Origin of the sequence: Streptomyces sp. NPDC006610, assembly GCF_040611575.1 — a bacterium.
Taxonomy (GTDB): domain Bacteria; phylum Actinomycetota; class Actinomycetes; order Streptomycetales; family Streptomycetaceae; genus Streptomyces.
This window is the reverse complement of the sequence record NZ_JBEXOP010000051.1, coordinates 1-46,404: the sequence shown is the minus strand read 5'-3', so window position 1 is coordinate 46,404 and position 46,404 is coordinate 1. Positions and strand designations below refer to the sequence as shown.

The following is a 46,404-nucleotide window of genomic DNA, read 5'->3' as shown; positions in this document are numbered from 1 at the left end:
CGCCCGTCGGCAGGCCGGTGCGTCCTGCGTCATCGGGCCCTCGGACCCGGTGGTCCGGTGCTGGGAGTCCGGTTCGCCCACCGACGCGGGCGCACGCCGACGGCGTACGGCAGCGCCCTGCTCGCGCCGGCGGGTTTCTGCGCCCGTCGGCAGGCCGGTGCGTCCTGCGTCATCGGGCCCTCGGACCCGGTGGTCCGGTGCTGGGAGTCCGGTTCGCCCACCGACGCGGGCGCACCCCGACGGCGTACGGCAGCACCCTGCTCCCATCGGCAGCCCCCTGCTCCCATCGGCGGCACCCGCCCCTGCCGCCGGCACCCCGCCCCCGCCGGCCGGCAGGCCCTCGCATCCCCCTACAGCAGCGCCTCGCCCCGCCCCCGCCGGCAGCCCTACGTCCTCAGTCGGCGGACGCCCCGACCCGCTCGCCCGCCTCGGGGACCCGGTGCACCGGCCGTCGCAGGCGCACGCCCACGGCGTACAGCAGCACCCCCGGCACCAGCCCGGCCCCCGCGCCGAAGCACAGCGTGGGGATCAGTTCCCAGGGTTCGGCGTCCGCGCCCGAGTGCGCCCACCAGCGCGCCGAGCGGTGTGCCGCCGCCACCGCGGCGCAGCCGCCGATCACCGCGAACGCCAGCCCGCGGTCCCTGGCCGGCAGCGACGGCACCCTCACGGGAGCGGACGCCGGCGCGCGCCGTACCGCCCGGGCCAGGAACCAGCCGATGACGACCGCGGCGACCGCAGAGCCGCCGTACTGGAGGTACCAGTACAGCGGCGACCCCGCGACCTTCTCGCCCAGCACTGGGAAGACCCGCATCCCCCACCGGTCGAGGTGGGTGAACTCGTCCCACACGACATGGGTCAGCGCGCCCAGCGCGGCGGACGCGTACCACCTCGCCGCCAGGGCCGGTCGCAGCCGCGCGCGGCGCGCACCGCAGCGCAGCAGCGTCGCCGGGCGGGCCTGCCGTCCCGGCGGCAGCAGCGCCACCAGCGGCTCGCGCACCAGCAGCCACAGCCCCACCAGCGCCCAGGCGATGAGCACGTCGACCGTGAAGACGCCGGGGTACGCGTGCGTGACGTCGCCGAACTTCATCGCGCCGGGCACCGCACTCGCCGCGTAATAGGTCATGTCGGGCGCGAAGGACCCCGCCAGCAGCACGGCCGGCGCCAGCCGCGCGCGGCCGGTTCCGTCGGAACGGACGGCGGGCAGCACGGCCGCCGCATGACTCAAGGTGAACGGCAACGGTGCTCCCCATGACGGACTTTGGCCCCCAGTATGCGAGACCCGCCGCACGGCCGAGGGCACAACGGGACGTGGCCAAGCGGTGAAAATCGGGCGCGAACCAGTGCCCGTGCGAACGAACTTGTCGTAGGGTCACTGGGTTGACGTGCACAGGAGCACGCCGCACACCGGACAACGCGAACAGGTCGGACAGGCCGCAGATCGGCGGCATTGGCGACATCAACGGCATCGACGGACAGTCGGACGTCCGCGGGAGGGGTTCACTTCATGGCGGCGCATTTGGGAAGGTTGCGCAAGGGGGCGGTGAACACGACCGTCGCGGCGCTGGCGGTCGCGGCACTGGCCGCGTCCCAGGGCCCGGGAGTGATCGGCGACGACTCCGGCAGACGGTCGACGACCGGGACCCAGCCGTCCCCCGACGTGCCCGCCGAGGACAGCGCGACCGGCAACTCGCCGTACTACACGGACCTGCCGCCGCTGGAGAGCCCCAACCCCGCGCCCACCACCGGCCCCACCGCCGACCCCGGGACGGGCGACACGGCGGCCGGCATTCCCGCGACCGTCCTCGACGCCTACCGGAAGGCCGCGGACCGGCTGCGCGCCGACAAGCCCGGCTGCAACATGCCCTGGGAACTGCTCGCCGCCATCGGCAAGGTCGAGTCGGGCCACGCACGCGGCGGCAACGTCACCACCGACGGCACCACCGTCACCCCGATCCTCGGCCCGCAGCTCAACGGCAACGGCTTCGCCAGCATCCGCGACACCGACGGGGGCGCCCACGACGGCGACACCGCCTACGACCGGGCCGTGGGCCCCATGCAGTTCATCCCGTCCACCTGGGCCTGGGCGGGCCGCGACGGCAACGGCGACGGACGGAAGGACCCGAACAACATCTACGACGCCGCGCTCTCGGCCGGCCACTACCTGTGCCGCTTCGGCTGGGACCTGTCCGACGACGAGGACCTGCACAGCGCGATCCTCAGCTACAACAACTCGCGGGACTACCTCAACACCGTCCTGTCGTGGCTCGAGTACTACCGCAAGGGCACGCACCAGATCCCGAACGGCACCGGCGAGCTGCCCGGCGACCGCAGCGACGAGCCGCGCGGATCACACCCCGAGACCAAGCCGCCCACCAGTCAGAAGCCGGAGACCGAGCCCCCGAGCCCGCGGCCCACGCCCCCGCCCGGCGGCGGCTCCGGCGAGCCCACGCCGCCGCCCACCACCCCGCCGCCGACCCCGTCGCCGACGCCGACCGACACGGTCCACCACCTGGAGAACGCGGGCACCGGACCGCTCACCGCGACGGCGGGCGACGCCTTCGCGGAGCGGATCGCGGCCCGGGCCGAGACCGAGGCAGGCAAGGGCGTCGGCAAGGTGCGGATCCGTTTCACCATCTCGGGCGGCACGGACGCGGTCTTCGCCGGCGGCGAGCAGGTGGCCACCGTCACCACCGGTTCGACCGGCGTGGCCGTCGCCCCGGTGCTCCAGGCCGGCGAGCGGACGGGCGAGTTCACCGTCCGCGCCACCGTCGTCGGTCGCTCGGTGCCCGCCGTCACCTACACCGCCACCGTCACGGCCCGCGCGGCCGACGCCCTCGCCCGTACCGGCGAAACGGCGCTCACGTGCGTCGCCGGCGGTGAGTTCGCCGAGCAGGTGCAGGTCAAGGCGACCTACCAGGGCGCCGTCGCGGACGGGGTCGACGCCACCGCGACGCTGGTCAAGTCGGCGACCGACTCCTCGGCGAACGACCAGGGACCCTACTTCAAGGGCGCCGACGGAACCCCCGTACGCACCCTGACCGGGCTCACCACGGACGAGAACGGCCTGCTGACGCTGCCGAAGCTGTACGCGGACGACACGGCCGGCACGTTCCTGCTGCGCATCACCACCACCGGCGGCGCCACGCTGACCGTCGAGCTGACCGTGACCGCGCCGCCGCAGCCCACGCCCACGTCCCCCAGCACCCCGACCGCGACCCCCTCCGCCACCCCCTCCGCCACCGCGTCGGCCTCGCCCGCCGCGTGACGGAGCACCGGACCGGTCACCGCCCGAGCCGCGCCTTGGTGTGCCGCGTCGGCTCGGCGGTGGCCGGATCCTCGGGCCACGGGTGTTTGGGGTACCGGCCGCGCAGCTCCGCGCGTACGCCCCGGTATCCGTCACTCCAGAAGGAGGCGAGGTCGGAGGTGACCGCCGCCGGCCGGCCCGCGGGGGACAGGAGATGGACCAGCAGCGGCACGCCGGCGACCTCGGGCGTCTCCCGCAGCCCGAACATCTCCTGGAGCTTCACCGCCAGCACGGGCCGTTCGGGGTCCGTGTAGTCGATCCGGACCCGTGAGCCGCTCGGCACGGTGATCCGCTCCGGGGCCAGCTCGTCCAGCCGCGCCGCCTCGCCCGACGCCCAGGGCAGCAGCCGCGTGAGCGCCTGCCCCGCGTCGATCCGCGCGAGGTCGGCGCGCCTCCGCGCGCGGCTCAGCTCGGGTTCCAGCCATTCGTCCACGCGCGCGTGCAGCGCGTCGTCCGAGACGTCGGGCCACGGCTCGCCGACGTGCAGTCGCAGGAACGCCAGCCGCTGCCGCAGCACCCCTGCCTCCGCCCACCGGCGCAGCAGCCCCAGCCCTTCCCGGCGCAGCCCGTCGAGCAGCGCCTCCCGTACGGCGGAGGGGTCGGCGTCCGCGAGCGGGCGTACCGCCAGCTCGACCGCGCCCAGCCGTTCCACGCGCCGGGCCACCACGTCCCCGTCCGCCCAGCGCACCTCGTGGCGCTCCTCCAGCAGCGCCCCGGCGGCACGCCGCGCGGTGTCCTCGTCGACGACGGCGCCGAGCCGCACGCGCGCGTGCCCCTTGCCGACGGGCCGGTCGGCCGACGCGACGGCGACCCACGGCGCTCCCCGCAGCCCGGTCCCGTCGCCGGTTTCGGCGCGCGTCCCGGAGACCATGAGGTAGGACCCGCCGTCGGCCTTGGCGACCCGCTCGGGGAACGCCAGCGCCGCGACGAGCCCGGCGACCCGGTCGTCACCGGCGCCGGCCGCCCGGCTTGTTCCCGATGCCGCGGCCTCCTCGGCCAGTGACCGCAGCCGCCGCACCTCGGTGCGCCAGCGTGCCGCGTAGGCGTCGCCGCCACGGCGGGCGGCGCGCAGGGCGGCCGCCAGGTCGTCGCCGTACTCGCGCGGCGCCTCCTCGCTCAGCAGGGCCACGACCTCCGCGGCCGCCTCCGCGCCGACCGACGGCGCCGCGTCCAGCAGCGCCCGCCCCAGCCGGGGATGCAGACCCAGCCGGGCCAGCCGCACGCCCCGGTCCGTGGCCCGGCCGGCCGCGTCCACCGCGCCGATCGCCGACAGGACCTCCCGCGCCGCCGCCATCGCACCGCCCGGCGGAGGATCGAGCAGGGCGAGGCCGGTGGCCTCCGGATCGCCCCAGCACGCCGTCTGGAGCGCGAACGCGGTCAGGTCGGCCACTTTGATCTCGGGCGCCGGGAAACGCGGCAGACGGGCGTCCTCCGCCTCCGCCCAGCACCGGTACACCGTGCCCGGCGCCTCACGCCCGGCCCGCCCCGCCCGCTGCCTGCCCGCCGCCTGCGAGGCCCGTACCGTCGTCAGCGCGCTCAGCCCGCGCGCGTGGTCCACCCGCGGCTCCCGCGCGAGCCCCGAGTCGACGACCACCCGCACCCCGGGAACCGTCAGCGACGACTCCGCCACCGACGTCGCCAGCACCACCCGGCGGCGCGTCCCCGCCGACAGCACCGCGTCCTGCACCGCCGCCGGCGCCCGCCCGTGGACCTGGAGCACCTCGACGTCCCCGAGGCCGCCCAGCTGCCCGGCGACCCGCGCGATCTCCCCGACGCCGGGCAGGAAGCACAGCACGTCCCCCTCCCGCTCGGCCAGCGCCCGCCGCACCACCTGGGCGACGTGCGCCAGCAGCGCCGGATCGACCCGCGTCCCGTGCGGCGGCCGTACGGGACGCGCGGGCGGCGCCCACACCACCTCCACGGGGTACGACACCCCCTCGGCGGCCACCACCGGGGCGCCGCCGAGCAGGCGCGACCAGCCCTGCGCGTCGGTCGTCGCCGACGCCGCCACCAGGCGCAGCTCGGGCCGCAGCGTCTCGCGCACGTCCCACAGGAACGCGGCGGTCGTGTCCGCGTCCAGATGCCGCTCGTGGCACTCGTCCAGCACGACCACGTCGACGCCGCTCAGCTCCGGGTCCCGCTGCAGCCGCTGCAGCAGCACACCGGTCGTGACGACCTCCACGCGCGCGTGCCGCCCGACCACGCGCTCCCCGCGCACCGTGTAGCCGACGCTCCCGCCGACCCGCTCGCCCAGCAGCCACGCCATCCGGTGGGCCGCCGCGCGGGCCGCGATCCGCCGGGGTTCGGCGACGACGACCCGCCGTGCGGGCGCACCCGCGTCCAGCAGGCCCGCGAGCGCCGGCGGGACCAGGGTGGTCTTGCCCGTCCCGGGCGGGGCGACGAGGACGGCCGTGCCGTGCCCCTCCAGGGCCTCGCGCAGGCCGGGCAGGGCCTCACGGACGGGAAGGGCGCCGAGCGCGTCGTAGCGGATCACGCACTCAGTCCCGTACGCACACGAAGATCGCCGTGCCCGGGATCAGGCTGCCCCGCAGCGGCGACCAGCCGCCCCACTCGGAGGTGTTCCAGGCCGGCCACTCCGGCTCCACCAGATCCACCAGCCGGAACCCGGAGACCACGACGTCCCGCACACGGTCGCCGATCGTCCGGTGGTGCTCGACGTACACCGCGCGGCCCTCCTCGTCCTGCTCCACGTACGGCGTGCGGTCGAAGTAGGAACCGGAGACGGACAGGCCCTCCGGGCCCGGCTCGTCCGGGAACGCCCAGCGGATCGGGTGCGTCACCGAGAACACGAACCGCCCGCCCGGCCGCAGCACCCGCCGCACCTCGCGCAGCACCAGCCGCGGGTCCGCCACGAACGGCAGCGCCCCGTAGGCCGAGCACGCCAGGTCGAAGGAGCCGTCCGCGAAGGGCAGCGCGCTCGCGTCCGCGCACACCAGCGGGAAGGCGCCGCCGATCCGCAGCGCGTGCTGGAGCTGCCGGTGGGAGAGGTCCAGGGCGACGGGCCGGGCCCCCTGGGCGGCCAGCCAGCGCGCGCACTGGGCGGCGCCGGCCCCGATCTCCAGGACGTCCCTTCCCTTGAGGTCCTCCGGCGGGCCGAGCAGCTCGGCCTCGACCTCGTCCAGGCCCTCGGGGCCCCATACGAAGCGGTCGTCACCGAGGAACGTGCCGTGCTCGTTCTGGTACTCGTCGGCGTTGCGGTCCCACCAGCCCCGGTTGGCCCGGACGCTCTCCGCGACCCCGGCGTCGCGGCGCGTGGCCTCCGCCTCGGTCTCCGGTCCGGTCTCCGGCCCGGTTCCCGACCGGGTCGGCGACGGAGCTTCCGGCGGGGATGCGGGCTGGGGGGATACGGGCTCTTGGATGATCGGCTCCCTCGTCGTACTCTTCCGTCCAGCCCGTCCCGGGAGCGTCGTGACAGCGGCGTTTCCGGGCCCGCGCGGCGTGAAGAGCCAGGTTTTGTGCCGGGTATGCGGCGATCTGCCCCGGGTGGGCGGCTTCGCGCATTGACCCTGTCCGGCTGCCCCCGTATGCTACAAGTTGCGCTGCGGGCCTGCGCACCTCAGACCTAGCAGGCTGCGCTCGCATCTGTTGTATGTCCCCTCGGTTGTCGAGGCGCCATCGTCGGTTCCGGCCGGTGAGGCGCTTCCTTGGCTGTCCGGCTTCTGCAGAGCGAAACGGGCTCCCGGCGTAAGCAGTACCTACGACTTCAATGTCCGTACCGGAGCCCTTTCCCACATGACGAGCAGCACCGAGACCACCGCCACCACCCCGCAGGTAGCGGTCAACGACATCGGTAACGAGGAAGCTTTCCTCGCCGCGATCGACGAGACGATCAAGTACTTCAACGACGGCGACATCGTCGACGGCGTCATCGTGAAGGTCGACCGGGACGAGGTCCTGCTCGACATCGGTTACAAGACCGAAGGTGTCATCCCGAGCCGAGAGCTCTCGATCAAGCACGACGTCGACCCCAACGAGGTCGTCGCCGTCGGTGACGAGATCGAGGCCCTGGTCCTTCAGAAGGAGGACAAGGAAGGCCGCCTGATCCTCTCGAAGAAGCGCGCCCAGTACGAGCGTGCCTGGGGCACCATCGAGAAGATCAAGGAAGAGGACGGCATCGTCACCGGTACCGTCATCGAGGTCGTCAAGGGTGGACTCATCCTCGACATCGGCCTCCGCGGCTTCCTCCCGGCCTCCCTGGTCGAGATGCGCCGTGTCCGCGACCTCCAGCCCTACGTGGGCAAGGAGCTCGAGGCCAAGATCATCGAGCTGGACAAGAACCGCAACAACGTGGTCCTGTCCCGCCGTGCCTGGCTGGAGCAGACCCAGTCCGAGGTCCGCCAGACCTTCCTCACCACCCTCCAGAAGGGCCAGGTGCGGTCCGGCGTCGTCTCCTCGATCGTCAACTTCGGCGCCTTCGTGGACCTGGGCGGCGTGGACGGTCTCGTCCACGTCTCCGAGCTGTCCTGGAAGCACATCGACCACCCCTCCGAGGTCGTCGAGGTCGGCCAGGAGGTCACGGTCGAGGTCCTCGACGTCGACATGGACCGCGAGCGCGTCTCCCTGTCGCTGAAGGCGACCCAGGAAGACCCGTGGCAGCAGTTCGCTCGCACGCACCAGATCGGCCAGGTCGTCCCCGGCAAGGTCACGAAGCTGGTGCCGTTCGGTGCGTTCGTCCGCGTGGACGAGGGCATCGAGGGTCTGGTCCACATCTCCGAGCTGGCCGAGCGCCACGTGGAGATCCCGGAGCAGGTCGTCCAGGTCAACGACGAGATCTTCGTCAAGGTCATCGACATCGACCTCGAGCGCCGTCGCATCAGCCTCTCGCTGAAGCAGGCCAACGAGTCCTTCGGTGCCGACCCGGCCTCGGTGGAGTTCGACCCGACGCTGTACGGCATGGCCGCGTCGTACGACGACCAGGGCAACTACATCTACCCCGAGGGCTTCGACCCGGAGACCAACGACTGGCTGCCGGGTTACGAGAAGCAGCGCGAGGAGTGGGAGCGCCAGTACGCCGAGGCGCAGGCCCGCTTCGAGCAGCACCAGGCGCAGGTCATCAAGTCCCGCGAGGCGGACGCCCAGGCCGCCGCCGAGGGCGGCGAGGCCGCCGCTCCGGCCGCGTCCGGTGGCGGTTCGTACTCCTCCGAGGGCCCGGACAACTCCGGTGCGCTGGCCTCGGACGAGGCGCTGGCCGCCCTGCGCGAGAAGCTGGCGGGCGGCCAGAGCTGATCGCTCGCCGCTCGGCTCGGCCACTGTGCTCAGCCACTGAGGTCGGTTGCTGAGTTCGGTAGCTTGTTGAGGGCCCGCACCCTTCGGGGTGCGGGCCCTCCGTGCTGGAGCGGGCGGTTGGCCGGCTGTCGGGTGCCGGCGGCCGTGTGTTCGCCGTTGCGGGCCGGGTGGTCGGCGGTGCGGGCCATCGTTCGACGGTGCGGGCGGTGAGTGCTCGCAGCGTGGTTCGTCGGGGCCTTCGCCGGATAGGGCTGCCGCCGTTTCCCCCGCGTGTGCGGGAATGGGTACAAGGAGTGCCGCGTTGTCGTGTGTGAACACGAGGAGGAGCGGTCACTGTGCTAGATCCGCAGGGGTTGTACACGTGGGAGCCGAAGGGGCTGGCCGTCGTCGACATGGCGCTCGCCCAGGAGTCGGCCGGACTTGTCATGCTCTACCACTTCGACGGATACATCGACGCGGGTGAGACCGGCGACCAGATCGTCGACCGGATCCTGGACTCGCTGCCCCATCAGGTGGTCGCCCGTTTCGACCACGACCGACTCGTCGACTACCGCGCCCGCCGTCCGCTGCTGACCTTCCAGCGCGACCGCTGGACCGACTACGACGAGCCGACGCTCGCCGTGCGGCTCGTCCAGGACGCCACCGGCGCCCCCTTCCTGCTGCTGTCCGGACCCGAGCCGGACGTCGAGTGGGAGCGCTTCGCCGCGGCCGTCGACCAGATCGCGGAGCGCCTCGGCGTCCGCCTCGTCGTCAACTTCCACGGCATTCCCATGGGCGTCCCGCACACCCGCCCCGTGGGCCTCACCCCGCACGGCAACCGCACCGACCTGGTGCCCGGTCATCGCAGCCCTTTCGAGGAGGCCCAGGTGCCCGGCAGCGCCGAGGCCCTGGTCGAGTACCGGCTCATGCAGGCCGGCCACGACGTCCTGGGCGTCGCCGCCCACGTCCCGCACTACATCGCGCGGTCCGCCTACCCCGACGCGGCGCTGACCGTGCTGGAGGCCATCACGGCGGCCACCGGACTGGTGCTGCCCGGCATCGCCCACGGCCTGCGCACCGACGCCCACCGCACCCAGACCGAGATCGACCGGCAGATCCGGGAGGGCGACGAGGAGCTGACCGCCCTGGTCCAGGGCCTTGAGCACCAGTACGACGCCGTCGCCGGCGCCGAGACCCGCGGCAACATGCTCGCCGAGCCGGTGGAGATCCCGTCCGCGGACGAGATCGGTCAGGAGTTCGAGCGCTTCCTGGCGGAGCGCGAGGGCGACGGTTAGACGGCGGGTGCACGACGGCCGGTCCGTCGGCCCTGCAAGGCCGTCGGAGGGGCCGGTCCGCTGGCCCTGCAAGGGTGGGAAGGGGCAGTCCGTCGGCCGTACGACGCTGAGGGAAGGGTCGTCCGTCGGCCGGGCCGGTCCGAGAGGTGTACGGCGCCCGGTTCGTCTGCTGCACGCCGACCGGTCCGCCTGCTGCGTCGCACCGGGAGGGCCTAAGCTTCCGCTCATGCTGAAGGTGGGTCTGACCGGTGGCATCGGCGCCGGCAAGAGCGAGGTGTCGCGGCTGCTCGTGGAGTGCGGCGCCGTGCTGATCGACGCGGACCGGATCGCGCGTGAGGTCGTGGCGCCCGGAACCCCCGGCCTCGCCGCGGTGGTGGAGGCCTTCGGCGAGGAGGTGCTCGCCCCGGACGGCGCCCTGGACCGGCCCAGGCTGGGCTCGATCGTCTTCTCCGACCCCGACCGGCTGGCGGTCCTCAACTCGATCGTGCACCCCCTGGTCGGCGCGCGCTCCCGCGAGCTGGAGGCCACGGCGGCCGAGGACGCCGTCGTCGTGCACGACGTCCCGCTGCTCACCGAGAACGGCCTGGCCCCGCTCTACGACCTGGTGATCGTCGTGGATGCCGCCCCCGAGACCCAGCTCGACCGGCTCGTCCGGCTGCGCGGCATGACCGAGGAGGACGCCCGCGCGCGGATGGCCGCCCAGGCGACGCGTGAGAAGCGCCTGGCCATCGCGGACATCGTCGTCTCCAACGACGGACCGTTGCCCGGACTTCGGCAGCGGGTACGGGAAGTGTGGGCCGAACTGGTACGCCGTGCACACGCGCCGCAGCAGCCGCCGAGGGAATAGCGGCCGCCTCCCCGGGCGTTGAATCCGGCCAGTAAGGGAAGGACTCTGCCGTGCCCGACAACAGCGGATCCACCGGACGCACTCCGGAGACGCACGTCATCGACTTCCGCGCCGCAGAGCAATTGCTGGCGGCCCGGGACCCGCGGGGTGCGGTGAAGCTGCTCGACTCGGTCGTCGCCGCGCACCCGGAGAACACCGCCGCCCGGCTGCTGCGTGCCCGCGCCTTCTTCGCCGCCGCACAGCTGAGGCCGGCCGAACTCGAGTTCACCGTCGTCCTGGAACGCGAACCGGACAACGCCTTCGCCCACTTCGCGCTGGCCCGCACCTACGAACGCCAGGGACGGCCGGAACAGGCGAAGCGGCACTTCCGGCTGGCGGCGGCCCTCGACCCGAACCCGCAGTACCTGAAAGCGGCGCGGTTCGATACGTGAGCGCGGGACCGCGGGGCCGTCGAGGGCGTGGCGGACCCCGGAACGGTCCGCGAAAGGCCCGGAGAAGCGTCGGAAGGGCCCCGGAAGGGCTCTCAGGACTCCTCGAAAACGCGACCCCCACTCGAACGGGTGAACCTTGGGCGGGAGGGAACGGGCCGCTGGACACGGCCCGTTGTCCGGGTATGAAGCCGAAGTCGCGAGCGGGACATCAGGGCACGGGGCCCGGAGCCATCACGCCGGACGGCTGCGCCGTCGAGCTGTACTCCCGGCTGGCCGCCGGAGCCGAGCCGGACATCATCGCGGGAGCCGTTCCGGACGGCGCACGCATCCTCGAGCTGGGCAGCGGGGTCGGACGCGTGACGCATCCGCTGCTGGCGCGCGGTTTCACGGTCACCGCGGTGGACGAGTCACCCGAGATGCTCGAACGCGTCCGCGGAGCCCGCACGATATGCGCGCCGATCGAGACGCTCGACCTGGGCGAGAGATTCGACGTGGTACTGCTCGCGTCGTTCCTGGTGCACGCCGGCGACCCGGAGGTGCGGCGCGGACTGCTGCGGACCTGTGTACGGCATCTCGCGGACGGGGGGTGTGCGCTGATCCAACGGGAGGGCGAGGACTTCCACACCAACGTGCCGCGCGAGCGGACCGACCCCAGCGGCTGCACGGTCCGCATCACCTCGTCGCTGCCGCTCGGCGACGGGACGCACTCGGTGCACGCGGAGTACGAGTTCCCCGACGCGACCTGGACCCAGACGTTCCGGGCCCGGCCCCTGACGAAGGAACAGTTCGAGGAGGCCCTGGCGGAGGCGGGCCTGGAGGTGGACGCGTACCTGACGGAGGACCGCATATGGGCGCGGGCGGTGGTGACATCCCCTGGGCGCTGACGGCGACGACGGCTCGCGCTGTGCCGCGCCCCGCAGGCCTCGCGCTGTGCCGTGCCCCGCGGGCGGGGACCGAGCCGGTCAGCCGGACCGGGGCCTGCCGCCGGGGCCGAGACTGCCGAGGGCGCGCAGGCGCTCCAGCTCACGGCGGTCCCGCTTGGTCGGGCGACCGGCGCCGCGGTCGCGGATGCCGGCGGGCGCGACGGCCTCGCGGGGCGGGGGCGGCGGGCTGTTGTCGATGTAGCACTGCACGGCCACGGGCGCTCCGACGCGCTTGCGGATCAGGCGCTTGACGACGACGATCCGCTCCCGGCCCTCGTGACGCAGGCGCACCTCGTCGCCGACCCGGACCGAGTGCGCGGGCTTGACCCGCTCGCCGTTGACCCGGACATGGCCGCCCTTGCAGGCGGTCGCGCCCTGGGATCGGGTCTTGATCAGCCGTACGGCCCAGATCCAGCTGTCGATGCGCACGGTCTCACCCGGCGCGGGCCCGGCGGCCTCCGCAGCGGCCACAGCGGCGGCGACCTTGGGATCCACGGCCTCCGCGGCGGCGCTCGCCGGCGCGTTGCCGGTCTCGGGGGCGGCAGCCTTCCGCGCGTCGGCCCCGGTGCCCTCCGGCCGGCCGGCCGTGCCCTCGGGACCGTGTCCGTCGCTGCTGTCCGTGTGCTCCGCTGCCATGCCTCCGACCTTAGCCGCCCGCGCCGTACGCTTCAGACGATTTTCGGGGCGCTCCCAGGCCTACGGTGGACGGATGGACAGCGGGATGCACGGCTACGACCGCACGGAGAGCGCCACGGACGGCGGCGTGCACGACGGCGTGGATGGTGGCGTGGACCGTGTCGTGGAAGGGACCCTGGACAGTGGCGGCCTCGTCGCCCTCGACCGGCGCATCGCGGGCTGCCGGGCGTGCCCGCGGCTCGTCGACTGGCGGGAGGAGGTGGCCCGTACCAAACGGGCCGCGTTCGCCGACTGGACGTACTGGGGGCGGCCGGTGCCCGGCTTCGGGCCTCCCGACGCGCGCCTGCTGATCATCGGGCTCGCCCCGGCGGCGCACGGCGGGAACCGGACGGGACGCATGTTCACGGGCGACCGCTCCGGGGACGTGCTGTACCAGGCGCTGTACGACATCGGGCTCGCCTCGCAGCCGACGTCCGTGTCGGCGGACGACGGACTGGAGCTGTACGGGGTGCGTGTCACCGCCCCCGTCCACTGCGCCCCGCCCGCCAACCGGCCCACCCCCGAGGAGCGGGACACGTGTCGGCCATGGCTCGTCCAGGAGCTGGGGCTGTTGCGGCCGACGCTGCGCGCGGCGGTCCTGCTCGGCGCCTTCGGCTGGCAGGCGGCGCTGCCCGCGTTCGCGGCGGCGGGCTGGACGGTGCCTCGGCCCCGTCCGGCCTTCGCGCACGGGGCGCGGGTGAATCTCGACGGACCCGGGACGCTCGCCGGGCCCCAGCCTCTTGCCGGACCCGGACCCGGACCCGGACCCCGGCCCGGACTCGGACCCCGACCTGGCCCCGTAGCCGCAGAGGAATCCGGAGCCGGACCCGTACCCCGAGGGCTCGCCGTCTTCGGCTGCTTTCACGTCAGCCAGCGCAACACCTTCACCGGCAAGCTCACCCCGGCGATGCTCAGGGAGGTGCTGTCCGAGGCGGCGCGCACGGCCGGGCTGAACCCCCGGTCATGAGGCGACAGGGCGGCGCGAGCGCTCGTACGGTGCCCTGATGGGCCTGTATCCGCAGATCCCGCCGTACGACCACGGAATGCTCGACGTCGGCGCCCGGGGCTGCGCTACGCACAGACGCACCCGGGCGTGGTGTCCGAACTGGTGTTCAAGGGTGTCGCGACCGGCTCCAAGGCCGAGGTGGAGCTGATGACCAGAGGTCTCGGCCGGTTCTTCCGGACGACCCTGAGCGCTTCGTCGCCGAACTGCCCCCCGACGAGCGGCACGGCAACCTAGCCGCCACCTGCCACCGGCTGCTGTAGTCCCCCGACCCGAGAGTGCGGGAGCGGGCCGCGCGAGTCTGGACGGACTGGGAGACGGCGATCGTGCCTGCGCCGCCGCGTTCGGTGGCGCGGACGAGGACGCCGACTTCCGGCAGGACTTCGACCGTACCGTCACGCACTACTGGGGAAGTCACGCACTACTGGGGAAACGACCACTTGCCGGGCGAGGGCGGCCCGACGGCGTGGTCCTGCGCGACGCCCACCGGCCGGCGGGCATCCCGGACACCCTCGTTCAGGGCAGCTTGATCGCCAACCAGCTCGGCATCGTCTGGCGGCGCGGCTCCACCACGCCCGGCCCGGCAGCGAGCTGATCGTCGTGGACGACGTCGGGCACGACGCGGGCGCTTCGCGGACGACGGACGTCCCGGTGGCGACGACGGACGCGTACGCGGCCCGCCGGGGCGGCTGACGCGGGCGTCGCACCGTCCGGCGGCCGGGCTCACGGCCGCCAGACGTACCGGACGTCCGGCTCTCGCTCCTCGTTGCCGCTGCCGTCGGTGCGTTCCACGGCGACGAAGCCGTGGCGCTCGTAGAAGCGCTGGGCGGGCCGGTTCACCTCGAAGGTCCACAACTCCAGCCCGCCGGGCCTGCGGTCCTTGGCGAGCGCGACGAAACGGTCGCCGAGGCCGCGTCCGCGCCAGTCGGGCGCGAGGTAGAGCTGGGAGAGGGCTCCGTCGTGGAGGACCATCAGCCCCACGACCGCGCCGTCCGCCGCCTCCGCCACCCAGGTCTCCCGCAGGGGCACCACGACGTCACGGAAGTACGCGCGGACCTCGGCGTCGGTGCGGGGCCGGACCACGCCGGGCAGCGCGGCGGCGAACGACCGCAGCCACACATCGGCCGCGGGCCGGGCGTCACGGGCGACCGCGGGCCGAAGGGTCACGTCGGGCTGGTGGCTCACAGGGGCACGTCTCCTCGGTTCCCCGACAGGTCACCCCCGATCATGAGCGCCAGGGCAGGGCGGACGCACCCGGATATCGCACCGCACACCCCCCGCCCAGGTGACGCGACGGACCTGGCCTGTCCCGAGGGCCGGCGTCACATCCCCGCAACACGCCTGTTCCGTCCCCTCCGAAAACTCCCCTTACCCTGGACATCACAGTCACCAGCCCGGCCACCGTCGCCCGAAGGCACACCCCCGCCCTCGCCCCGACAGGAGCCCCGTGTCACGCAGCCGCCCCCTCGACCTCCCGCCCTGGCTCGCCCACGCCCTGCGGACGCAGCGCGGACCCGTGCCGTGGAGCCCGGTCGCGCGAGGCGCGCTGGCCGCCGGGCCGCTCCTGCTCGCGGGCGTGCTCGCCGGGCGGGCGTCGCTCGGCGTCGTCGCCGCCATCGCCGCCATGCTCGCCGGCATCAACGACCACCCCGGCGGGCGGCGCAGCGCGGTCCGCCGGCTCGGGCTGCCGGCCGTCGCCGGAGCGGCGGGGATGCTCATCGGGACGTACGCGGGGGAGCGGGCGGGCGCGGTCGCGCTGACGCTGCTGTTCGCCGGGCTCGGACTCGTCGCCGGAGGCGTCAGCGCCGTGGGGGCGGTCGCCTCGGCGGGCGGCACCCAGTTGCTCGTCGGCTCGGCCGTCGGGGCCGGGATGCCGTTGCCGGAGGCCGGGTGGCGTTATGCCCTCGCCTTCCTCTGCGGGGCAGGGTGGCTGATCGCGCTCCGGGTACTGCTGCCGTGGCCCGCCACCCACGCCGGGGACTACCGTCCGGCCCGGTTCGCGGGGGAGCGGGCGGCGGTCGCCGGGGTGTACGACGCCATCGCCGGGCTGCTCGACGCGGCCGGGTCGGCGACGGCCACCGCACGCCGCGCCGCGCTCACCGCCGCCCTCGACCACGCCCAGGACGCCCTCGGCGGATTCCGGCTGCGGCGGTACACCGGCTCCGCGACCGAGCGGCGGCTCCAGGCGCAGTACGCCGCCGCGCTGCCCCTCGCCGAGGCCGCGACCGCGCTGGCCTGGGCCGGAGAGCCGCTGACCGAGCGCGCCTCCGAAGGCCCCCGCAGGCTCGCCGCGGCCGTCCGCGACGGCGTCGGCGCCGGACCGCTGCCCGCGCCGTCACGCTCGGCGCCCGCCCTGCGCGCCCTGGACGACGCCCTGCTCCTGGCCGCCGAGGCGTTCGACCAGGGCGACGGCGGCGACCTGCACACCCGCAGGCGCGGCACGCGCGAACTGCTCGCCGCCGCCATCGGCAGCGGCGGACGCGAGTACGGCTTCCGCGTCGCCCTCTCCTTCGGGGCAGCCGCCGCGGTCGCCCAGGCCCTGTACCACGCCCGCTGGTACGGGCAGCACGAGCACTGGTACTGGCTGCCCGCCACCGCCGTGTTCCTCGTCAAGCCGGACCTCGGGCCGCTCGTCTCGCGCGTGCTGTGCCGCGCGGCCGGCACCGTCCTCGGGGCGCTCCTGTTCGCCGGGCTCGCGGCCGTCCTGCCGCATCCCGGGGGCCTCGTCGCGCTCGTCGCCGTCTGCGGCGCGCTCATCCCGGTCGCGGTACGGAACTTCGCCGCCCAGACCGCCGTCGTCACCGTGCTGGTGCTCGCCCTGGTGATGGTCGGCGGCGAACCGCAGGCCTCCGCCGCCCGGATCGGCGAGACGCTGCTGGCCTGCGCGATCGTACTGCTCGTTGGACACCTGCCGATGCCGGGGGAGCGGGGCGGAGCCGTACGCGCCCGGCTCGCGGCGGCGGGCAGCGCGGCGGACGCCTACCTCACCCACGTCCTGAACGCGTCGGACGGCGCCCCCGGCGCACGCCGGGACACCGGTCGCACCAGTCGCGAGCCGTCGCACGCCCCGCGCGAGCCGGCCGTCCCCGGCGCCCCGGCCGTCCCCGCCGCCGGCCCCGACGACCGAGCCCGGCGTTGGGTACTGCGCCGGGAGGCGTACCGGGCGCTCGCCGAGGCGCGGGCCGCCATCGCCCGGGCCTCCGCCGAACTGCCCGCCCTCGCCCGGCACGCCGAGGGCGCCGACGAGGTCGCCGCCCTCCTCGAACGGCTGGTCGACACCACCACCGCGTGCGCCGTCCACCTGGACGACACCGGTCACCTCGCGCCGCGGCACACGCGTCGGCTCGCCGAACTCCTGGAGGAACTCGCCGACGCGTGCGAGCGTCCCGGCCTGCGCCCTTGCGCGGTGGCCGTCGGCGGGTAGCGCGACCGACTGCGGGAGCGTGGGCGCCGCGGGTACGTTGTCGCCATGATGGCTCCCCACGCCGATCTCGTCATCACCGGATGCACCGCCCTCGTCCACGACGACACGGAGCGGATCGGGTTCCTGGAGGACGCCGCGATCGTCGTGCGCGACGGGGTCGTCGAGGCCGTCACCGCCAGCGTGGACACGACCGCCCTGCCCGCGGCCGAACGCATCGACGCCCGCGGCCAGGTCGCGCTGCCCGGACTGATCAACTGCCACACCCACGCCGCCATGGCCGCCTTCCGCGGCATCGCGGAGGACCTGCCCACCGAGGAGTGGTTCAACGACGTGGTGTGGCCCGTCGAGTCCAACCTCACGCCCCGCGACGTCGAACTGGGCGCGCGGCTGGCCTGCGCGGAGATGATCCGGGGCGGGGTGACCTGCTTCGCGGACCACTACTTCGCCATGGACCGGGTCGCCGCCGTGGTGGCCGAGTGCGGACTGCGGGCCCATCTGGGCGAGGCATACTTCTCCTCCCAGGGGCCCGAGGGGCGCGAGCGCTCCCTCGAGTTCGCGCTGCGCCACCGGGGCGGCGCCGACGGCCGTATCACCACCGCCCTCGCCCCGCACGCCCCCTACACGGTGACCGACGCCGACCTCGCCGCCACCGCCGAACTGGCCCGCGCCCACGGCCTGCCCGTGCATCTGCACGCCGCCGAGAACCGCGACCAGACCGAGGCGAGCCTGGCCCGGCACGGCGTCACCCCGATCGAGGTCCTGGCGCGCACCGGACTGCTGGACGCCACCGACGTGCTCGTCGCGCACGGCACCGGCATCCTCGAACGCGACCTGCCGGTCCTGCAACGGGCCGCCGGGCGGGTCGCCGTGGCGAGCGCGCCCCGCGGCTACCTGAAGTTCGCCTGGCCCACCACCACCCCGATCCGCGCCCTGCGCGACCTCGGCATCCCCGTCGGACTCGCCACCGACGGCCCCGCCTCCAACAACAACCTCGACGTGTGGGAGTCGATGGCGCTCACCGCCCTGGTCCAGAAGCAGGCCGAGGGCGACCCGCGCTGGCTGACCGCACGCCAGGCCCTGCACCACGCCACGCTCCAGAGCGCCCGCGCGGTCGGCCTCGGCGGCGTCGTCGGCTCCCTCGCCCCCGGGCATCGCGCGGACATCGTCCTCGTCGACCTCACCGGCCCGCACACCCAGCCCGTGCACGACCTCGCCGCCACCCTGGTGCACAGCGCCCGCTCCTTCGACGTCCGCACGACGATCGTCGACGGCCGCGTCCTGATGCGCGACCGCGAACTGCTGACCGTCGACGTGCCGTCCGTCGTACGGGAGATGGCCGACCGGACGCCCGCCCTGCTGGACCGCGGACACGGCCGGCGCATCCAGGAGTACGACGCCTGAAAAATCTCCGGGCACAGCGATGAGTTCCGCCCACCGGCGCGGTCACCACTGCCAACGGGACCGTCGCACAGGAGGAGCCATGTCGCTTCCGGAGGTCGTCTCGCGCCACGAGTGGCGCAGGGCGCGGCAAGAACTGCTGGTCAAGGAGAAGGCGGCCACCCGCGCGCGGGACGCCCTCAACGCGCAGCGGCGCCGGCTGCCCATGGTGGAGATCGACACCGAGTACGTCTTCGAGGGCGGCGACGGCAAGGCGTCCCTGCTGGACATGTTCGAGGGACGGCGCCAACTGGTCGTCTACCACTTCATGTTCGCGCCCGAGTGGGAGGCCGGCTGCCGCAACTGCTCGGCGTTCATGGACCAGATCGGGCACCTCGCCCATCTCCACGCCCGCGGGACGACGTTCGCGGCCGTGTCCCGGGCGCCGTACACGAAGATCCTGCCGTTCAAGGCGCGGATGGGCTGGACGGCGCCCTGGTACTCGTCGTGCGGCGGCGACTTCAACGAGGACTTCGAGGTGACCCTCGAACGCGACGGCGAACTCGTCGAGAGGCCCGGACTGAGCTGCTTCCTGCGCGACGGCGACCGCGTCTTCCACACCTACTCGACGTACGAGCGCGGACTGGACGGGCTCGGCGCGACCACCACCCTGCTCGACCTGACGGCCCTCGGCCGGCAGGAGGAGTGGGAGGAGCCCAAGGGGCGCGCGTCGGCTCTCGGGGCGCCCGCGGGCAGCGCACGGATCCGTTATCACGACGAGTACGACGAGTACGACGAGTACGGCGCGTGAGAAGGAGTCCGGCGCCCCGATGGGTGCGGGCCAGACCGACGGACGCGGACGACGGGCGAGGACGAGCGCGGCGCGTGTGACCAGTGAGGGCCGGGAGGGCGAGATGAACGCACGGGGAGTGGCCGTCTCCTCACATTGAGCGTTGAACTAGTGTCAGGTATGTCTCAGTACGGTCACTGAGCGCGCCGTTTCCCCTTCCGAGGGCGTTAACTCCTTGTACGTACGACGCTCATCGGAGGTGCGAGATGGTGAACGGGCGAAGAGTGCTCGGGCGCTTTCCCGCAGGCGGCCCACGCGGATCCTGGCCGGCGGAGGAGTTCGCGCAGGCGCGCCGGCTCGAAGGCACGGCCGCCGAGGTCGTGATGGACCTCGCCACGGACACGTTCCTGGTCATCGTGCGCGAGGCGGAGAGCGACGCCGCCGCGTGAACCGGCGGAGCCGAGGTGCGTGATCAGCCCGCCCTCGGCGCTGGGGTCCGCGCCGTGAACTGCTCGGCCTGGAGCGCGTACAGCTCCGCGTAGACCCCGCCCTCGGCGAGCAGTTGGTCCGGTGTCCCCGACTCCACCAACCGACCCTGGTCCAGCACGTGCACCAGATCGGCGTGGCGCACCGACGCCAGCCGGTGGGTGATCAGCACGACCGTCTGCCCGGAGCCCGCCAGCGCGCGGATCTTCTCGAACACCTCCAGCTCGGCCCGGGCGTCCAGGGCCGCCGTCGGCTCGTCCACGATCAGGATCTGGCCGCGCCGGTACGCGGCCCGCGCGATCCCGAGGCGCTGCCACTGCCCGCCGGACAGCTCGTGCCCGCCGCTGAAGTCGCGGGCGAGCAGGGTGTCCAGGCCGCGCGGCAGATCCGCCACCACGTCCCCGGCGCCCGCCTCGGCGACCGCGCCGGCCAGCCGGTCCGGGGTGATCGGCGCCGAGGGCCGGCCCACGGCGATGTTCACGCGGGCGGTGAACGGCCACCGTTTGAAGTCCTGCGCCACCATCGCGATCCGCTCCGCCAGCCCCCGCCGGTCCGCGGTCGCCGCGTCGACGCCGTCCCAAAGGATCCGCCCCCGGTCCGGCCGGTACAGACCCGCCAGCAGCTTGACCAGCGTCGTCTTGCCCGAGCCGTTCTCGCCGACCAGAGCGATGATCCGGCCCAGCGGCAGGCTGAGGGTGACGTCGTCCAGCGCCGGGCGCGCCGCCTCACCCGGGTAGCGGAACGTGACGTTCTCGAAGCGGATCTCTTTCGGATCGTCCGGCAGCTGCACTCCGCCGACCGGGATCGCCCGCTCCGCCGCCTCGGCGTACAGCCGCTCCAGGTCGCCCACGAACAGGGCCTCCTCGTGCAGCTGGTTCACCTCCAGCACCAGCGTGCTCAGGCTCGCGGAGCCGGTGCGCACCGCGATCACGGCCGTGCCCGCGACGGCCAGCGACATGGCTTCCGTCAGCAGCAGCCCGCCGAGCGTGGCGTACGTGGCCAGCGTCGCCAGCCCCGTCCAGGCCGCCGCGATCAGACCGGTGCGGGCCGCGAGGCCGGCCAGCCGGGCCTGTTCCGCCTCCGCCGTCTCCGACATGGCGCGGAAGTGCCTCAGCAGGAACGGCCCGACGCCGTGGACCCGGATCTCCGGGGCCGCGGCCGGCTCGGTGAGCAGATTGCTGATCAGGTGTCCCGCGCGGGCGTGCTGCACCCAGATGTGGAACGACTCGTAGCGGCGCCGGGCGTTCGTCAGCGCGCTCCAGGCGCTCGGCAGCGTCATCGTCGCCAGCAGGGGGAGCAGCAGCGGGTGCAGCACGGTCAGTACGCCGGCCGCCGCGACCAGCGAGATCAGCGCGTTCACCACCCGCGTGCCGTACATGATCATGCGGCGGGCGGAGGCGGCGCCGTACTGCGCGGTGTCCAGCAGCTTGTGGAAGGCGTGGTCCTCGATCGCGGACAGCTCCACGGCGGCCGCCCGCTCCAGATACAGCTCGGTGGCCACCCGCTCCACCTTCGGCTCCAGCCGGCCGGTGGCGTACGTCGACGCGGCCCGCAGGAGCGCGCCGACCAGCAGGACGACGGCGATGGCGGCCAGCGCGGGGGCGGCGCCGCGCAGCCGCTCCTCGACCGGGCCGGCGTCCATCAGCCGGGCCAGCACGCTGTTCACCGCCAGCAGGCTCACGGCGTGCGCCGCGCCCCGGGCCGTCTCGGCGGCCAGCACGATCCGGGCCGCTCGCCGGTCGGCCCGGCGGGCGAGCCGGAAGCTGGAGGCGAGCAGGGCGGGAAGCCGCCGGATCATGGAGCGGAAGGTCAGTTCGAGGAAGGCCTCGGAGTGCTGGTTCCAGCCCGTGTCGTAGCGGAGCGGGCCGCCGAAGAGCAGCCGTTCGGATTCCGACACCTGCTTCTCGGGCTGTTGCCCACGGTCGAAACGATCCTCCCGCGCGGACCGATTCCGCGGACCCGGCTGCCGTCCTCGCCGGTCGCTCTTCGTCCCGCTCTTCGTCCCGCTCGTCGTCCCGTGCTTCGTCCCTTGCTTCGTCCCGCTCTTCGCCTGCTTCTTCGTCCGTCTCTTCGGCTGCACGAAGAGTCACTATCGCGGCCCGGCGCGGTGCCGGGCAGGGCGCGGGAGGAAGGCGATGACATGCGCGGGCGTGCGACCCCGGGAGGGCGCCGGTGCGGGGCGCCGCGGCGGGCGGGTCAGGCGGTGACGGCGCGCGACCAGGTCGGGGCGGTGCCGATGATCCGGCACAGGGCGAGGTAGAGCGGAATCGGCGGGGTGTACGGCAGGGTGCCGTCCGGCCGGTGGATCAGCCGCGGGGAGTCGGGAACGACCGCGCCGGCGACGTACCGCGTGGGCGCGGGCCACTCCAGCGCGTAGTCGGAGTCGGAGGGGACCAGCCACCACCAGTGCGCGTCGTCCGCGTAGACACAGCCCACGCGCGGCAGCCGGGGCAGTACGAGGGGTCCGTACCGGGCGGGGACCGCCACCGCGTCGCAGCCGAGCGGGGCGGTCATGCCGTCGGGGACGGAGAGCCGGTGGGGCGGGTCGTCCGGGGTGCGCAACCCGCGTCCCAGGCGGACCAGGGTGTTCAGGGCGACTACCCGCCCGCCGCCGGAACCGGCCGTCACACCCATTCGGGCCCCGTTTCGTGATGAGTTCGGTGGTGTGCGCCCGGATGGGGCGCGGGGCGTGCGGCGTCGTGCGCGCCGGCGCCCGGGTGGGACATCGCGCCCGGGTGGGACAGGGGGCGCGCGGTGCCGTGCGAGGCGTGGTGCGAGCCGTGCGGTATCTGGTGCACGGGCGGTATCGCGTGGTGCGCCTTGTGCTGCTGCGGGGGCACGCGATGGAGGGCGTCCGGGCCGGCGACGCGGTGTGCGGCGTCGCGGGGCGCGCCCGGGGAGGCGTCGCGGGTGCGCTGGTGCGCCTCGTCCTCCTCGCCCGTTCCGTCGCCGGAGGAGCCGGGCCGCGGGCGGGCGCCCCAGCCGAGGTCGGCGTGGGGGGCGTTGTCCGCGGGAGCGGCACGGCGCGGCAGCTCGGCCCAGACGAGCAGGCCGGGACCGTTCTCCTGGGCGCCCCAGGCGTGTGCCAGGGCGTCGACGAGAAGCAGTCCCCTCCCGTGCTCCTCCTCGGCCCGCTCGGGGGTCGGCCGCGGCTCGCCCGGCGCGCAGCCCTCGTCGCCCACGGCCACCCGCACCACCTCGTCGCCGTCGTGCAGCTCGCAGACGACGACCGCGCTCGCGGTGTGCATGATCGCGTTGGTGACCAGCTCCGACACCACCAGGGCGGCCGTGTCGCAGGTGTCCTCGCACACCGACCAGCCGGTCAGCCGGGACCGGGTCAGGCGTCTGGCCTGCGCGGGAGAGCCGGGGTGCGCGGCCAGCTCGAAGCGGAACCGCCGCTCGGCGGCCGCGCCCGCGGGGCCGGCCGTCGCGGCGGCGCCGGGGCCGGAACGGCCGGCGGCGTCTGTTCCTAAGGGCGCGGACGGAATCACGCTGCCACTATCGCCCTGCCGCGGACACTTGGCAAGTGTCACTCTGAAAAATGCAGAGTGCTGTATGACGCGGTGAGGGCTCGTGGCACACTGCTCGCAACAGCATCTGATGCGGCGCCAGTTGGGATCGCCGGAAGTCCGCCCGGACTTTCGAATGGGTCTTCGAATGGCGCCGCTGGGCTGTGAGCGTGCACGCAGGGCCTTCGGGCAAGGAGTCGCGGGTTTTTTCGGGTTATTCCGTACGGGGACTGAATGGAGGTGGAACGTGAGCGAGCCGCGGTCCGCGCCCACGGTCGGCCAGGTCGTCCTCGGGCGGCGTCTGCTGGACCTGCGCGAGCGGGCGGGTCTCAAGCGGGAGGAGGCCGCCAAGATCCTCCGTGTCGCCCCGGCCACCGTCCGCCGTATGGAGACGGCCGAGGTCAGCCTCAAGATCCCCTACCTCCAGCTCCTCCTGAAGGCCTACGGCGTCCCCGACGACGAGGCCGAGGCCTTCGTGCAGCTGGCCGAGGAGGCCAACCGTCCCGGCTGGTGGCAGCGGTTCCACGACATCCTGCCGGGCTGGTTCTCGATGTACGTCAGCCTGGAAGGCGCCGCCGCGCTGATCCGCACCTACGAGCCGCACTTCGTGCCGGGGCTGCTGCAGACCGAGGACTACGCGCGCGGGGTCATGAAGTCGGGCGCCGTCGGCCAGACGCGGCCGGAGGACATCGAACGCCATGTCGCCCTGCGCATGCAGCGCCAGGAACTGCTCACGCGCCCGGACGCGCCCCGGCTGTGGGCCGTGATGGACGAGACCGCGCTGCGCCGCCCGGTCGGCGGCCCGGAGGTGATGCGTGCCCAGATCGACAAACTGCTCGAGGCCACGAAGCTGCCCAATGTGACGCTGCAGGTCGCCCCGTTCTCGACGGGGCCGCACCCCGGCACGTACGGGCCCTTCGTGCTGTTCCGATTCGCCGTGCCCGAACTCCCGGACATGGTCTACAGCGAGTACCTGACCGGCGCCGTCTATCTCGACGCGCGCAACGAGGTGGCGACCTATCTCGAGGTCATGGACCGCATGGCGGCGCAGGCCGCTACGGCACATCGCACGAAGGAGATCCTCCGGGATCTCCGCAAGGAGCTGTGAATGGATCGCATCACGTCCAAGCCCAAGCCGCGGGTCCGCGGCGAGCGGATCTACAACGGCATGCCCGCCCGGGAACTGGGCAGCGAAGGCTGGCACAAGCCGTGGAGCGGCGGCAACGGCGGCAACTGCCTGGAGGCGATGAAGCTCGCCGACGGGCGGATAGCCGTCCGGCAGTCCACCGACCCCGACGGGCCGGCGCTGATCTACACCTCCGACGAGATGACGGCCTTCATCGAGGGCGCCAAGGCGGGGGTGGCGGACTTCCTGCTGTCCTGAACGGACCGACCCGGTTCACTTTTTGCTGCGCAACTGCCTTATCTTGCTACTGACTTGATCATTATTTGTGCACACGTCCATGGAGCGCCTCATGAGCGGGCAGGACCCCACCGGCGCCGTCGAGATCGACACCAGCCGGCCGCATCCCGCGCGGATGTACGACTGGTATCTCGGCGGCAAGGACAACTACCCCGTCGACGAGGAGATGGGCCGTCAGATGCTCGCGCTCGAACCGCGCGTGCCGGTGATGGCGCGGGTCAACCGGGCGTTCATGCACCGGGCCACGCGGTGGCTGGCCCGCAACGGCGTGACGCAGTTCCTCGACATCGGCACCGGCATACCGACCGAGCCCAACCTGCATCAGGTCGCCCAGGAGGTCGCCCCCGCGGCGCGCGTCGTCTACTGCGACAACGACCCCATCGTGCTGGCCCACGCGGCGGCCCTGCTGCGCAGCACGCCCGAGGGCGTCACCGAGTACCTCCAGGCGGACGTCCGCGACCCCGACGCCATCATCGAGGGCGCCCGGAAGATCCTCGACCTCTCCCGGCCGGTGGCCCTCTCGCTGATCGCGCTGCTGCACTTCGTCCCCGACGAGGACGGCGCGCACGAGCTGGTCGCCCGGCTGCTCGCCGAACTGCCCTCCGGCAGCCACCTGGTGATGACCCACGCCACTGCCGACTTCACTCCGGAGGAGTCCGCGGCGGCGACCGAGAAGCTCAAGGCGGCGGGCGTCACCCTGGCCCTGCGCTCCCGCGACGAGTTCGCCCGCTTCTTCACCGGCCTGGAACTGGTCGACCCCGGCGTCGCCGTGGTGCCCGACTGGCATCCCGAGCTGGGGGAGCCGGTGCCGGGGCAGGAGGACGGGGTCATTCCGGGGTACGGGGCGGTGGGGCGCAAGCCCTGACCGGCCGTTGTTGTGACCGGGCGCGGGTTGTGACCGGCCGCGGCCCTGTCCGACCGTGAGGCCGCCGGGCGGGCGTTCGGCGCGTTCGGCAGCGCGGCGGCCTGGCGTCCTGCGCGGCGGTGTGGGCGTTCGGCGCGCCGGTCGGTTGCGCTCAGCGCGGTGGCAGCACCTCGCACAGGGCGTCCAGCGCCGCGCCGTACGCGTGTTCCGACGGGGTCGCGTATCCGACGACCAGGCCGTCCTGGGCGGGCATGTCCGTCTCGGGGTGCCGGAAGGCGGACAGGCCGTCGACGGCGACGCCCCGCCAGGCGGCGGCCTTCACGGCGGAGCGCTCGGTGCCGGGCGGCAGCCGCAGCAGCGCGTGCAGGCCGGCCGCCACACCGGTCACCGCGATGTGCGGCGCCCGTTCGGCGAGCGCCGCGACGAGCCGGTCCCGGCGCGCGCGGTAACGCTGCCGCATACGCCGCACATGACGGTCGTACGACCCCCGGGAGACGAAGTCGGCGAGGGCGAGCTGGTCCAGGACGCTCGCCCACCCCTCCCGGTCGCCCTTCGCCGCGAGCACGCCCCCGACGCAGCGTTCCGGCAGTACCAGCCACCCCAGCCGCAGCGCCGGTGACAGGCTCTTGCTCACCGAGCCGATGTAGACCACGCGCTCCGGGTCGAGCCCCTGCACCGCCCCGACGGGCTTTCGGTCGTAGCGGAACTCGCCGTCGTAGTCGTCCTCCAGCACCACACCGTCCCGCGCGCGGGCCCAGTCCACGACGGCCGCGCGGCGCGCCGGTCCGAGCGGGCCGCCGGTCGGGAACTGGTGCGCCGGCGTGAGCAGCACCGCCCGCTCGCGCGCCAGCGCGTCGACGCGCGCCCCCTCCTCGTCCAAGGGCAGCGGCGCCGTCCGCACCCCCGCCGTCGCCAGCAGCTCCCGGTGAAAGCCCAGCCCGTACGCCTCCACCGCCAGCGGCCCGCTCAGCACCCCGCCCGCGCCCTGACCGCACAGCAGCCGCAGCGCGTGAGCGAAGCCGGAGCAGATCACGATCCGGTCCGGTTCCGTCCGCACGCCCCGCGCGCGGGCGAGATACCCGGCGAGCGCCTCCCTCAGCTCGCGCCGGCCCGCGGGATCGCCGGGCCCGAACACCTCGTTCGGCGCCTGCGCCAGCGCACGCCGGTAGGACGTCAGCCACGCCGCGCGCGGGAACGACGACGCGTCCGGTGTGCCCTGGCGCAGATCGTGCCGCGGTCCCCGCGCCCGAGGCGGGGCGCCTGCGGTCGTCCGGGCCGCGGACCTCGGCGGCTCGGCCCGGTCGGCGACCCGCGTGCCCGACCCCTGGCGGGCGGTGAGCCAGCCCTCCGCGACCAGCTCCGCGTACGCGTCGGCGACCGTGTTGCGGGCGACACCGAGATCCGCGGCGAGTGAACGGTACGGCGGCAGCCGCGTGCCGGGCGCCAACCGGCCGCTGCGCACCGCCTCTCGCAGCGCCCGGGTGAGCGCGGCGCGCCGGCCGCCCGGCCCGGACAGCTCCAGCAGCAGGTCGGCCCCGATCCGCTCCGCGTGATTGACCCACGATTCCGCCATGGAAGCGCACCCTACAGACGGTCTTCACCGACCGTAGGTTGAGGGACATGACGACGCAGACCGCGCAGATGGCTCAGACGACGTACACGACGGACACGATGCTCACCACCCGCACGCCAGGCACCCGGACGCCCGCCGACCGCCCCGCCCGCCCGGAGTCCGGCCGTTCCGAGCCAGGCCGTCCCGAGTCCGCCCGTCTGGACTTCGCCCGGTCCGCGCCCGGCGCCTTCAAGGCCCTCATCGGCTTCGACGCCGCCGCCCGCGCGAGCGTCGACCCCGCTCTCGTCGAGCTGATCCAGATCCGCTCGTCGCACCAGAACCACTGCGCCTACTGCCTCCACATGCACACCAACGACGCCCGTACGGCCGGCGAGAGCGAGGACCGGCTGCACATGGTGCCCCTGTGGCGCGAGGCGCGGCACTTCTTCACCGAGCGGGAGCAGGCCGCCCTGGCCCTGACCGAGGCGGTCACCCTGGTGGCCGACGGCGGCGTCCCTGACGACGTCTACGCCGAGGCCGCCGCGCAGTTCGACGCCACGGAGCTGGCCCACGTACTGGCCGTGATCCTCGCCATCAACACTTGGAACCGGATCGCCCTGACGACGGCGAAGACGGCGGGCACGGACCAGCGCCGACCCGAGCCTTCGCACCCCCGCGCCGGTCATGGCGGTCGCGCCGGCCGTGGCGGTCATGGCAGTCGTGGTTGATCAGACCGACATCGGCCGGTCGTACGGCCCGATGGGCGCCGGCAGCCGCGAGGAGCCCGTCAGCCGGCGGTCCACGGCCGCCGCCACCGCCCGTCCCTCCGCGATCGCCCACACGATCAGCGACTGTCCCCGCGCGGCGTCTCCCGCCGCGAACACGCCGGGGACGTTGGTCGCGAAATCCGCGTCCCGCACGATCGTGCCGCGCGGTTCCAGCTCAAGCCCCAGCTGGTCGATCAGCCCGTCGCCCCGGTCCGGCCCCGAGAAACCCAGCGCGAGCAGCACCAGATCGGCGGGCAGCGTCCGCTCGGTGCCGGACACCGGCTGCCGCCTCGCGTCCACCTCGACGAGGTGCAGCGCCCGCACATGTCCCTCGTCGTCGCCGGTGAAGCGCAGCGTCGACGCCGCGAACAGCCGCGCGTCGGCGTCCGCCGCCGGGGCCGTCCGCAGATCGCGGGCCTCTTCGTGCGCGGCCGACAACCGGTAGATCCTCGGATACGTCGGCCACGGGTCGACGTCCTCGTCGCGTTCCGTGCCCGGCTGGGCGTAGATGTCCAGCTGCGTCACGGACGCGGCGCCCTCCCGCACCGCCGTGCCAAGACAGTCCGCCCCGGTGTCGCCGCCCCCGACGATCACCACGTGCTTCCCGGCCGCCGACAGCGGAGACACCGCCAAGTCGCCCTCGCACACCCGGTTGGCCGGCGGCAGGTACTCCATCGCCTGATGCACCCCGGCCAGCTCCCGCCCCGGCACGGCCAGTTCACGCCAGGCGGTCGCCCCCGTCGCGATCACCACCGCGTCGTACCGCGCCCGCAGCTCCGCCGCCCCGATGTCCCGCCCGACCGCCGTCGACGTGCGGAACTTCGTCCCCTCGGCGCGCATCTGCTCCAGCCGCCGGTCCAGATGGTGCTTCTCCATCTTGAACTCGGGGATGCCGTACCGCATCAGCCCGCCCAGCCGGTCGTCCTTCTCGTACACCGCCACGGTGTGCCCGGCACGCGTCAACTGCTGCGCCGCCGCCAGCCCCGTGGGCCCCGACCCGATCACGGCGACCGTCCGCCCGCTCAGTCGCTCCGGCGGGCGCGGGACGGTGAAACCCTCCTCCCAGGCGCGGTCGGCGATGGCGCATTCGACGTTCTTGATGGTCACCGCCGGCTGGTTGATGGCGAGCACACAGCCCGCCTCGCACGGCGCCGGGCACAGACGGCCCGTGAACTCCGGGAAGTTGTTCGTGGCGTGCAGCCGGTCGCTCGCCGCCCGCCAGTCCTCGCGGGCCACCAGGCCGTTCCACTCGGGGATGAGATTGCCCAGCGGACAGGCGTCGTGGCAGAACGGGATGCCGCAGTCCATGCACCGGTCCGCCTGCTCGTCGATGATGGGCAGCAGCGCCCCGGGAACGTAGACCTCGTTCCAGTCCCGTACCCGTTCCCCGACCGGCCGACGGGGCCAGTCCTGGCGGGGAGTGGTCATGAAACCCTTGGGATCGGCCATGGCCGGCTTCCTTGCGTACGCGTACGACAGCCCGTACGTCATCGGCGGCGCTCTTCCCGCCACGATACGTCGGGTCGCGCGGGGGCGCAGGGGTGCGCGCGGGGACAGGTGGGTCCTACGCGGGGCGCGGGCTGGGCGTGGGCGGAGGGTGGGTAGGGCGGGCAGGGGAGTGGGAGCGGGTGCGCACGGGACGGGTCCGGTCCGGCGTCCGTCGCCCTGGACGCACTCAGGCCAGCGCCAGGACGAACGCCAGCGCCGCGCCGGCCGAGGCGACCGTGCGGACGTGGTTCCACGCCGTCCACCCACGCACGTACGCCGGCCAGTAGGCGTCCGCCTCCGGTGTACCCGCGTCCAACTCCTGCAGCGCCTCGTTGCGCGGCACGTTCGCGAACACCGTGACGCCGAACGAACCGAACAGATACAGTGCGCTGCCCACCAGCAGCTCCGCCGTCCCCTCCTCCGGCCACAGCACGAACGTCACCACGCCGATGAGCACGCTCAGCAGCGTCGACCCCATGAACACCGCCATGAACGCCGGACGCACCGCCGCCACGTTCACCGCCTTCATCGCGGCCACGCCCTGCTCCGCGGGCAACGACGCCAGGCCCCGCATCACGAAGGTCGAGAACGCGCAGAAGACCCCGGCCACCAGCCCGGTCCCGAGCACTCCCAGCAGGACCAGCACGAAATACGGCCCGTCGATCATGTGCCTCTCATCTCCCCGTCCATTCCGGCCCGCGCCCTCTCGGCCCCGCCACCCCGCCCGGCTCCGGAACTCCATGCCCGGCAACGGCACCGCCGGTGACTGAGGGGACAGGGCTTCGCCACCCTCGCAGCACCTTCTCCACCGACGCCGCGATGCTCCGCCGCGCCTCGTGCCGCGGCACCCCGCTCATCAGCAGCCGGTCGTACGGCGTGTCGACGTGGCGTACGGACGCCGCCACCGCCGAGGTCACCGCGCTCTCGGTGAGCGCGCGCCCCGCCGCGCTCCGGCCGACCCTACCGCTGCCCCGCTCCGAGGTGTGCGCGGCGATCTCCCGCGCCCGCTCGGCCGGGCACCCCGGGAACAAACGCCGTATCTCCGCCGCGAACGCGTCCGCGAACCGGACGTCCTGCACCGCCCGGCGCCGCGCGTCCCGCACCCTGCGCCGCCGCCGCGCCTCCGCGTCCGCCAGACAGCGCTCCTCGGCCCGCGCGAGCCCCGCCTCCTCGACCAGGACACCCTGCCGCTCGTACCGCCCGTGACGTCGGTTGAACCGCACCACCACCGCCGACAGCGCGCTCTCCTCCCGCGACCGCCGGGTCAGCGCGGTGTCCCCTCGCGGCAGGAACACCAGGTGCCCGAGGTCGGCGCAGCCGAGGCAGCGCGGCGAACCCTCCTCCAGGACCAGCATCTGCAGCGGACCGCGCCGGCAGCCGGCGCAGCGCTTCCGCTTCAGCGGCTGGACGACCACGAGCGACGTGGAAGGAACGGGAGTCACCGGTGCGGTGGGCGGCGCCATGTCCGGTTCATGCCCGCCGCCGCGGTCGATCCACGCCGCTCGCCGGCCGGGACGGCGCGGCATCATGGCCGTGTGCGACTCGAAGCGATCACCTGGGAGCGGCTCGGCGACCGGCTTGCCGAGCGGCTGCTCGATCTGAAGCCGGCGGACGGCAGCTCCTGGCCGCGTATCGCCTTCGACGGCGCCCCGGTCGCCCGCCCCGGCGATCTCGCCCGGCTCGTCCACGAAGCGCTGCGCGTACGCGGTCGCTCTTCGCTGGTCGTCGGCACCGAGGGGTTCCTGCGTCCGGCGTCCCTGCGCCTGGAACACGGTCGCCGGGACGTGGACGCCTATTACGACGGCTGGTTCGACACCGGCGCGCTGTGGCGCGAGGTGTTCGGCCCTCTCGAACCCGGCGGCGACGGACGCGTTCTGCCCGACCTGCTCGACCCCGTCACCGACCGCGCCACCCGCAGCCCGTACGTCCAACTCCCGCCTGGTGGTTGCCTGTTGTTGCACGGGCCCCTCCTTCTGCGGCACTGGTTCCCCTTCGACCTGACCGTCCACGTCCTCCTCTCCCCGGGCGCGCTGCGCCGGCGCACACCCGAGGCCGAGCACTGGACCCTCCCCGCCTTCGAGCGCTACGCCGACGAGACCGACCCCGCCGGCACGGCCGACGTCCTGGTCCGCGCCGACGACCCGCGCCGCCCGGCGTGGAACGGCTGAGCCCGTCCTCCGCGGCCTCGTCACCGACCGCGACATCGTCGTCGGCTGCGTGAACGCGCCCGGCCGGCCTGATCAGCGAGGCCGGACCTCGCCCGGAACCTGACGGAGGACCAGGTCGGGGCAAGGCCCAGCGGGTCTACGCCGACGCCCCCGGACGCCGACCCCCGTCGGCGGTCGTCCTCACAGCCAGCCGTTGCGCCGGAAGCCGCGGTACAGCACCAGGCAGGCCGCGGATATGACGCCGATGACCATGGCGTAGCCGTACCGCCAGTGCAGCTCCGGCATGTGCTCGAAGTTCATGCCGTACATCCCGCAGACCATCGTCGGCACGGCGACGATCGCCGCCCATGCCGTGATCTTCCGCATGTCCTCGTTCTGCGCCACGGTGACCTGGGCGAGGTGTGCCTGAAGGATCGAGTTGAGCAACTCGTCGAAGGCGGCGATCTGCTCCGCGGCCCGCTGCAGATGGTCGGACACGTCCCGGAAGTAGGCCTGTATCTGCGGCTCCACCACCCGCATCGGCCGGTCGGCGAGATCGAGCAACGGCCGGCCGAGCGGGACCACCGCCCGCTTCAGCTCCAGCAGCTCCCGCTTGAGCTGGTAGATGCGGCCGGGGTCGGCCCGCGCGCCGTTCTCCGCGAAGACGTCCGTCTCCACCTGCTCTATGTCCTCGTGCACCGCGTCGATGACGCTGAGGTACTCGTCGACCACATGGTCGGCGACCGCGTGCAGCACCGCGGACGGGCCCTTGGCCAGCTGGTCGGGGTCGGATTCCAGCTCCTCCCGCAGCGGGCCCAGCGAACCGTGCCGCCCGTGCCTCACGGTGATCACGAAATCCGGGCCGACGAACACCATGATCTCCCCGGTGTCCACCACCTCGCTGGTGGCCGTCAGCACCTCGTGCTCGACGTAGCAGACCGTCTTGAACACGGCGAACAGCGTCTCGCCGTACCGCTCAACCTTCGGCCGCTGGTGCGCCTCGACCGTGTCCTCGACCGCCAGCGGGTGCAGGTCGAACAGCTCGGCGATGCCCGCGAACTCCCGGGTCGTCGGCTCATGGAGCCCCAGCCAGACGAAACCGTCACCGCCCTTGCGGACCTGACGCACCGTCTCCACCAGGTCACCCCCGACGGGCAGGCGCGCCCCTTCCTCGTAGGCCACGCAGTTGACCACGGAGGAGCCCAGCGGCGAACGGGCGGGGTGGCTCAGGTCGACGCGCCGGCGCCGCCGGGCCAGCCGTGCGACTCTGCGCAGGCCGCCGACCGTGCCGAGGCTCGTCACCTTCCGCAGATTCCCTGCCATGGACATCTCTGGATCTCCTCGCGTGGACCCCTTCGCGCCGCATCTCCGCGCCTGTCGCGCCAGTGTGCCAGGACGGCACGGTGACCGGGCAAGCCTGTGGATAACGCGCATCGCGGCAGGTTCCGGGCTGTGGACAACGGCAGTTCGCAGGGCGCCCAGGCTGCGGGAACGCCTCGTTCGGAGCGTCATCCGTGCTTGACAAGTCGGATAAATGGGATGATCGCGGCATGACGCTCACCGACGGGTATCTCCTCGACAACCGGCAGGCCGGGGCGAGAGAACGCCTCGACGCCCTTGCCGCCCTCTTCGATCCCACGACCTTCCGGCACTTCGAAGCGTTCGGCGTCGGACCCGGCTGGCGCTGCTGGGAGGTCGGCGCGAGCGGCGCCTCCGTGGTGTCCTGGCTGGCCAAGCGAGTCGGCCCCACCGGCAAGGTCGTCGCCACCAACACCGACGTCTCCTGCATCACCGCCCCCGCCCGGCCCCCGGTGGAGGTGCGGATTCACGACATCGCCGCGCACCGGCCGCCGGGGGAGGGCTTCGACCTGGTCCACGCCCGGCTGAGCCTGACCGATGTGTCGGACCGCGCACGGACGCTGCGGACGATGACCGAAGCGCTGCGCCCGGGCGGACGACTTCTGGTCGAGGACACCGACCTCGGCCTCCAGCCCCTCGTCTGCCCGGACGAGCACGGGCCCGAGCAGCAGATGGCGAACCGGCTGCGCAAGGGCGTCGGCCGGCTCCTCGCCAGTCGTGGCGTGGACCTGACCCAGGGCCGCCGACTGCCGCGGCTGCTGCGCGCCGCCGGACTGCGGCGCGTGGAGGCCGACGTCCATTTCCCGCTCTCCGCGCCGGCCTGCGCCGCGCTGGAGACCGCGACGATCCGCCAGGTCCGCGGCGAACTCGTCGCCGAGGGGTTCGCCGCCGAGGCGGACATCGACCGGCACCTGGCCAACATCGCCTCCGGCACGCTGGACCTGGCCGCCGTCCCGGTGATCTCGGCCTGGGGGCGCAAGCCGTAACCGGCCGCCGGCCGCGGCGGGGCACAGGGCACGGCGGTCACCAGCGGTCGTCGGGCATGCGGTCGGCTGTGGGTCGCCGGGTGCGACGAACGCCGGACGTGGCGGCGCGCGGCCTCTCACTCCCGGACCGGCGACCCGTCGTCCGCCGGCGGTCTTCCGTCCGTCGGCGGCCTGCCGCCCACACGTTCGACGGCCCGCGCCCCCGCACGGCACCCCTGCACGGCCGCCGCCTCCGGCTCCGCGCCGCCGAGCAGTGCGGCGAGAAACGCGCCGGTGAACGCGTCGCCGGCGCCCGTGGTGTCCCGCGGCGCGGCCGGTACGCCGCGGACCCGGGCGGACACCGTGCCGCTCCGGGCGACCAGCGCCCCCTCGGGGCCCTGCTTGGCGACGACCAGCGGAACGTGTCGGCTCAGCTTCGCCGCCGCGTCCCGCGCGCCCGGCAGCCCGGTGAGCAGACAGGCCTCGTCCCGGCTGGGCAGCAGCACGTCGACCCCCTCCGCCAACGCCAGGAACCGGTCCACGCCCAGAGTGCGGAGGAAGCCGGCCGACGCCGGATCCAGGCTCACCCGCACCCCGCGTGAGCGCGCCGCCGCCACCGCCGTCGGCAGCAGTGCCCGGCCCGGCGCGGAGAACAGCAGATAGCCGGACAGATGGAGCCACCCGACGCCGTCCAACAGCGCGTCCGACCAGTCGCCGGGATCGAGCCGCAGCGAGGCGCCGCTGTCGGTGAGGAACGTCCGCTCCGCCGCAGCGCCCGCGTCGACCAGGCAGATCACCGTCCCGGTCGGCGCCTCGGGGTCGACGACCAGCAAGGGACGCACCCCGGCGGCGGTCAGCGCCCGTTCGTGCCACCGCGCCGCGTCCGCGCCGACCCGACTGAGCAGCCGTACGTCCGGCCACCCCCAGTGGGAGGCCCAGCAGGCGACGTTGGCGCCCGCCCCGCCGGGCAGGGTCACGATCTGGGCGGCCGTGTCGGTGCCCGCCGCCAGCGGGCCCCGGTGCCGGGCCACGACGTCCGTGATCACGTCCCCGACGACCAGCAGCGCCGTGCCGTCGTCCCCGGCGCGCGGGCCGCCGGGCACGGGCTCGCTCACGCCCCGGCCCAGGCCGCCGCGATCCGCGCCGCCAGCCGTACGTTGCCCCGCACCGCCGCGAGGTTCGCGCTCAGCGAGGCCCCGTCGGTGTGCCGCACCAGATGGTCCAGCAGGAACGGCGTGACGGCCTGGCCCGTGACGCCCCGTTCCTCGCAGGCGCGCAGGGCGTCGGCCAGGACACGCGCGTGCAGCTCGGGGTCCAGCTGCTCGGCCTGCGGGACCGGGTTCGCCACGATCAGCGCCGACTCGGGCACCCCGAGCGCGTCCTGCGCCCGCATGACGTCCGCCACCTGCTCCGGGCTGTCCAGCGTCCAGTCGACCGGATGACCCGAGTCGGACAGGTAGAAGCCGGGGAAGCGGTCCGTGCCGTAACCGGCCACCGCGACGCCCAGCGTCTCCAGCCGCTGCAGTGTCGCCGGCACGTCGAGGATCGACTTCACGCCCGCGCAGACCACCGTGATCCGGGTGCGCGCCAGCAGGCCCAGGTCGGCCGACTCGTCCTGCGTCACCGTCCACTGCCGGTGCACCCCGCCGAGACCGCCCGTGGCGAACACCCGTATGCCCGCCAGCGCCGCGAGCAGCGCCGTCGCGGACACCGTGGTCGCCCCGCTCGCCCCGGCGGCCACCGCGAGCGGCAGGTCACGGTGGCCCAGCTTGCGGATGCCGTCCTCGGAGGCGATCCGCTCCAGCTGCTCCTTGTCCAGGCCGACCAGGGGACGCCCGTCCAGCACGGCGATCGTCGCCGGTACGGCGCCCTCCTGCCGCACCGCCTCCTCCAGCTCCAGCGCCACCCGCAGATTGCGGGGCCGCGGCAGCCCGTGCGCGATGATCGTCGACTCCAGGGCCACCACGGGCCGCCTCGCGCGGACCGCCTCCCGCACCTCTTCGGACACCACCAGCGTCACTGCGCCCCGCCTCCCGTCTGTGCCGTTCTCCCTCATCCCTGGCGGGCGGCGGGCGCCGCCAAACCCCCGTCCCGGCTCCGGCAGGTCAGAACAGCGGCTGGGGCAGCACGCCCTCCAGGGCCAGCAGCTTCCGCTTCGTCTCCACACCGCCGCCGAACCCGCCGATGCCACCGTCGCTCTCCACCACCCGGTGACACGGCACCACCAGCGGCAGCGGATTGGCCCCCATGGCCATGCCCACCGCCTGGGCGCCCCCCGGCCGGCCCACCCGCCCCGCCAGGTCGCCGTACCCGACGACCGTTCCATAGGGCACACCGGACGCCAGCTCGCGCAGCACCTGCCGGTTGAAGCCCGAGATCAGCGACCAGTCCAGCGGCAGCCCGAAGTCCCGCAGCTCACCCGCCAGGTAGGCCTCGACCTGGCGTATCGCCTCGGCCAGCACGGGAAAGCCGGGCGACTCGACCGGCTCGGCGCCCAGCCGCGACGCCAGCCGCTCCAGCGCCCTGTCCCGTATCCCGTCCGTGGCGTGGAAGACGACGTTGACCAGGCCCTCGCTGGTCGCGGCCAGCAGCAGCGGACCGATGCCGCCGCCGACGACGGCCCACGCGACCCGCTGCTCCCCGTGTCCATGGCTGTCCATGCGCCCACCGTAGGGCCCGCCACTGACAACGCCTCCGGCCGGCCCGGGGCCCGCCCGCAGGACAGGGCTTCACCGGTGCGGCACAAGTGGGGCAGGTCGGTGTTTCTTTGCCGGAAAGTCGTTCGACCATACCCGCGCGAGTCATACTCTCCCTCAACCCTGGCCGCTCGTGCGGACCTGGGACGGGGGTGCGTTTCGGGGATTCCGGTACGGAAGAGGGCGGAAGGGCAGCCGCGCATGCAAGGCACGGTCGACGGATTCAGCTACGGCCTCGTCACACCTCTGGTGGCCTATGTCATGGCCTGCCTCGGCGGCGCCCTGGGGCTGCGCTGCACCACCCGGTCCATGCTCGTGGCCGGCTCCTGGCGCCCCGGCTGGCTGGCCCTCGGCTCGGCCGCGATCGGCTCCGGCATCTGGACCATGCACTTCATCGCCATGATGGGGTTCACGGTCAGGGAGGCGCCGATCCACTACGACAAACCGATCACCTACGCCAGCCTGGCCGTCGCCGTCGTCATGGTGGGCATCGGAATCTTCATCGTCGGCTACAAGGGCGCCACCGGCACAGCCCTGTTCACGGGTGGCACGATCACCGGTCTCGGCATCGCGTCCATGCACTACCTGGGCATGGCCGGCCTGGAACTGAACGGCCGACTCGAGTACAACACCTTCACCGTCGCCGCCTCCGTCGTCATCGCCATGGCCGCCGCCACCGCCGCCCTGTGGGCCGCCGGGCAGGTCAAGGGGCCTCTGTGGAGCATCGGAGCCAGCCTCGTCATGGGGCTCGCGGTCAGCGGCATGCACTACACGGGCATGGCCGCCCTCAGCGTCCACCTGCACGGCGCCGCCGACACGTCCACCGGCGACACGCCCGCCGCCCTGCTCGCCCCCATGCTGATCGGGCCGGTCGCCTTCCTCTGCCTGGCCGGTGTGGTCGTGCTCTTCGACCCGCAGATGGTCACGGGCACACCCGAGTGGTCCCGACCCGAGCGCGAGCCCGGCGTCCCGGCCCATCCGCCCGCCCGCCACCACGGCCGCCGCCCGCCTCTGCGCGCCCGCCGGCCCGTCCCGCACAGCCGCTCGAGGACGCCCCAGAACCGCTGACCGCGGCCCATTGTCAGTGGGGGGTCGTACGGTGGATGACATGCGGCCCGTTTCCCAGATCGAACGCACGGTGGCGCCCTTCGAGGTCGTCAGCCCCTACCAGCCGAGCGGCGACCAGCCGACGGCCATCGCCGACCTCGCCCGGCGCATCGAAGCAGGTGAGAAGGACGTCGTCCTGCTCGGCGCGACCGGCACCGGAAAGTCCGCCACCACCGCGTGGATGATCGAGAAGCTCCAGCGGCCCACCCTGGTGATGGCGCCGAACAAGACGCTGGCCGCCCAGCTGGCCAACGAATTCCGCGAGCTGCTGCCGAACAACGCGGTCGAATACTTCGTCTCGTACTACGACTACTACCAGCCCGAGGCCTACGTCCCGCAGTCGGACACCTACATCGAGAAGGACTCCTCGATCAACGAGGAGGTCGAGCGGCTGCGCCACTCCGCGACCAACTCGCTGCTCACCCGCCGCGACGTCGTCGTGGTCGCCTCCGTCTCCTGCATCTACGGCCTCGGCACGCCCCAGGAGTACGTGGACCGCATGGTCCCGCTCAAGGTGGGCGACGAGATCGACCGGGACCAGCTGCTGCGCCGCTTCGTCGACATCCAGTACGCGCGCAACGACATGGCGTTCACCCGCGGCACCTTCCGGGTCCGCGGCGACACCATCGAGATCTTCCCCGTCTACGAGGAGCTCGCCGTCCGCATCGAGATGTTCGGCGACGAGATCGAGGCGCTCACCACCCTGCACCCGCTCACCGGCGAGATCATCAGCGACGAGCAGCAGCTCTACGTCTTCCCGGCCTCCCACTACGTCGCCGGACCCGAACGCATGGAGCGGGCCGTCAACGACATCGAGAAGGAACTGGGCGAGCGCCTCGCCGAACTGGAGAAGCAGGGCAAACTCCTGGAAGCCCAGCGGCTGCGGATGCGGACCACCTACGACATCGAGATGCTCCGCCAGATCGGCACCTGCTCCGGCGTGGAGAACTACTCGATGCACTTCGACGGCCGCCTCCCCGGTTCCCCGCCGAACACGCTGCTGGACTACTTCCCCGAGGACTTCCTGCTCGTCATCGACGAGTCGCACGTGACCGTGCCGCAGATCGGCGCGATGTACGAGGGCGACGCCTCCCGCAAGCGCACCCTGGTCGACCACGGCTTCCGGCTGCCCTCCGCCCTGGACAACCGGCCCCTGAAGTGGGAGGAGTTCCAGGAGCGCATCGGGCAGACGGTGTACCTGTCCGCGACCCCGGGCGCCTACGAGCTCTCCCGCGCGAACGGCGTCGTCGAGCAGATCATCCGACCCACCGGCCTGGTCGACCCGCAGGTCGTCGTCAAGCCGACCGAGGGCCAGATCGACGACCTGGTGCACGAGATCCGCGCCCGGGTCGAGAAGGACGAGCGCGTCCTGGTCACCACGCTCACCAAGAAGATGGCCGAGGACCTCACCGACTACTTCCTGGAAATGGGCATCCAGGTCCGCTATCTGCACAGCGACGTGGACACCCTGCGCCGCGTGGAACTGCTGCGCGAACTGCGCTCCGGCGAGTACGACGTCCTGGTCGGCATCAACCTGCTGCGCGAGGGCCTCGACCTGCCCGAGGTGTCCCTCGTGGCGATCCTCGACGCCGACAAGGAGGGCTTCCTGCGGTCGGGCACCTCGCTGATCCAGACCATCGGCCGCGCGGCGCGCAACGTCTCCGGCGAGGTCCACATGTACGCCGACAAGATCACGCCGGCGATGGAGAAGGCCATCGACGAGACCAACCGGCGGCGCGAGAAGCAGGTCGCGTACAACAAGGCGCACGGCGTCGACCCGCAGCCGCTGCGCAAGAAGATCAACGACATCGTCGCCCAGATCGCCCGCGAGGAGATCGACACCGAGCAGCTGCTCGGCTCCGGCTTCCGGCAGTCGCGCAACGACGGCCGCGGCGGCAGGGCCCCGGTGCCGGCCCTCAAGGAACACGCGGTCAAGGGCGCGAAGGCCGCCAAGAAGGGCAGAGCCCAGGAGACGGCGCCGACCGACCGGCCGGCCGCCGAACTCGCCGCGCAGATCGAGGAACTGACCCAGCGCATGCGCGCCGCCGCCGCGGACCTCCAGTTCGAGATCGCGGCCCGGCTGCGCGACGAGGTGTCCGAGATGAAGAAGGAGCTGCGCCAGATGAAGGAGGCCGGGCTGGCCTGACGGGTCCCCCGGGGCCCCTGTGGCGGCCCCGGGAACGCGCTGTGTTGCAAGACCGACACAAAGTCCGGACCGGGGTACGGCACTGTCAGTGCCCGTGCGTAGGGTTCTGGTCATCCGCGGCATCGCGGCAACAGGGGAACGCTCGAGAGGGGAAACAGCGCGTGACCGTCAACATGACCAAGGGTCAGGCCATCAGTCTGCAGAAGAACGACGGAGGCAGCCTGACCGCGGTGCGCATGGGTCTCGGCTGGCAGGCGGCCCCGCGGCGTGGCCTGTTCGGTTCGCGGACCCGCGAGATCGACCTCGACGCCTCCGCGGTGCTGTTCGCGGACAAGCAGCCGGTCGACGTCGTCTTCTTCCGCCACCTGGTGAGCGACGACGGCTCGGTGCGCCACACCGGCGACAACCTCGTCGGCGGCGTCGGCCAGGGCGGCGACGACGAGGCCATCCTCGTCGACCTGCAGCGCCTGCCGGTCCACATCGACCAGATCGTCTTCACCGTGAACTCCTTCACGGGCCAGACGTTCCAGGAGGTGCAGAACGCGTTCTGCCGCCTCGTCGACGAGACCAACGGCCAGGAGCTCGCCCGTTACACGCTCGCGGGCGGCGGCGCCTACACGGCCCAGATCATGGCCAAGGTGCACCGCGTCGGGACCGGCTGGTCCATGACGGCCCTCGGCACCCCGGCCAACGGACGCACGTTCCAGGACCTGATGCCGTCCATCCTGCCGCACCTCTGACCCGGCGGGCCCGGGCGGGCGGTACATGACATCCCAGCGGTACACGACACCTTCACCACGCGACACGCGTACGCGATTCAGGGGGACCACGACGATGACGGCCGAGCTGGTGCGGGGCCAGAACCACCCGCTCTCCCAGTCCCGTCTCGAGATCCGCGTCTCGGCCGGTACGCCGATCGTGGCCGCGGCCACGATCGGCGACGAGCACGGAAAGGTCCACGGAGCGGAAGGGGTGGCCCATCCCGGAGTGCCCACCCTCCCCGGGCTCGAGGTGTCCCGGCAGGCGGCCGCCGACCACCGGCTGGCGGTCGACCTGGACGCCCTGCCGGAGGCCGTGCACCGCGTCCATGTGCTGCTCGCCCTGCCCACCGGCGCCTCGGGCGGTCCCGCCCGGTTCGGCGCCGTCGCCGCCCCCTTCGTCGCGGTCACCGGACTCGACGGCACCGAGGTGGCGACCTTCACCCTCACCGGACTGGAGGCCGAGACCGCCGTCGTCGCCCTGGAGCTGTACCGCAGACAGGGCGCCTGGAAGGTCCGCGCCGTCGGCCAGGGGTACGCCGGCGGCCTCGCCGAACTCCTCGCCGACCAGGGGCTGCCCGTCGCCGCCCAGCTCGCCGCCACCATCAACGACGCGGTGGCCCGGGGCCTCGCCCGCTCCGTCGCCGCGCCGCCGCCGCGCACCGCGGAGGGCGACCGCGCTCGCCGTACGGCCGCCCCGGCGCTCGGCGCCGACCAGAGCGGCGCCCATACCGCGCCGTACGGCGGCCGGACACCGCAGGCCGCCCCGGAACCCGCCACCGGCTACCCGGCGGAACCCACCACCGGCTACCCCGCCGACGCCACGCCCGTGGACCCCTCGGCGCGCACCCAGCCGTCCACGCCCACCGCGGGCGGCCCCGTCGACTACACCCACCCGCGCCGGCGCAACGCCGCCCCGCCGCCTCCGCCCACCGCGCCCCCGGCGGCGCCCGGGCAGCCCCGCCCGCCCGTCGCGGGTGACGCGACCGGCTGGTCCATGGAGGAGCGGCTCTACAACCAGGTGTGGGGCATGTTCGAGGACCTGGCCCGTGCCACGGCCGCCTACCGCAGCGCCGTCGACTTCGCCGAGTCCCGCATGGACAAGGAGCTGGAGCAGGTCCTCGCCGACCCGCGCAGCCGGATCGGCGGACAGGCGGACGCCGCCCGCGAGGCGGCCCGGGCCCGGCACGCCCAGCTCGTCGACCAGGCCCGCCAGGCCCTCGACCGCGACGTCGCCCAGCTCGCCGCCGAGGCCGGTGTCGTCGAACCCGCGCTGCCCGCGGCCTACGCACGCTGGGACAACCCGGTCTGGCACGGCTACCGGGTCCCCACCGAGATGCCCATGGCCCTGCGACTGGGCGATCTGCACCTGCCCGAATGCGCCCCGCTGCGCATACCGATGCTGGTCCGGCTGCCGCTGGAGCGCGGCCTGTGGATCGACAGCGGGCGGTCCGGTTCGTCCGACGGCGCCTTCCACGACTCGCACGACATGCGCCGCCTGGCGATGGAGTCGGCCGTTGCGCACACCGCCCGGCTGCTCGCCGCCCACCCGGCGGGCGATTTCGCCGTGCACGTCGTCGACCCGGCCGGGTCCGGCGCGCAGGCGCTGGCGCCGCTGGTGGGCACGGGCGTGCTCGCCGGTCCGCCGGCCGTCGGCGCCGCCGGCGTCGCGGACGTCCTGGCCCGGCTCACCCAGCGCGTCGACCTGGTGCAGATGGCGGTGCGGGCCGGTGCGGCCGACGCCCTGCCGCCGGACCTGGACATGGCCCAGCACCTGCTGGTGGTCAACGACTTCCCGCACGGCTTCGACGACCGGGCCGTGACCCAGCTGCGTTACCTCGCCGACGAGGGACCGGCCGTCGGCGTGCATCTGATGATGGTCGCCGACCGAGAGGACTCGGCGGGCTACGGCCCGCTGCTCGACCCGCTGTGGCGTTCGCTGCTGCGACTGACGCCCGTGCCCGAGGATCACCTCGCCGACCCCTGGGTGGGGCACGCCTGGACGTACGAGCCCTCGCTGGTGCCGCTCGGCAGCCAGGTGCTCCAGCAGGTGCTCGCCCAGGTCGCGGCGGCCCGTACCAAGCCCGCGTAAAGTCGCCCGACCAGGCGTTTTGGGTTTTCCTTTACCAAGCTCTTTACCTGTCCTTGGTGATTGGGGTACTGTTTTCCGTACGGAGGGGAGTACTCCCTGCCAACTGCGGCGTTCCCGTCAATACGGATCAGGCCAGATCCCGGGGCGCCGGCCCGAGTCCCGGGTGGAAGAGACCTCCGGCAGCGACGACGCTGACTGACCGTTTGCCGTTTCGAACTGCCGGAGGCGCAGTGGATGTTTCCGTGACCCTGTGGGTCCTGACCGTCGCAGGACTGGCCGCGCTCATCGCGGTCGACTTCTTCATCGGTCGCAAGCCGCACGACGTATCCATCAAGGAAGCCGGGATCTGGACCGTCGTCTGGATCGTCCTCGCCGGGCTCTTCGGGCTCGGCCTGCTCGTCTTCGGCGGCGGGCAGCCGGCCGGCGAGTTCTTCGCCGGCTTCATCACCGAGAAGTCGCTGAGCGTCGACAACCTCTTCGTCTTCGTACTGATCATGGCGAAGTTCGCGGTGCCCTCGCAGTACCAGCAGCGCGTCCTCCTCGTCGGCGTGCTCATAGCACTGGTGCTGCGGGCCATCTTCATCGCCGCCGGCGCCGCGATCATCGCCAGCTTCTCGTGGGTCTTCTACCTCTTCGGCGCCTTCCTGATCTGGACGGCGTGGAAGCTCATCCAGGAGGCCCGGGCCGAGGAGGAGGACGAGGAGTTCGAGGAGAACAAGCTCCTCAAGGCCGCAGAGCGCCGCTTCGGCGTCGCCGACCGGTACCACGGCACCAAGCTGTGGATCCGTGAGAACGGCAAGCGCGTCATGACGCCGATGCTCGTCGTGATGCTCGCCATCGGCAGCACGGACGTCCTCTTCGCCCTGGACTCCATACCGGCGATCTTCGGCCTGACGCAGGACCCGTACATCGTGTTCACCGCCAACGCGTTCGCGCTGATGGGCCTGAGGCAGCTGTACTTCCTCATCGGCGGCCTGCTGAAGAAGCTGGTCCACCTGTCGTACGGCCTGTCGATCATCCTCGGCTTCATCGGTGTCAAGCTGGTGCTGCACGCGCTGCACGAGTCCGGGGTCCATGTCCCGGAGATCAGCATCCCGGTCTCGCTCGGCGTGATCTGCGCCGTCCTGATCATCACCACGATCACCAGCCTGATCGCCTCCAAGAAGCAGGCGGAGGCCGAGGCGCGGGAGGCCGGCGAGGGCGCGTCGAAGGACAGCGTGGACGTCTGACCGGCCGCGCGGAGGCCGGATCAGCCCGACGCGGCTGCCCCGGCCTCCGCCCCGGCTCCCGTCTCCGCCCCGGTTCCCGTCTCCGTTCCGGTTCCCGACTTCGCCGCGGCTTCCTTCGCCGGGAGGGTCTCGGGCAGCAGGGCGAAGCACGCCAGGCTGAGCAGCGCGATGCCGGTCAGATAGGCGCCGACGCCCCACGGCACCCGGCCGTCGCTCTGCTCGGCCAGGGCCGTCGCGGCGATCGGGGTGAGCGCGCCGCCGAAGACGCCACCGAGGTTGTAGCCCACGGCGGCGCCCGTGCAGCGCACCCGGGGCTCGTACAGCTCCGGCAGATAGGCGGCGATCACGGCGAACATGGTGATGAAGGCGATCAGCGCCACCACGAAGCCCAGGAACATGGCCAGAGGCGCTCCTGTCGACAGGAGGGCGATCATCGGGAACATCCACAGGGCCGCCGCCGCGCACCCGGCCAGACACAGGGGCCGACGGCCGTAGCGGTCGCCGAGCACTGCCGCCAGCGGGGTCAGCGCGCCCTTCACGACCACGGCGGCCATGATGCAGCTCAGCATCACGGTACGGCTCACGCCGAGCCGCTCCGTGGCGTAGGCGAGGGACCAGGTGGTCACCGCGTAGAAGATCGCGTACCCGGCGGCGAGCGCGCCCGCGGTCAGCAGGACCAGCCGCCAGTGGTGGCGCACGACCTCGGCGAGCGGCATCCGCGCATGGTCCTCGATCTCCAGGAAGCGGGGACTCTCGGCGAGCGACGAGCGCAGCCAGAGTCCCACCACCGCCAGCACGCCGGCCACCCAGAACGGCACCCGCCACCCCCACTGCGCGAACTGTGCCTCGGACAGCCCGGCCGACAGCGCGAGCATCAGCCCGTTGGCGAGGACGAACCCCACCGCGGGACCCACCTGCGGGAAGCTCGACCACAGCCCTCGCCGGCCCGGTGGCGCGTGCTCGACCGTGAGCAGGACGGCCCCGCCCCACTCACCGCCGAGCCCCAGCCCCTGCAGAAAGCGCAGCAGGAGCAGCAGCAGGGGCGCGGCCACCCCGATCGAGCCGTACGTCGGCAGGCATCCCACTAGGACGGTCGAGGCGCCCGTGAGCAGCAGGGAGGCGACCAGGACCGGACGCCGCCCCCGACGGTCCCCGAGGTGGCCGAAGAGCACCGACCCGAGCGGCCGGGCCACGAAACCGGCCGCGAACGTGCCGAAGGCGGCGAGCGTCCCCGCCAGCGGAGAGAACGTCGGGAAGAACAGCGGCCCCAGGATCAGCGCGGCGGCGGTCCCGTAGACGAAGAAGTCGTAGAACTCGATGGCCGTCCCGGCGAGCGAGGCGGCCGCGAGCCGCGGCATGGAGGGCGTCCTCACGGAGCGTACGTCGTGCATGCCGCGTCAACCACCCACGGTGAGCGCGGGTTACGGGGCGCGTGGAGGCGCGGCGGCCGTCAGTGGGTGACGGTGGTGCGCCGCGCCGGACCGTCGAGGCGGAGGGCGCCGCCGTGGGGGATGACGAGACGAGGGCCGGTGTGGCCGAGGCCCGGCCCACGTCGAGGACCACGTGGGTGTCGGGGGCGTACGCCTGCAGCGCGCTCAGCACGGCTTCGCGCTGTTCGGCCGCGTAACGGGTGCCCCCTTCCGGAGTGCTGGGGCGCTCGAAGGAGCCGGTCCTGGCGGCCCGTGAGCAGCGCGGGAAAGCGCTGGGCCGGCCCGCGCCCGCCCCTGTTGCGCAGGGTGCGGAACACCTCGGCGGCGCCGGGCGTCTCCTCCGAGGTCTCCGGGAAGAGCACGATTCGTGGCCGACGTCGTCCCACCGCCCGGCGGGCCGCAGGTCGTAGGGGCGGAGGGCCAACCCCAAGCCGGGGGCGGCCGTCGTCGACGTGCGTGATAAACCGGGGGCGAGCAGCGGCCCCTGGCGGGCCGCCGACCCCGACCGGACCGGAGGAACCGTGCCCCGCACCCTGGCCAACGCCCCGATCATGATCCTCAACGGGCCCAACCTGAACCTGCTCGGGCAGCGCCAGCCGGAGATCTACGGCTCCGACACGCTCGCCGACGTCGAGGCCCTGTGCGCGAAGACCGCGGCGGCGCACGGCGGCACGGTGGACTTCCGTCAGTCCAACCACGAGGGGGAGCTGGTCGACTGGATCCACGAGGCGCGGCTCGGCCACTGCGGGATCGTCATCAACCCCGGCGCCTACTCGCACACGTCCATCGCCCTCCTGGACGCCCTCAACGCCTGCGACGGAATGCCGGTACTGGAGGTGCACATCTCCAACATCCACCGGCGGGAGGAGTTCCGGCACCACTCGTACGTCTCCCTGCGCGCCGACGGGGTCGTCGCGGGATGCGGGGTGCAGGGGTACGCGTTCGCGGTGGAGCGGGTCGCGGCGCTCGTGGGCGCCGCCCGGGCGCAGGCGTAGCGCCGGGCCGGTCGGGGCCCACCCGCCGCCTGTTCCGCTTCCAGCCGCCGGCCCAGCCGTGGCACGACCCCGACTATGAGCTGCCCGTCACGTTC

40 protein-coding genes and 2 pseudogenes are annotated in these 46,404 nt (G+C 73.4%); 24 read left to right on the top strand and 18 right to left on the bottom strand.

The window, feature by feature from the left end:
- Window positions 1-394 precede the first annotated feature (394 nt).
- Window positions 395-1,237 (bottom strand): DUF4184 family protein, encoded by an 843-nt coding sequence (locus ABZY13_RS30135; RefSeq protein ID WP_356636324.1) that lies wholly within the window; start codon window positions 1,235-1,237, stop codon window positions 395-397.
- Window positions 1,238-1,504: 267 nt separating this feature from the next.
- Here ABZY13_RS30135 and ABZY13_RS30130 point away from each other — a divergent pair, with 267 nt between their 5' ends.
- Window positions 1,505-3,265 carry a lytic murein transglycosylase gene (locus ABZY13_RS30130; RefSeq protein WP_356636322.1) on the top strand — a complete coding sequence of 587 codons (1,761 nt, stop codon included), beginning with the start codon at window positions 1,505-1,507 and terminating at the stop codon, window positions 3,263-3,265.
- 16 nt (window positions 3,266-3,281) lie between these two features.
- On the opposite strand, the gene hrpB is transcribed toward ABZY13_RS30130, so the two are convergent.
- Together hrpB and ABZY13_RS30120 are read right to left on the bottom strand one after the other, a co-directional pair.
- Window positions 3,282-5,798, bottom strand: a complete 2,517-nt coding sequence (hrpB, locus tag ABZY13_RS30125) for an ATP-dependent helicase HrpB (protein WP_356636320.1) — start codon at window positions 5,796-5,798, stop codon at window positions 3,282-3,284.
- Window positions 5,799-5,802: 4 nt separating this feature from the next.
- On the bottom strand, window positions 5,803-6,687 hold the full coding sequence (locus tag ABZY13_RS30120) for a class I SAM-dependent methyltransferase (RefSeq protein ID WP_356636328.1): 885 nt from the start codon (window positions 6,685-6,687) through the stop codon (window positions 5,803-5,805).
- Window positions 6,688-7,057: 370 nt separating this feature from the next.
- Between ABZY13_RS30120 and rpsA the strand changes: the two genes are divergently transcribed.
- The 5 genes from rpsA (at window position 7,058) to ABZY13_RS30095 (ending at window position 11,987) form a co-directional block, all read left to right on the top strand.
- Window positions 7,058-8,551, top strand: coding sequence for a 30S ribosomal protein S1 (gene rpsA / locus ABZY13_RS30115; RefSeq protein WP_356636318.1), 1,494 nt, complete (start codon window positions 7,058-7,060; stop codon window positions 8,549-8,551).
- 335 nt (window positions 8,552-8,886) lie between these two features.
- Window positions 8,887-9,825, top strand: coding sequence for a PAC2 family protein (locus ABZY13_RS30110; RefSeq protein WP_356636316.1), 939 nt, complete (start codon window positions 8,887-8,889; stop codon window positions 9,823-9,825).
- 226 nt (window positions 9,826-10,051) lie between these two features.
- Window positions 10,052-10,672 carry a dephospho-CoA kinase gene (gene coaE, locus ABZY13_RS30105; RefSeq protein WP_356636314.1) on the top strand — a complete coding sequence of 207 codons (621 nt, stop codon included), beginning with the start codon at window positions 10,052-10,054 and terminating at the stop codon, window positions 10,670-10,672.
- Window positions 10,673-10,722: 50 nt separating this feature from the next.
- Complete coding sequence (locus ABZY13_RS30100; protein WP_356636312.1) at window positions 10,723-11,103, top strand: tetratricopeptide repeat protein; 381 nt, start codon at window positions 10,723-10,725, stop codon at window positions 11,101-11,103.
- 182 nt (window positions 11,104-11,285) lie between these two features.
- Entirely contained in the window at window positions 11,286-11,987 is a 702-nt protein-coding gene (locus ABZY13_RS30095) for a class I SAM-dependent methyltransferase (protein WP_356636310.1), read from the top strand.
- Window positions 11,988-12,065: 78 nt separating this feature from the next.
- Here the strand turns inward: ABZY13_RS30095 and ABZY13_RS30090 are convergent, their stop codons facing one another.
- Window positions 12,066-12,662 (bottom strand): RNA-binding S4 domain-containing protein, encoded by a 597-nt coding sequence (locus ABZY13_RS30090; protein WP_356636308.1) that lies wholly within the window; start codon window positions 12,660-12,662, stop codon window positions 12,066-12,068.
- Window positions 12,663-12,837: 175 nt separating this feature from the next.
- On the opposite strand from ABZY13_RS30090, the gene ABZY13_RS30085 reads away from it, so the two are divergent.
- On the top strand, window positions 12,838-13,668 hold the full coding sequence (locus ABZY13_RS30085; protein ID WP_356636326.1) for a uracil-DNA glycosylase: 831 nt from the start codon (window positions 12,838-12,840) through the stop codon (window positions 13,666-13,668).
- Between the two features lie 96 nt (window positions 13,669-13,764).
- Window positions 13,765-14,397: pseudogene (locus tag ABZY13_RS30080) on the top strand (prolyl aminopeptidase); the annotation flags it as partial.
- Window positions 14,398-14,427: 30 nt separating this feature from the next.
- On the opposite strand, the gene ABZY13_RS30075 reads toward ABZY13_RS30080, so the two are convergent.
- Window positions 14,428-14,889, bottom strand: coding sequence for a GNAT family N-acetyltransferase (locus ABZY13_RS30075; protein ID WP_356636306.1), 462 nt, complete (start codon window positions 14,887-14,889; stop codon window positions 14,428-14,430).
- Between the two features lie 262 nt (window positions 14,890-15,151).
- On the opposite strand from ABZY13_RS30075, the gene ABZY13_RS30070 reads away from it, so the two are divergent.
- The 4 genes from ABZY13_RS30070 (at window position 15,152) to ABZY13_RS30055 (ending at window position 19,744) form a co-directional block, all read left to right on the top strand.
- The gene (locus ABZY13_RS30070) at window positions 15,152-17,128 is read left to right on the top strand and encodes an FUSC family protein (protein WP_356636304.1); all 1,977 of its coding nucleotides are present in this window, start codon (window positions 15,152-15,154) and stop codon (window positions 17,126-17,128) included.
- A gap of 45 nt (window positions 17,129-17,173) precedes the next feature.
- Window positions 17,174-18,529: an amidohydrolase gene (locus tag ABZY13_RS30065; protein WP_356636302.1), complete on the top strand. Its 1,356-nt coding sequence runs from the start codon at window positions 17,174-17,176 to the stop codon at window positions 18,527-18,529.
- A gap of 79 nt (window positions 18,530-18,608) precedes the next feature.
- Complete coding sequence (locus ABZY13_RS30060) at window positions 18,609-19,316, top strand: DUF899 domain-containing protein (RefSeq protein WP_356636300.1); 708 nt, start codon at window positions 18,609-18,611, stop codon at window positions 19,314-19,316.
- A 245-nt stretch (window positions 19,317-19,561) separates the two neighbouring features.
- The gene (locus ABZY13_RS30055) at window positions 19,562-19,744 is read left to right on the top strand and encodes a hypothetical protein (protein ID WP_356636297.1); all 183 of its coding nucleotides are present in this window, start codon (window positions 19,562-19,564) and stop codon (window positions 19,742-19,744) included.
- 23 nt (window positions 19,745-19,767) lie between these two features.
- Here the strand turns inward: ABZY13_RS30055 and ABZY13_RS30050 are convergent, their stop codons facing one another.
- The 3 genes from ABZY13_RS30050 to ABZY13_RS30040 form a co-directional block, all read right to left on the bottom strand.
- On the bottom strand, window positions 19,768-21,678 hold the full coding sequence (locus ABZY13_RS30050; RefSeq protein WP_356636295.1) for an ABC transporter ATP-binding protein: 1,911 nt from the start codon (window positions 21,676-21,678) through the stop codon (window positions 19,768-19,770).
- A 299-nt stretch (window positions 21,679-21,977) separates the two neighbouring features.
- Window positions 21,978-22,415 carry a hypothetical protein gene (locus tag ABZY13_RS30045; protein ID WP_356636293.1) on the bottom strand — a complete coding sequence of 146 codons (438 nt, stop codon included), beginning with the start codon at window positions 22,413-22,415 and terminating at the stop codon, window positions 21,978-21,980.
- The gene (locus tag ABZY13_RS30040) at window positions 22,406-23,272 is read right to left on the bottom strand and encodes an ATP-binding protein (RefSeq protein ID WP_356636291.1); all 867 of its coding nucleotides are present in this window, start codon (window positions 23,270-23,272) and stop codon (window positions 22,406-22,408) included. Before ABZY13_RS30040 ends, ABZY13_RS30045 begins: the two co-directional genes overlap by 10 nt.
- Before the next feature lie 265 nt (window positions 23,273-23,537).
- Between ABZY13_RS30040 and ABZY13_RS30035 the strand changes: the two genes are divergently transcribed.
- The 3 genes from ABZY13_RS30035 to ABZY13_RS30025 all read left to right on the top strand — a co-directional run bounded on the left by ABZY13_RS30035 (window position 23,538) and on the right by ABZY13_RS30025 (window position 25,578).
- The gene (locus tag ABZY13_RS30035) at window positions 23,538-24,398 is read left to right on the top strand and encodes a helix-turn-helix transcriptional regulator (RefSeq protein WP_356636289.1); all 861 of its coding nucleotides are present in this window, start codon (window positions 23,538-23,540) and stop codon (window positions 24,396-24,398) included.
- Window positions 24,399-24,674, top strand: coding sequence for a DUF397 domain-containing protein (locus ABZY13_RS30030; protein WP_356636287.1), 276 nt, complete (start codon window positions 24,399-24,401; stop codon window positions 24,672-24,674).
- Window positions 24,675-24,765: 91 nt separating this feature from the next.
- A complete protein-coding gene (locus ABZY13_RS30025; protein ID WP_356636285.1) occupies window positions 24,766-25,578 on the top strand; it encodes an SAM-dependent methyltransferase in 813 nt (270 codons plus the stop codon).
- Window positions 25,579-25,729: 151 nt separating this feature from the next.
- On the opposite strand, the gene ABZY13_RS30020 is transcribed toward ABZY13_RS30025, so the two are convergent.
- Complete coding sequence (locus tag ABZY13_RS30020) at window positions 25,730-27,151, bottom strand: PLP-dependent aminotransferase family protein (RefSeq protein ID WP_356636283.1); 1,422 nt, start codon at window positions 27,149-27,151, stop codon at window positions 25,730-25,732.
- Between the two features lie 47 nt (window positions 27,152-27,198).
- Here ABZY13_RS30020 and ABZY13_RS30015 point away from each other — a divergent pair, with 47 nt between their 5' ends.
- On the top strand, window positions 27,199-27,858 hold the full coding sequence (locus ABZY13_RS30015) for a carboxymuconolactone decarboxylase family protein (RefSeq protein ID WP_356636281.1): 660 nt from the start codon (window positions 27,199-27,201) through the stop codon (window positions 27,856-27,858).
- Here the strand turns inward: ABZY13_RS30015 and ABZY13_RS30010 are convergent, their stop codons facing one another.
- The 3 genes from ABZY13_RS30010 to ABZY13_RS30000 form a co-directional block, all read right to left on the bottom strand.
- Window positions 27,859-29,346: a glutamate synthase subunit beta gene (locus ABZY13_RS30010; protein ID WP_356636279.1), complete on the bottom strand. Its 1,488-nt coding sequence runs from the start codon at window positions 29,344-29,346 to the stop codon at window positions 27,859-27,861.
- A 226-nt stretch (window positions 29,347-29,572) separates the two neighbouring features.
- Window positions 29,573-30,052 carry an anthrone oxygenase family protein gene (locus tag ABZY13_RS30005; protein ID WP_356636277.1) on the bottom strand — a complete coding sequence of 160 codons (480 nt, stop codon included), beginning with the start codon at window positions 30,050-30,052 and terminating at the stop codon, window positions 29,573-29,575.
- A gap of 7 nt (window positions 30,053-30,059) precedes the next feature.
- Window positions 30,060-30,848 (bottom strand): DUF2293 domain-containing protein, encoded by a 789-nt coding sequence (locus ABZY13_RS30000; protein WP_356636275.1) that lies wholly within the window; start codon window positions 30,846-30,848, stop codon window positions 30,060-30,062.
- A 72-nt stretch (window positions 30,849-30,920) separates the two neighbouring features.
- Here ABZY13_RS30000 and ABZY13_RS29995 point away from each other — a divergent pair, with 72 nt between their 5' ends.
- Window positions 30,921-31,553 (top strand): uridine kinase, encoded by a 633-nt coding sequence (locus ABZY13_RS29995; protein WP_356636274.1) that lies wholly within the window; start codon window positions 30,921-30,923, stop codon window positions 31,551-31,553.
- 180 nt (window positions 31,554-31,733) lie between these two features.
- Here the strand turns inward: ABZY13_RS29995 and ABZY13_RS29990 are convergent, their stop codons facing one another.
- Window positions 31,734-32,861, bottom strand: coding sequence for a magnesium and cobalt transport protein CorA (locus tag ABZY13_RS29990; protein ID WP_356636272.1), 1,128 nt, complete (start codon window positions 32,859-32,861; stop codon window positions 31,734-31,736).
- A 221-nt stretch (window positions 32,862-33,082) separates the two neighbouring features.
- On the opposite strand from ABZY13_RS29990, the gene ABZY13_RS29985 reads away from it, so the two are divergent.
- Complete coding sequence (locus ABZY13_RS29985) at window positions 33,083-33,877, top strand: methyltransferase domain-containing protein (protein WP_356636270.1); 795 nt, start codon at window positions 33,083-33,085, stop codon at window positions 33,875-33,877.
- 116 nt (window positions 33,878-33,993) lie between these two features.
- Here the strand turns inward: ABZY13_RS29985 and ABZY13_RS29980 are convergent, their stop codons facing one another.
- From ABZY13_RS29980 to ABZY13_RS29970, 3 genes are all read right to left on the bottom strand, one after another.
- Window positions 33,994-34,971 carry a sugar kinase gene (locus ABZY13_RS29980; RefSeq protein ID WP_356636268.1) on the bottom strand — a complete coding sequence of 326 codons (978 nt, stop codon included), beginning with the start codon at window positions 34,969-34,971 and terminating at the stop codon, window positions 33,994-33,996.
- On the bottom strand, window positions 34,968-35,876 hold the full coding sequence (locus ABZY13_RS29975; protein ID WP_356636266.1) for a pseudouridine-5'-phosphate glycosidase: 909 nt from the start codon (window positions 35,874-35,876) through the stop codon (window positions 34,968-34,970). The genes ABZY13_RS29980 and ABZY13_RS29975 overlap by 4 nt, the downstream gene beginning before the upstream one ends.
- An 85-nt stretch (window positions 35,877-35,961) precedes the next feature.
- A complete protein-coding gene (locus ABZY13_RS29970) occupies window positions 35,962-36,516 on the bottom strand; it encodes a methylated-DNA--[protein]-cysteine S-methyltransferase (RefSeq protein ID WP_356636264.1) in 555 nt (184 codons plus the stop codon).
- Window positions 36,517-36,753: 237 nt separating this feature from the next.
- Here ABZY13_RS29970 and ABZY13_RS29965 point away from each other — a divergent pair, with 237 nt between their 5' ends.
- The 5 genes from ABZY13_RS29965 (at window position 36,754) to ABZY13_RS29945 (ending at window position 43,884) form a co-directional block, all read left to right on the top strand.
- A complete protein-coding gene (locus ABZY13_RS29965; RefSeq protein WP_356636262.1) occupies window positions 36,754-37,620 on the top strand; it encodes an MHYT domain-containing protein in 867 nt (288 codons plus the stop codon).
- A gap of 40 nt (window positions 37,621-37,660) precedes the next feature.
- Complete coding sequence (gene uvrB / locus ABZY13_RS29960) at window positions 37,661-39,805, top strand: excinuclease ABC subunit UvrB (RefSeq protein ID WP_356636260.1); 2,145 nt, start codon at window positions 37,661-37,663, stop codon at window positions 39,803-39,805.
- Between the two features lie 161 nt (window positions 39,806-39,966).
- Window positions 39,967-40,545 (top strand): TerD family protein, encoded by a 579-nt coding sequence (locus ABZY13_RS29955; RefSeq protein ID WP_356636258.1) that lies wholly within the window; start codon window positions 39,967-39,969, stop codon window positions 40,543-40,545.
- A gap of 94 nt (window positions 40,546-40,639) precedes the next feature.
- Window positions 40,640-42,655, top strand: a complete 2,016-nt coding sequence (locus ABZY13_RS29950) for a TerD family protein (protein ID WP_356636256.1) — start codon at window positions 40,640-40,642, stop codon at window positions 42,653-42,655.
- Between the two features lie 230 nt (window positions 42,656-42,885).
- The gene (locus ABZY13_RS29945) at window positions 42,886-43,884 is read left to right on the top strand and encodes a TerC/Alx family metal homeostasis membrane protein (RefSeq protein ID WP_356636254.1); all 999 of its coding nucleotides are present in this window, start codon (window positions 42,886-42,888) and stop codon (window positions 43,882-43,884) included.
- Window positions 43,885-43,904: 20 nt separating this feature from the next.
- Here ABZY13_RS29945 and ABZY13_RS29940 read toward each other — a convergent pair whose 3' ends face one another.
- On the bottom strand, window positions 43,905-45,242 hold the full coding sequence (locus ABZY13_RS29940; RefSeq protein WP_356636252.1) for an MFS transporter: 1,338 nt from the start codon (window positions 45,240-45,242) through the stop codon (window positions 43,905-43,907).
- A gap of 92 nt (window positions 45,243-45,334) precedes the next feature.
- Window positions 45,335-45,676: pseudogene (locus ABZY13_RS29935) on the bottom strand (LD-carboxypeptidase); the annotation flags it as partial.
- 159 nt (window positions 45,677-45,835) lie between these two features.
- Here ABZY13_RS29935 and aroQ point away from each other — a divergent pair.
- Complete coding sequence (gene aroQ / locus ABZY13_RS29930; protein WP_356636250.1) at window positions 45,836-46,309, top strand: type II 3-dehydroquinate dehydratase; 474 nt, start codon at window positions 45,836-45,838, stop codon at window positions 46,307-46,309.
- The last annotated feature ends 95 nt before the right edge of the window (window positions 46,310-46,404 follow it).

Bases quoted from the DNA above. Each gene is read 5' to 3' on its own strand.
- ABZY13_RS30060 (WP_356636300.1), top strand. From the start codon at position 18,609: ATGTCGCTTCCGGAGGTCGTCTCGCGCCACGAGTGGCGCAGGGCGCGG.
- ABZY13_RS30005 (WP_356636277.1), bottom strand. From the start codon at position 30,052: ATGATCGACGGGCCGTATTTCGTGCTGGTCCTGCTGGGAGTGCTCGGG.
- ABZY13_RS30020 (WP_356636283.1), bottom strand. From the start codon at position 27,151: ATGGCGGAATCGTGGGTCAATCACGCGGAGCGGATCGGGGCCGACCTG.
- ABZY13_RS29990 (WP_356636272.1), bottom strand. From the start codon at position 32,861: ATGTCCATGGCAGGGAATCTGCGGAAGGTGACGAGCCTCGGCACGGTC.
- ABZY13_RS30010 (WP_356636279.1), bottom strand. From the start codon at position 29,346: ATGGCCGATCCCAAGGGTTTCATGACCACTCCCCGCCAGGACTGGCCC.
- ABZY13_RS30025 (WP_356636285.1), top strand. From the start codon at position 24,766: ATGAGCGGGCAGGACCCCACCGGCGCCGTCGAGATCGACACCAGCCGG.
- ABZY13_RS30045 (WP_356636293.1), bottom strand. From the start codon at position 22,415: ATGGGTGTGACGGCCGGTTCCGGCGGCGGGCGGGTAGTCGCCCTGAAC.
- coaE (WP_356636314.1), top strand. From the start codon at position 10,052: ATGCTGAAGGTGGGTCTGACCGGTGGCATCGGCGCCGGCAAGAGCGAG.
- ABZY13_RS29970 (WP_356636264.1), bottom strand. From the start codon at position 36,516: ATGGACAGCCATGGACACGGGGAGCAGCGGGTCGCGTGGGCCGTCGTC.
- ABZY13_RS30055 (WP_356636297.1), top strand. From the start codon at position 19,562: ATGGTGAACGGGCGAAGAGTGCTCGGGCGCTTTCCCGCAGGCGGCCCA.
- ABZY13_RS30095 (WP_356636310.1), top strand. From the start codon at position 11,286: ATGAAGCCGAAGTCGCGAGCGGGACATCAGGGCACGGGGCCCGGAGCC.
- ABZY13_RS29940 (WP_356636252.1), bottom strand. From the start codon at position 45,242: ATGCCGCGGCTCGCGGCCGCCTCGCTCGCCGGGACGGCCATCGAGTTC.
- ABZY13_RS30030 (WP_356636287.1), top strand. From the start codon at position 24,399: ATGGATCGCATCACGTCCAAGCCCAAGCCGCGGGTCCGCGGCGAGCGG.
- ABZY13_RS30015 (WP_356636281.1), top strand. From the start codon at position 27,199: ATGACGACGCAGACCGCGCAGATGGCTCAGACGACGTACACGACGGAC.
- uvrB (WP_356636260.1), top strand. From the start codon at position 37,661: ATGCGGCCCGTTTCCCAGATCGAACGCACGGTGGCGCCCTTCGAGGTC.
- ABZY13_RS29985 (WP_356636270.1), top strand. From the start codon at position 33,083: ATGACGCTCACCGACGGGTATCTCCTCGACAACCGGCAGGCCGGGGCG.
- rpsA (WP_356636318.1), top strand. From the start codon at position 7,058: ATGACGAGCAGCACCGAGACCACCGCCACCACCCCGCAGGTAGCGGTC.
- ABZY13_RS30130 (WP_356636322.1), top strand. From the start codon at position 1,505: ATGGCGGCGCATTTGGGAAGGTTGCGCAAGGGGGCGGTGAACACGACC.
- ABZY13_RS30090 (WP_356636308.1), bottom strand. From the start codon at position 12,662: ATGGCAGCGGAGCACACGGACAGCAGCGACGGACACGGTCCCGAGGGC.
- ABZY13_RS30000 (WP_356636275.1), bottom strand. From the start codon at position 30,848: ATGGCGCCGCCCACCGCACCGGTGACTCCCGTTCCTTCCACGTCGCTC.
- ABZY13_RS29965 (WP_356636262.1), top strand. From the start codon at position 36,754: ATGCAAGGCACGGTCGACGGATTCAGCTACGGCCTCGTCACACCTCTG.
- ABZY13_RS29950 (WP_356636256.1), top strand. From the start codon at position 40,640: ATGACGGCCGAGCTGGTGCGGGGCCAGAACCACCCGCTCTCCCAGTCC.
- ABZY13_RS30065 (WP_356636302.1), top strand. From the start codon at position 17,174: ATGATGGCTCCCCACGCCGATCTCGTCATCACCGGATGCACCGCCCTC.